The sequence below is a fragment of the Streptomyces sp. CNT360 genome, from assembly GCF_000424785.1.
The window spans coordinates 1-57,671 of record NZ_AUKO01000021.1; the positions used below are offsets into that span (position 1 = coordinate 1).

At 73.1% G+C, this 57,671-nt stretch carries 34 protein-coding genes, 2 rRNA genes and 2 pseudogenes (1 of these 38 running past the window's edge); 23 read left to right on the plus strand and 15 right to left on the minus strand.

Annotated features, from left to right (window positions below; genetic code table 11):
• A 23S ribosomal RNA gene (locus H297_RS0118855) occupies window positions 1-112 on the plus strand; the annotation flags it as partial.
• Window positions 113-197: 85 nt separating this feature from the next.
• Window positions 198-314 (plus strand): 5S ribosomal RNA (rrf, locus tag H297_RS0118860).
• 153 nt (window positions 315-467) lie between these two features.
• Here rrf and H297_RS41825 read toward each other — a convergent pair.
• Genes H297_RS41825 through H297_RS0118885 form a run of 5 tightly spaced genes read right to left on the minus strand, consistent with a single transcriptional unit; the run spans window position 468 to window position 6,224 of the window.
• Window positions 468-1,778: a DUF58 domain-containing protein gene (locus H297_RS41825; RefSeq protein ID WP_037794712.1), complete on the minus strand. Its 1,311-nt coding sequence runs from the start codon at window positions 1,776-1,778 to the stop codon at window positions 468-470.
• Window positions 1,779-1,794: 16 nt separating this feature from the next.
• The gene (locus H297_RS0118870; RefSeq protein WP_027738337.1) at window positions 1,795-2,760 is read right to left on the minus strand and encodes an AAA family ATPase; all 966 of its coding nucleotides are present in this window, start codon (window positions 2,758-2,760) and stop codon (window positions 1,795-1,797) included.
• On the minus strand, window positions 2,757-4,022 hold the full coding sequence (locus tag H297_RS0118875) for a DUF4350 domain-containing protein (RefSeq protein WP_027738338.1): 1,266 nt from the start codon (window positions 4,020-4,022) through the stop codon (window positions 2,757-2,759). Before H297_RS0118875 ends, H297_RS0118870 begins: the two co-directional genes overlap by 4 nt.
• Complete coding sequence (locus tag H297_RS0118880; RefSeq protein ID WP_027738339.1) at window positions 4,019-4,789, minus strand: DUF4129 domain-containing protein; 771 nt, start codon at window positions 4,787-4,789, stop codon at window positions 4,019-4,021. Before H297_RS0118880 ends, H297_RS0118875 begins: the two co-directional genes overlap by 4 nt.
• A gap of 4 nt (window positions 4,790-4,793) precedes the next feature.
• Complete coding sequence (locus H297_RS0118885) at window positions 4,794-6,224, minus strand: DUF7847 domain-containing protein (protein WP_027738340.1); 1,431 nt, start codon at window positions 6,222-6,224, stop codon at window positions 4,794-4,796.
• A gap of 131 nt (window positions 6,225-6,355) precedes the next feature.
• Here H297_RS0118885 and mtnA point away from each other — a divergent pair, with 131 nt between their 5' ends.
• The 7 genes from mtnA (at window position 6,356) to H297_RS0118920 (ending at window position 15,026) form a co-directional block, all read left to right on the plus strand.
• Window positions 6,356-7,495: an S-methyl-5-thioribose-1-phosphate isomerase gene (gene mtnA, locus H297_RS0118890; RefSeq protein ID WP_037794740.1), complete on the plus strand. Its 1,140-nt coding sequence runs from the start codon at window positions 6,356-6,358 to the stop codon at window positions 7,493-7,495.
• Window positions 7,492-8,169 (plus strand): two-component system response regulator MtrA, encoded by a 678-nt coding sequence (gene mtrA, locus H297_RS0118895; RefSeq protein WP_027738342.1) that lies wholly within the window; start codon window positions 7,492-7,494, stop codon window positions 8,167-8,169. The genes mtnA and mtrA overlap by 4 nt, the downstream gene beginning before the upstream one ends.
• A 1-nt stretch (window position 8,170) precedes the next feature.
• Complete coding sequence (gene mtrB, locus H297_RS37140) at window positions 8,171-10,231, plus strand: MtrAB system histidine kinase MtrB (RefSeq protein ID WP_078514298.1); 2,061 nt, start codon at window positions 8,171-8,173, stop codon at window positions 10,229-10,231.
• On the plus strand, window positions 10,228-12,096 hold the full coding sequence (locus H297_RS0118905) for an LpqB family beta-propeller domain-containing protein (protein WP_051351981.1): 1,869 nt from the start codon (window positions 10,228-10,230) through the stop codon (window positions 12,094-12,096). The genes mtrB and H297_RS0118905 overlap by 4 nt, the downstream gene beginning before the upstream one ends.
• 725 nt (window positions 12,097-12,821) lie before the next feature.
• Window positions 12,822-13,076 carry a ComF family protein gene (locus H297_RS44380; RefSeq protein WP_486589570.1) on the plus strand — a complete coding sequence of 85 codons (255 nt, stop codon included), beginning with the start codon at window positions 12,822-12,824 and terminating at the stop codon, window positions 13,074-13,076.
• Between the two features lie 313 nt (window positions 13,077-13,389).
• Entirely contained in the window at window positions 13,390-14,094 is a 705-nt protein-coding gene (gene hpf, locus H297_RS0118915; protein WP_027738344.1) for a ribosome hibernation-promoting factor, HPF/YfiA family, read from the plus strand.
• 176 nt (window positions 14,095-14,270) lie between these two features.
• Window positions 14,271-15,026, plus strand: coding sequence for a response regulator transcription factor (locus H297_RS0118920; protein WP_027738345.1), 756 nt, complete (start codon window positions 14,271-14,273; stop codon window positions 15,024-15,026).
• A 95-nt stretch (window positions 15,027-15,121) separates the two neighbouring features.
• Here H297_RS0118920 and H297_RS0118925 read toward each other — a convergent pair whose 3' ends face one another.
• Together H297_RS0118925 and H297_RS0118930 are read right to left on the minus strand one after the other, a co-directional pair.
• Window positions 15,122-16,330, minus strand: coding sequence for a DNA glycosylase AlkZ-like family protein (locus tag H297_RS0118925; protein ID WP_051351982.1), 1,209 nt, complete (start codon window positions 16,328-16,330; stop codon window positions 15,122-15,124).
• 149 nt (window positions 16,331-16,479) lie between these two features.
• A complete protein-coding gene (locus H297_RS0118930) occupies window positions 16,480-17,082 on the minus strand; it encodes a GNAT family N-acetyltransferase (protein ID WP_027738347.1) in 603 nt (200 codons plus the stop codon).
• Window positions 17,083-17,280: 198 nt separating this feature from the next.
• On the opposite strand from H297_RS0118930, the gene secA reads away from it, so the two are divergent.
• Entirely contained in the window at window positions 17,281-20,130 is a 2,850-nt protein-coding gene (secA, locus tag H297_RS0118935; protein ID WP_027738348.1) for a preprotein translocase subunit SecA, read from the plus strand.
• Between the two features lie 226 nt (window positions 20,131-20,356).
• On the opposite strand, the gene H297_RS0118940 is transcribed toward secA, so the two are convergent.
• Complete coding sequence (locus H297_RS0118940; RefSeq protein WP_027738349.1) at window positions 20,357-20,830, minus strand: Rv3235 family protein; 474 nt, start codon at window positions 20,828-20,830, stop codon at window positions 20,357-20,359.
• Between the two features lie 282 nt (window positions 20,831-21,112).
• On the opposite strand from H297_RS0118940, the gene H297_RS0118945 reads away from it, so the two are divergent.
• From H297_RS0118945 to H297_RS37155, 4 genes are all read left to right on the plus strand, one after another.
• Window positions 21,113-21,637: a DUF6912 family protein gene (locus tag H297_RS0118945; protein ID WP_027738350.1), complete on the plus strand. Its 525-nt coding sequence runs from the start codon at window positions 21,113-21,115 to the stop codon at window positions 21,635-21,637.
• A gap of 249 nt (window positions 21,638-21,886) precedes the next feature.
• Window positions 21,887-22,663, plus strand: a complete 777-nt coding sequence (locus H297_RS37150; protein ID WP_078514332.1) for an HAD family hydrolase — start codon at window positions 21,887-21,889, stop codon at window positions 22,661-22,663.
• A 412-nt stretch (window positions 22,664-23,075) separates the two neighbouring features.
• Window positions 23,076-28,118: an NAD-glutamate dehydrogenase gene (locus H297_RS0118955; protein WP_027738351.1), complete on the plus strand. Its 5,043-nt coding sequence runs from the start codon at window positions 23,076-23,078 to the stop codon at window positions 28,116-28,118.
• 390 nt (window positions 28,119-28,508) lie between these two features.
• Window positions 28,509-30,590 (plus strand): hypothetical protein, encoded by a 2,082-nt coding sequence (locus H297_RS37155; RefSeq protein WP_486589581.1) that lies wholly within the window; start codon window positions 28,509-28,511, stop codon window positions 30,588-30,590.
• Here H297_RS37155 and H297_RS0118965 read toward each other — a convergent pair.
• Window positions 30,539-33,067: a glycosyltransferase gene (locus tag H297_RS0118965; protein ID WP_027738352.1), complete on the minus strand. Its 2,529-nt coding sequence runs from the start codon at window positions 33,065-33,067 to the stop codon at window positions 30,539-30,541. The genes H297_RS37155 and H297_RS0118965 overlap by 52 nt on opposite strands.
• A 1,053-nt stretch (window positions 33,068-34,120) precedes the next feature.
• On the opposite strand from H297_RS0118965, the gene H297_RS37160 reads away from it, so the two are divergent.
• Entirely contained in the window at window positions 34,121-35,332 is a 1,212-nt protein-coding gene (locus H297_RS37160) for an acyltransferase family protein (RefSeq protein WP_051351983.1), read from the plus strand.
• A gap of 141 nt (window positions 35,333-35,473) precedes the next feature.
• Complete coding sequence (locus H297_RS0118975; protein ID WP_027738353.1) at window positions 35,474-36,460, plus strand: class I SAM-dependent methyltransferase; 987 nt, start codon at window positions 35,474-35,476, stop codon at window positions 36,458-36,460.
• Window positions 36,461-36,487: 27 nt separating this feature from the next.
• Here the strand turns inward: H297_RS0118975 and H297_RS0118980 are convergent, their stop codons facing one another.
• Complete coding sequence (locus H297_RS0118980; protein WP_027738354.1) at window positions 36,488-38,365, minus strand: arabinofuranosyltransferase AftB family protein; 1,878 nt, start codon at window positions 38,363-38,365, stop codon at window positions 36,488-36,490.
• 192 nt (window positions 38,366-38,557) lie between these two features.
• Between H297_RS0118980 and H297_RS37165 the strand changes: the two genes are divergently transcribed.
• The 7 genes and pseudogenes from H297_RS37165 to H297_RS37185 all read left to right on the plus strand — a co-directional run bounded on the left by H297_RS37165 (window position 38,558) and on the right by H297_RS37185 (window position 49,731).
• Window positions 38,558-39,259 carry an acyltransferase gene (locus tag H297_RS37165; protein ID WP_051351984.1) on the plus strand — a complete coding sequence of 234 codons (702 nt, stop codon included), beginning with the start codon at window positions 38,558-38,560 and terminating at the stop codon, window positions 39,257-39,259.
• 133 nt (window positions 39,260-39,392) lie between these two features.
• The gene (locus tag H297_RS0118990) at window positions 39,393-40,772 is read left to right on the plus strand and encodes a DegT/DnrJ/EryC1/StrS family aminotransferase (RefSeq protein WP_486589571.1); all 1,380 of its coding nucleotides are present in this window, start codon (window positions 39,393-39,395) and stop codon (window positions 40,770-40,772) included.
• 137 nt (window positions 40,773-40,909) lie between these two features.
• Window positions 40,910-41,890: pseudogene (locus H297_RS37170) on the plus strand (Gfo/Idh/MocA family oxidoreductase); the annotation flags it as partial.
• Between the two features lie 857 nt (window positions 41,891-42,747).
• Entirely contained in the window at window positions 42,748-45,552 is a 2,805-nt protein-coding gene (locus H297_RS0119000; RefSeq protein WP_027738356.1) for a glycosyltransferase, read from the plus strand.
• Between the two features lie 60 nt (window positions 45,553-45,612).
• Window positions 45,613-47,391, plus strand: a complete 1,779-nt coding sequence (locus H297_RS41830; RefSeq protein ID WP_486589572.1) for a glycosyltransferase family 4 protein — start codon at window positions 45,613-45,615, stop codon at window positions 47,389-47,391.
• A pseudogene (locus H297_RS37180) lies at window positions 47,288-48,523 on the plus strand (nucleotide sugar dehydrogenase); the annotation flags it as partial. The gene H297_RS41830 and the pseudogene H297_RS37180, both read left to right, overlap by 104 nt.
• A gap of 92 nt (window positions 48,524-48,615) precedes the next feature.
• A complete protein-coding gene (locus H297_RS37185; RefSeq protein ID WP_078514302.1) occupies window positions 48,616-49,731 on the plus strand; it encodes a glycosyltransferase in 1,116 nt (371 codons plus the stop codon).
• A gap of 83 nt (window positions 49,732-49,814) precedes the next feature.
• Here H297_RS37185 and H297_RS37190 read toward each other — a convergent pair whose 3' ends face one another.
• The 5 genes from H297_RS37190 to dprE1 all read right to left on the minus strand — a co-directional run.
• Window positions 49,815-50,570 (minus strand): VTT domain-containing protein, encoded by a 756-nt coding sequence (locus H297_RS37190; RefSeq protein ID WP_051351985.1) that lies wholly within the window; start codon window positions 50,568-50,570, stop codon window positions 49,815-49,817.
• Between the two features lie 18 nt (window positions 50,571-50,588).
• Window positions 50,589-52,925, minus strand: coding sequence for a bifunctional glycosyltransferase family 2 protein/CDP-glycerol:glycerophosphate glycerophosphotransferase (locus H297_RS0119025; RefSeq protein WP_027738357.1), 2,337 nt, complete (start codon window positions 52,923-52,925; stop codon window positions 50,589-50,591).
• Entirely contained in the window at window positions 52,820-55,258 is a 2,439-nt protein-coding gene (locus tag H297_RS0119030) for a bifunctional glycosyltransferase family 2 protein/CDP-glycerol:glycerophosphate glycerophosphotransferase (RefSeq protein ID WP_027738358.1), read from the minus strand. The genes H297_RS0119025 and H297_RS0119030 overlap by 106 nt, the downstream gene beginning before the upstream one ends.
• A 180-nt stretch (window positions 55,259-55,438) precedes the next feature.
• Window positions 55,439-56,212, minus strand: coding sequence for a decaprenylphospho-beta-D-erythro-pentofuranosid-2-ulose 2-reductase (gene dprE2 / locus H297_RS0119035; RefSeq protein ID WP_027738359.1), 774 nt, complete (start codon window positions 56,210-56,212; stop codon window positions 55,439-55,441).
• Window positions 56,213-56,297: 85 nt separating this feature from the next.
• Window positions 56,298-57,671, minus strand: the 3' portion of a protein-coding gene (gene dprE1 / locus H297_RS0119040; protein WP_027738360.1) for a decaprenylphosphoryl-beta-D-ribose oxidase. The gene runs 78 nt beyond the window's last position; the window shows 1,374 of its 1,452 coding nt (coding positions 79-1,452); the start codon falls outside the window, past its right edge; the stop codon is at window positions 56,298-56,300.

Genomic DNA, 57,671 nt, shown 5'->3' on the forward strand with positions numbered 1-57,671 from the left:
TCCCCCTGTGAGGGGTTAAGGCTCCCTGGAGATGACGGGGTTGATAGGCCGGATCTGGAAGCCCAGTAATGGGTGGAGGTGACCGGTACTAATAGGCCGAGGGCTTGTCCATAGAGGCTCGCGTCCACTGTGTGGGTTCTGAGACAACAACCCCGACACAACCCTTTCGTGGGTGTGTGTTGGTGTGTGTTGTGTGTTTCGGTGGTCATAGCGTGAGGGAAACGCCCGGTTACATTCCGAACCCGGAAGCTAAGCCTTTCAGCGCCGATGGTACTGCATGCGGGAGCGTGTGGGAGAGTAGGACGCCGCCGAACTTTGTGTAGGGAAAGCCCCGTTGGCCCAGCCAACGGGGCTTTTCTTTTGCCCGCGTACCGGAGCGGCTCACGTAGGGAAGTGGCCCGTCGGCAGGCCGACGTGCCATCGATTCGATTTCCCCTTGCTGCCGCTTCCGTGCTGAGACGGGTTTCTCAGAGGCGGCCTGTGGCCTTCAACGTGAGGTACGTGTCCGCCAGTTCGGGGGCGAGTGCGGCAGGGGGTGCGTCCACCACTGTGACTCCGTGGCGGCGTAGAAGGCTCGCTGTCGCACGGCGTTCCGCCTGGGTCCGAGCTGCCGCTGCTGCGTCGTAAACGGCATTGACGGTGCCGCGCGACCGTCCCATTTCTTGGAGCCGCGGATCGGATACGGCGGCGACGAGGACGTTGTGCCGTCGGGTCAGCATCGGGAGTACGGGAAGCAGTCCCTCTTCCACCGGTGCGCGGTCGAGGCCGGTGAACAGGACCAGAAGCGATCGCCGCGGTGCTGCGCGCATTGCGGCTGTGGCGAGGCCGTGGAGATCGGATTCGAGGAGTTGGGGTTCCAGAGGTGCCATCGCCTGGACGAGTGCGGGCAGCAGCTGGTGCCCCGATCGTCCGACAACACGGGCTCTGACGACGCGGTCGTGCGCGAGCATGTCGACTCGGTCTCCGGCACGGGACGCGAGCGCGGCCAGGAGGAGTGCGGCGTCCATGGTGATGTCCAGCCGGGGCAGGTCGCCCAGACGTCCTGCTGAGGTGCGGCCCGTGTCGAGCAGCATGAGGACTCGTCGGTCGCGTTCGGGGCGCCATGTCCGTACCGCGGTGGAGGTATGGCGGGCAGTGGCGCGCCAGTCGATGGAGCGGGTGTCGTCGCCGGGTACGTAATCGCGGAGACTGTCGAACTCGGTGCCTTCACCGCGGGCGAGGATGCTTGTGCGGCCGTCCAATTCCCGTAGGCGTGCCAGCTTGGCCGGCAGGTGCCTGCGACTGGTGAAGGCCGGCAGTGTGCGGATCGTCCACGGGACGTGGTGATGTCCCTGACGTGCGGCCAGGCCGAGGGGGCCGAAGGAGCGGACGGTGACGCGTTCTGCTGACCGGTCCCCCCGGCGGGTGGGGTGCAGTGTGGTGGTGAGGCGGCGTCGTTCTCCGGCCGGGACGACCAGGCGATGGCGACCGGCTTCGGACGGAGCGTGCTCGGGCCAGCAGCTCGGCGGCCATGCATCGCGGAGATGGGCGCGCAAGGTGTGCCGGGAGGGATTGGTGACAAGAAGTGAGGCGCTCACTTGTTCACCTAGTCGAACTGAGGTCTCACCGCTTCGAGTGAAGACGAGTCGATTGACTGGTGCTGCCCACGTGAGATCGACGACGATTGCAAGCAGCAGGAGAAGTTCGACGACGAGCAGACCAGTCCAACTGGGCAGGACAAAACCCACGAAGAGCGCTCCGAGCGCGGCTACGAGTGCTGTTCGTCCGGTGAGGGCCATAGAAGGTTCAGCTCTCTCAGCGGGGGACCGGGACGTGGGAGAGGATCGAGGTGATCACGCTGTCCGCGGTGACACCTTCCATCTCCGCCTCGGGACGGAGTTGGATCCGGTGGCGGAGTGTGGGTGGCGCGAAGGCTTTGACGTCGTCCGGGATGACGTAGTCGCGGCCCGTGAGCCAGGCCCAGGCGCGAGCGGTGGACAGAAGCGCGGTGGCGCCTCGGGGTGAGACCCCGAGGGAGAGTGAGGGGGAATCGCGAGTGGCACGGCAGATATCGACGATGTAGCCCGTGACTTCGGGCGTCAGGGCGGTTTTGGCGACACCCGCGCGGGCGGCCTGGATCTCCGCAGGACCGGCGACGGGTCGAACGCCGACGGCTGGCAGGTCGCGGGGGTCGAAGCCTTCGGCGTGCCGTGTCAGAACGTCGATCTCGGCGTCGCGTGACGGGAGGGGCACGTTGAGTTTCAGCAGGAAGCGGTCGAGCTGGGCTTCGGGGAGGGGGTAGGTGCCTTCGTACTCGACAGGGTTCTGTGTGGCTGCCACGAGGAACGGTTCGGGCAGAGCGCTGGGTGTTCCGTCGACCGTCACCTGGTGCTCCTCCATCGCTTCGAGGAGGGCGGCCTGTGTTTTCGGAGGGGTGCGGTTGATCTCGTCGGCGAGGAGGAGGTTGGTGAAGACCGGCCCTGGTTGGAAGGAGAACTGTGCTGCGTGAGCGTCGTAGACGAGTGAGCCCGTGACGTCGCTGGGCATCAGGTCGGGCGTGAACTGGAGGCGCTTGGTGTCCAGTTCCAGAGCGGCGGCGAGGGTTCGGACGAGAAGTGTCTTGGCGACGCCCGGCACTCCCTCCAGCAACACGTGACCTCGGCAGAGCAGCGCGATGACGAGGCCGGTGACGACGGCGTCCTGGCCCACGACGGCTTTGAAGATTTCCTGGCGAAGCGCTTCGAGGGCGTTGCGGGCGCTGTCTTGGGAGGGGGCGCTCACGAGGGGGTGTCCTTGTCTGTCGACGGTGTGGCCGGGGTGGTGCGCGTCAGGAGGTGCCGTTCCAGGCGGTCGAGGTCGTCGGCGAGTCGCACCAGGGCGCGGTCGTCCTGGGGTGGGCGGCCGAAGAGGAGGGACCGGAGAGAGGGTTCGTCGACGGAGAGGCCTTCGGAAGGGGGTGGCGGCTCGGCGGTTGCTGTGGCGGCCAATGCGGTGGTGAGGACTTCCGGAAGGTGGGCCTGGGCGGGCGGTAGCCCGGCCAGTGCGGCGAGGCGGGTGCGGGAGGCGGAGCGGAGTGCTTCAGCCGCGTGGCCGCGGGCGTCGGCCCGACGGTAGAGGCGGGCCCTGCCTTCGGTGGCCTCGGCGGCCGGAACCGTGACGGGGAGTTGTTCGGTGACGAGGGGGCCGAGTCGGCGGGCTCTCCACACCGCGGCAAGGGCGGCAGCGAGGGCGAGTTGGAGTGCGGCCCATGACCAGCCGCGGGGCAGAAGATCGAAGAAGCCGCGTTCGGTGCTCGGCGGGGCAGCGGTGTCCGTCTCGTCGGGCAGGTACCAGAGGAGCTTGGGGCGGGAGCCGAGGAGTTGGAGGGCGAGGGAAGCGTTGCCGTTGTGCGCGAGGCGCTTGTTGTAGAGGGGGTCAGGCGCGCCGAGCAGCACCGTGTCGTGGGAGGGGGTGGCTTGTCCGGTGCCTGGCCGGGGCACCCGCAGGAGCGTTGCTTTGCCGCCTCGGAGATAGCACGCGTCGGCTTGTCTGCGGGTGGTGTAGCGGTATCCACCGAGGTGGGCATCGCCGGCCCGGTCGGCGGTGGGAAGAGCGCAGCGAGGTGAGGTCGGGCGCACGTCGGCGGGGGCAGAGGCGTGGACGCCCGGTGTCAGGGCGGTCGTGGTGTCCGGGCCGGGGGCGAGAAGAACGGTGCGGGCGCTGCGGCGGGCGGCTTGTCGCAGGGCGCTGCGGCCGGTGGCGTCGAGGGCGTCGGGGAAGGGGACGACGAGGGTGGTGTCCGGACCGTTTGCGGTGCGCAGTCGGGCGGGGTCGGAGAGGACGTGGGTGCTGACGCCGCGGTCGGCGAGGAGGCGGGTGAGCGCTTTGCTGCCGTAGGGGGCCGTCGAGCGGGGGTCGAGTGTGCCGGTGTTCTCACCGGAGCGCAGGGCGGCGAGGGCGATCCCGGCCACGGCGATGACGGTGGCGGCCAGAAGGAGTCCGCGGGCGCGGCGCCACAGGTGTCGGGCGGTCGGCGGGGCGGAGGTGGGAGCCGCAGTAGTCACCTGGCTCCTCCGGGCGGTGACGGTGCGGTGGGGTCAGCGGCAACGCGAGCGGTGGAGGCCGGGTTGGGCAGGTGCGGGGGGGTGTCGAGGAGAGCGGTGTCGAGGGCGGTGAGTTCCTCGTAGGCGGCGCGATCGGCCTGGCGGTCGGCGTAGGTGACTTCGTCGAAGGCGCGGGCGGCGGCGCGGAGTCGCGCGGCGTGCTCGGGGAGGGTGCGGCCTGCTTCTGCAGCGGCCTCGTCGGCGGTGCGGCCTGGTCGTGGTTCGAGCAGGACGCGTTCTTCGAGGGAGCGCACGAGTGCCCGCATCCGTTCCTGCACTGCCGCGGTCCAGTGGCCGGCTTCGGCGTGGGCTGTGGCGGACGACCGGTGTTCGGCGGCGCTGCGGGGGTGAGGGGTGAAGAGGGTGTTGGAGGCGCCGCTTGCCGGTCCGGGGCGGAGCTTGCCCAGGCGCAGTCGGAGAGCGAGGAGCAGGAGGAGGCCGAGGAGGCAGACGGTGAGCAGGCCGACCCAGCCGCCGGGGGTTGCCTCCGCGGCGGTGCTGAGGAGGTCGCCGAGACGGCGCCACAGCCAGTCGACGGCGCGCTGGAGGAGGTTCGGGTCGTGCTGGTGGTATTCGGGCTTGGACAGCTCGTGCTCGGCACCCTCGCGGGCGGGCAGCCGGGGGGTGGTGACGGGCGGTACGTCCTGACCGTCGCTCAGGGGCGCTCCGGCCACCCGGTGAAGTGGGGCGGCCCGCAGTGGCAGGACGCAGGCGGCTCCCCCCGGCATGGCGTCAGCGTCCGGGGGCGGGCGGCTCGGGGTCGCGGCGGCCGTAGCCGGGTACGTCGGCGGCGCGGGCCAGCTCCAGGTCGAGGGCCTCGCGGCGGATGCGTTGGTCGAGGTAGAGGAGTGCGGTGATGCCGGCGTTGAGCGGGAGGGAGATGGTCGAGGCGATGACGGAGCCGACGCCGTTGATGAGCAGCGTGGTCCAGCCGGTCGCGGCGGCGGGGTCGGTGAAGGTGGATCCACCGCTGACGAGCGCGGAGATCGCGGTGGTCGGAAGGGAGATGACCAAGGAGATGGCGGTGACGAGGACGAGAGCCAGCAGTTGGATGCCCAGAACGCGCCACCAGGCGCCGCTGACCAGTTTGCCGGAGCGGCGCATCGCGAAGAGCAGCCCGCGCTTCTCCAGCATGAGCGCCGGTGGTGCCAGGCAGAAGCGCACCCAGACCCAGACGGCGGCGACGATGCCGCCGAGGAGACCGAGAAGGACGAGGAGGACGGCCAGTGCGTCGGCGCCGGCGAGGGCGGTGAGGAGACCAGGGAAGAGGCAGACCAGCATGGCTGCCGAGACCAGGAGGGGGATGAGGATCAGCAGGCCGAGGAGGCGCAGGAGCTGAGGCCGGGAGTCGCGCCAGGCTTCGCCCAGGCTCACACTGCGGCCGAGGACCGCGCGGCTGACGACGACGGTCAGCATGGCGGTGGCGATCACGCTGCCGAGCATGCCGACGACGCCGACAACGGCGACGCTGCTGAGCATGCTCTTGAGGGCGCTGTTCAGCTCGGCGAGGCTGGGGTTGTCGTTGTTGGCGAGGGCGTCCAGTTCGCTGGTGTCGTTGAGCCAGAAGCCCATGACGAGGGCCGAGACGATCTCGGTGATGACCGCGACGGCGAGGGAGATGCCCAGGACGGTACGCCAGTGCGCCCGCATGGTGCTGACCGAGCCGTCCAGGATCTCTCCGACGCCGAGGGGGCGCAGGGGGACGACTCCGGGCTTGGGTGCCTGCGGTGGTGGGGCCCAGCCGGCGTTCCAGCCCGGGCGCGGGCCGCCGGAGCCGGTGGGGGGCTGCGGAGCGCCGCTCCAGCCGCCTCCCCAGGCCTGTCCCTGCCCGCGTTGGGGGCCCTGGGGCCGGGCGGGGCCGCCGCTGTGGTGGCCCCAGCTCCAGCTCTGCGGAGCGGCCGGGGGCTGTTCGGCGGCCCAGTTCCGGGGGTGCTGGTCGGCGGGCTCGTCCTGCGGTGACGGTGTGGGTGCGGTGCTGTCCGCGGAGTCGGGGCGCTCCGTGTCGTCGCCCGGGGTGCTCTGGGCTTTTCCGGTCGTACCGGAGTCGGGTCCGCCCTGTTCGGCTCCGTTGTCTCCGGTGTCCGCCGGCGTGGCCGGGTCGGATTCGGGTGCGGAGTCGGGCGAGGAGGATCCGGGCGCAGCCCAGCCCGGGGAGTCGTTCACGTGAGGTCACCTCGTGTGGGTAGTCCCGTGCCTGGTTGGCTGCCCATCGTGTCACGGGCCGGGGCGGTCGCAGCCGGGTGGGAGCGGCCGATGCCCTTCAAGTGGCCTGTGCGCCCGGGCAGACTGGGTGGATGGCTGAAGAGTGTGTGCCCGTCATCCGTTACGAGGAGTTGCCGGAGGGGCCCGTGGTGGTGCTCCTCGACCAGAGGCGGCTCCCGCGTGAGGAGACGGAGCTGGTGTGCACGGATGTGCCGGCTCTGGTGGAGGCGATCCAGGTGCTGGCGGTGCGGGGTGCGCCGGTGCTGGGGATCGCCGGAGCGTACGGCGTCGCGTTGGCGGCGGCGCGGGGGTTCGACGTGGGGTCGGCGGCGGTGGAGTTGGCCGGCGCGCGGCCGACGGCGGTCAACCTGGGGTACGGGGCGCGGCGCGTGGAGGCGGCGTACCGGGCTGCGGAGCGGTCGGGGGCCGGGGCGGCGGCCGCTGCCGCACGTGCGTTGGCCGAGGCGCGGGCGCTGCACAGAGAGGACGCGGAGGCCAGCGACCGGCTCGCAGGGCACGGGAGCGCTCTGCTGGCGGAGCTGGTGCCCGGGGGTGGTCTGCGGATCATGACGCACTGCAACACCGGGCGGCTGGTGTCGGGCGGGGGCGGTACGGCGCTGGCCGTCGTCAAGGCGGTGCACCGGGCCGGTGAGCTGCGGCGGTTGTGGGTGGGGGAGACGCGGCCGCTGCTGCAGGGGGCCCGGCTGACGGCGTACGAGGCGGCGAAGGAGGGGATGGCCTACAGCGTGCTGACGGACAGCGCGGCGGGGTCGCTGTTCGCGGCCGGCGAGGTGGATGCGGTGGTGGTGGGGGCCGACCGGATCGCGGCGGACGGCTCGGTGGCGAACAAGGTGGGCACGTATCCGCTGGCGGTGCTGGCGCAGCACCACGGGGTGCCGTTCGTGGTGGTGGCTCCGGTGACGACGATCGACCCGGAGACTGCTTCGGGCGGCGACATCGAGGTCGAGCAGCGGGCCGCTCATGAGGTGACGGAGGGGCCGTGGGTGAGGCATGGTGCTGTGGGGGCGGACGGGGTAGAAGGGGCGGCTCTGGTGCCGGTGGGTGCGCAGGCCTACAATCCTGCGTTCGATGTCACGCCGTCCGCGCTGGTCACTGCTGTGGTCACGGACGAGGGGGTGGCCCGGCCGGCCACGGCCGACCGCCTTGCGGAGCTGTGTTCCGCATCACGAAAGCAGGCGTCGCGATCGGCTGATGGGATGATGAGGTCATGAAGGGACGCGTCCTTGTCGTCGACGACGACACCGCACTGGCAGAGATGCTCGGCATTGTGCTGCGCGGAGAAGGTTTCGAGCCGTCTTTCGTCGCGGACGGTGACAAGGCGCTTGCCGCCTTTCGGGAGACCAAGCCCGACCTGGTGCTGCTCGACCTGATGCTGCCTGGCCGGGACGGTATCGAGGTGTGCCGGCTGATCCGGGCGGAGTCCGGTGTGCCGGTGGTCATGCTCACCGCGAAGAGCGACACGGTCGACGTGGTGGTGGGTCTGGAGTCCGGCGCGGACGACTACATCGTCAAGCCGTTCAAGCCGAAGGAGTTGGTGGCGCGGATCCGGGCGCGGCTGCGCCGGTCCGAGGAACCGGCGCCGGAACAGCTCGCCATCGGTGATCTGGTGATCGACGTCGCGGGGCACTCGGTGAAGCGGGAGGGGCAGTCCATAGCCCTGACGCCGCTGGAGTTCGATCTGCTGGTGGCGCTGGCGCGCAAGCCGTGGCAGGTCTTCACACGCGAGGTGCTGCTGGAGCAGGTGTGGGGGTACCGGCACGCGGCGGACACGCGGTTGGTGAACGTGCATGTGCAGCGGCTGCGTTCCAAGGTCGAGAAGGACCCGGAGCGCCCCGAGATCGTGGTGACCGTGCGCGGCGTGGGTTACAAGGCCGGGCCGAGCTGAGATGACCCGTAACTCCTCGGCTCCGCCCCGTGCCCATGGGGGGCGGAACGTGGGGCGGGAGCCCGATACCTCCAAATTCGGGCGTTTGTGGCGAAGCGGGGTTCTCTTCTCCGACGGGCTGCTCCCGGAGGGCGCGACAGGGCCGGGCGCGCGCCCCATGGTGCGCTTCTTCGTGCGATGGATCCGCAGGCCGCTGCTGCCGGTGATGCGGCTGTGGCGGCGCAACATCCAGTTGCGGGTGGTCGTGGCCACGTTGCTGCTGTCGCTAGGGGTCGTGCTGCTGCTGGGCCTGGTCGTCATCGGTCAGGTCCGCAACGGGCTGCTGGAAGCCAAGGAGAAGACCGCTCAGAGCCAGGCCTCGGGTGGTTTCGCCGCTGCCGAGCACATGGCTGACAGCGCCGACACCGGGCCAGGGGGCACCGTGATCGACGACGGTGGCGGCCGGGGCGCTCGGGGCACCCAGAACTCGGGCACCTGGTTGAACAACCTGGTCGAGCAGCTCGCCAGCGGTGGTCAGGGCGTCTACTCGGTCGTCGCGCTCGGTTCCGACAACGACGAGTCCCCCTTCGTGGGCAACACCTCCACCACCACCCGGGGCCCCCGCTCCACCGGAGACATCCGCCCCGAGGAGAGCGTCCCCGGCGACCTGCGCAAAGCTTTGGACGACGAGCCCGGCCCGCACCGCCGCTACGCCCGCGTCTACCACCAGGACGGCGGCAGCGACCCCGCCTTGATCGTCGGCAAGCGCCTCAACGATGCGCGGGGTACGCCCTACCAGCTCTACTACGTCTTCCCCTTCACGCAGGAGGAGGAGTCGCTGAGCCTCGTCAAGGGGACGCTGGCCACCGCGGGGGTGTTCGTCGTCGTTCTGCTGGGCGCGATCGCGTGGCTGGTGGTGCGGCAGGTGGTGACGCCGGTGCGGATGGCCGCGGGGATCTCCGAGCGGCTGGCGGCCGGGCGGCTCCAGGAGCGGATGAAGGTCACCGGCGAGGACGACATCGCCCGTCTGGGAGAGTCCTTCAACAAGATGGCGCAGAACCTCCAGGTCAAGATCCAGCAGCTGGAGGAGCTCTCCCGGATGCAGCGCCGGTTCGTTTCGGACGTCTCGCACGAGCTGCGCACGCCGCTGACGACGGTGCGGATGGCGGCCGACGTCATCCACGAGGCGCGGGAGGACTTCGATCCGGCGACGGCGCGTTCGGCGGAACTCCTGCTCGGGCAGCTCGACCGGTTCGAGTCGCTGCTGGCCGACCTGCTGGAGATCAGCCGGTTCGACGCGGGCGCCGCCAACCTCGAAGCCGGCCGGGTGGACCTGCGGGACGTGGTGCACCGCGTCGTCGAGGGCTGCGAACCGCTCGCCGAGAGGAAGGGCGGCCGCATCCGGGTCACCGGCGACGAGGAGCCCGTGATCGCCGAGGTGGACGGCCGCAGGATCGAGCGGGTGCTGCGCAATCTGGTCGGCAACGCCGTCGAACACGGGGAGGGCCGCGACGTGGTGGTGCGGCTCGCGGTCGCCGGCGGTGCGGTGGCGGTGGCGGTGCGCGACTACGGGGTCGGCCTCAAGAAGGACGAGGCCGATCGGGTCTTCAACCGCTTCTGGCGGGCGGATCCGGCCAGGGCTCGTACCACCGGGGGCACAGGGCTGGGCCTGTCGATCGCGCTGGAGGACGCCCGGCTGCACGGCGGCTGGCTGCGCGCGTGGGGCGAGCCGGGGAACGGCTCACAGTTCCTGCTCGTCCTGCCGTGCACTGCCGGTGAGCCGCTGCGGGGGTCGCCGCTGCGGCTCGAACCGGAGGACTCGCGCCGTCGGCAGGCACTGGCATCAGCGACCAGCCGTCCCGAGGGCTCCTCCCGTTCCGAGGCGTCTTCCCGTTCCGAGGGCTCGCCGCGTTCCGGTGCTTCCCCTCGCTCCGAGGCTTCCTCCCCTCCCCGCTCCTCTTCCCGCGAGCCGTCCGCCTCACCGGCACCGTCTGTGCCGCTGTCCGCGGTGGCTGGTGCACGCGATCCGGGCGGCCGGACCCAAGGAGAGACCTCACGACCAGCGGAAGGGGAGCGCGAATGAGGAGCGAGCGCCCCTCGATGCGCGCAGCAGCCGCCTCGCACACCGTGCGCCGCTTTCGTGTGCTGCTGGTACTGGCGGCGTGTGCCGGGTTGCTGGCCGGGTGTGCGTCCATGCCCGATGACGGGAGCGTCGATGAGGTCAACTCCTCCCGCCGCGCCGAGGCGGACTCCCAGGTGCGGGTCTACAGCGTCAGCCCGCAGAAGGGCGAGACGCCGAGCCAGATCGTCCGAGGCTTCCTGGAGGCGACCACCAGCGACGAGGCGTCCTTTCCCACCGCGCAGGAGTACCTGACGCGCCGGATGGCGCACGAGTGGGAGCCGTTCGCCTCGACGACCGTCCTCTCGGACGGGCCGAGCACGCACAGGGCACCGCGCCGCAGCGCGATCGCCGGAGGCGGCTACTCCGTCGAGGTCTCCGGTACGCGCATGGCGCAGGTCGACAGCAAACACGCCTACTCGCCTTCCAAGGGCGCGTACCGCGAGGTCTTCCACCTGGCCGAGGTGGACGGCGAGTGGCGCATCGATCAGATGCCGGACGGCCTGCTGCTGGGGGAGTCCGACTTCCAGCGGATCTACCGCCCCGTCAACACGTACTACTACGCACAGCTCGGTCCGGACGCCGACTCGATCACGGACGGGCAGAACGTGCTCGTCGCCGATCCGGTGTATCTGCGTCGGCGCATCAATCCGGTCACCGAAACGGTCTCCGCACTGTTGCAGGGGCCGTCCGGCTGGCTCGATCCGGTGGTGGACTCGGCGTTTCCCACTGGTACCCGGCTGGCACATCCGCAACAGCGCCTGTCGCTCGACGATTCGGGTGTCCTCAGGGTGCAGCTGAACGCGCGGGGTGCCACCGCGAGGGCGGGCCAGTGCGCACGGATGGCGGCCCAGGTCCTCTACGCGGTGCAGGACCAGGCGTCGGCGAAGGTCAGCAAGGTCGAGCTGGCGGGGCCCACGAACCGCGAACTGTGCACCCGTACGCGGGAACAGGTTGCCGCGTACCAGCCCGGCCGTCTCAACGGGAGCGCCAAGCAGGCGTACTTCATCGACGGGGAGCACCGGGTCGCCGCATTCCAGCGCAAGGAGTCCCCGAGCCCCGTCGTAGGGCCACTGGGCAGCGGCCGCGTGGAGATGGGTGCCGTCGCGGCCAACCGGCTCGAAAGCGAGGGGGCTGCCGTCTCACGCGGTCGGCGGGCGCTCTACGTCGCCTCGCTGGAGGGCGGCACGTCCACGGACCTCGGCGAGCCGGTCCTCACCAGCAAGGCCAAGCATGAGAACGACCGGCTGTCGGCCCCCAGTTGGGACGGCCTCGGTGACCTGTGGGTGGCCGACCGGGACCCGGCCGAGCCGCGGTTGCTCCGGCTGCGCGGCGGCAAGGAGGAGCCGGACGAGGTGCGGGTACCCGACCTGGACGAGGACGAGCGCATCGAGTCGCTCCGCATCGCCTCGGACGGGGTGCGCATCGCGCTGCGGGTACGCGGTCAGGACGGGCAGGTCTCGCTCCAGTTGGGGCGGGTGGTGCGCGGGGGCACCGAGCGCCACCCCGAACTGACCGTCGAGCAGCTGCGGCCCATCGCCCCGCATCTGGAAGAGGTCTCCGCCGCATCCTGGGCGGGCGGCAGTCGGCTGGTGGTGGTGGGCCGCGAGTCCGGCAGCGTCCAGCAGGTGCAGTACATGGAGACGGACGGCTCCATCTCGGATCAGCCGGCGCTGCCGGGCATCAACGATGTGACGGGCGTGGCCGCCTCGGAGGACGAGAGCAAGTCGCTGCTGGCCGACTCCGAGGACGGCATCGTGCGGCTGCCGCCGGACGCGAACTGGAAGATGCTGACGGAGACGGGGTCCGCTCCGGCGTATCCGGGCTGATCCCAGGCGTGCGCCCTGGGTTGAGACGGTGCTCGCCCACCCTCGACGAGCTGCGGTCATCGGCGGTCATGGCGACAGGAGTTCGACCGCGAAGGGCCGCACCGACCCCTCCGGTCCGGAGTTTTCCACAGGGGTGGTGACGGTCTCGTGCGGCTGCCACAGTGGAGGCCATGCGGGAGACATGGCAGAGCCTCCCGCGGGAAATCGCAGGTCTGGTGATGCCCATGGGGTGTGCCGGGTGCGGTCGCCCGCGCGAGCGGGACCGTCTGTGCGAAAAGTGCAGCAGCGTGCTGAAGGGCGCGGTGCCGCGGCGGGTATGGCCGTCGCGCGTACCGTCCGGACTGCCTCGGGTGTACGGAGCGCTCACGTACACCGGCGAGGTGCGGGCCGCGCTGCTCGCTCACAAGGAGCGCGGTGCCCTCGGGCTGGCCGCGCCACTGGGAACGGTGCTTGCCGGCGCCGTCCGACTGGCCGTGAACGCACCACGGGCCACCCCGTCCGCCCCTGGGCGTACTGCGATTGCTTCCGTGTCCACCGTCCCCGCACGGTACGGGCCGCCTTCCCGGGGCGGCGGCCCGCACCCGCCGCAGGGCGCGTGCCGGCGGCGGCCCGAGCCGGTGGTGCTCGTGCCGGTGCCGTCCGGGCGGCGGGCCGTCGCGGGGCGGGGGCACGACCCGGTGCGGCGTCTGGCGCAGGAGGCCGCGCGAACCTTACGGAGGGAGGGCATGGCGGTACGGACGCTGTCCGTGCTGCGTCAGCGACGGAGCGTCGCCGACCAGGCCAGGCTGTCCGCGGTGGAGCGGACTGCGAATCTTGCGGGAGCACTGGAGCCGACGCCACTCGGTGCGCGCTCGCTGCGTGCGGGACGTGTGGTGTTGGTGGACGATGTGATGACGACGGGTGCTTCGCTCGCGGAGGCGGCGCGGGCCCTGGGAGGGGTGGCCACGGCTGCGGTGCTCGCGGTGCGCGCGGACGGCTGACCCGGGCGCGGAAATGTTGCCTCGGGAAACCGGATGGGCGGTTGCCGGAACTACCAGATTGAGATCGTCGTTGCAGGTGATACGAGGGATGACTCGCCTGATCGGAGGTACGTGCCAGTAGGGGGTGCCGCGCCTCCTCCGGTAGAGGTACGTTCGGATTGGGTGGCGATCTTCCCTCCGGGGGAGAAGGAGGTGAAACTCGCAAGCCGACCTCGAGCCGGAGGACAGTTCGGCAGAGGCCCGAACCTCCGGCGTCAGTGCACCAAGGACGCCCGCATGACAAGCTGCGGGCCGTCCGGGAACGGAGTTCTGCGTGGACATCGTCGTCAAGGGCCGTAAGACAGAGGTGCCCGACCGGTTCCGCAAGCACGTGGCCGAGAAGCTGGAGAAGGTCAAGAAGCTCGACGGCAAGGTGATCAACCTTGAGGTCGAGGTGGCCAAGGAGCACAACCCCCGGCAGGCCGACCGTTCCGACAGGGTGGAGATCACTCTGCGTACTCGTGGACCGGTCATCCGAGCGGAGGCAGCCGCCTCGGACCCGTATGCGGCGCTGGACCTGGCGGCCGGCAAGCTGGAAGCCCGGATGCGCAAGCAGGCCGACAAGCGTCGCGTCCACCGTGGCGGAAGCCGCGCACCGATGAGTGTGGCGGCGGCGACCGCACACCTCGCGTCGGAACTCAACGGAGAACTCGAAGGGGCCGCCGGATCGGTGGCCGCACCCCCTCAGGAGGCCGACGGACAGCCCTCGGTCAAGAGGGTGGGATCCCTGGAGGTCCAGGGAGAGGGGCCGCTCGTCGTCCGGGAGAAGACCCACGCGGCGGCACCCATGACGCTCGACCAAGCGCTCTACGAGATGGAGTTGGTGGGCCACGACTTCTACCTGTTCGTCGACTCCGAGACCAAGCAGCCCAGTGTCGTCTACCGGCGGCACGGCTACGACTACGGCGTGATCCATCTGGAGCCGGACCCGTTCGTCGAGGAGCCGCCGCCCGGAGCGGGCGGAGCGCTCAGCGGCTGACGGCGGTGTAGTACGGCCCTGGCACAGCCCTGGGAGCCACCGGCTTGATGTTCGCGCCCCCGGCAGGGTCTCGGAACCCGGCCGGGGGCGCCGACGTGAGTAACATCAAGAACCGCACCAACCTCCGTTGCCCATAGCGGGGTTGGTGCGGGAGACAGGGTGCAGGGGGAGGAACGATGGTGGACAGCTTCGGGCCCGTGATGCCCATGCCCGATGCACACCCGAGTCCGGTGGCCGAGGTGGACTCGCGCGAACGGGAACGGCGGTGCCAGGAACCGATCAGGGTGCTGGTCGTGGACGATCATGCGCTCTTTCGGCGGGGGCTGGAGATCGTGCTGGCGCAGGAGGAGGACATCGAGGTCGTCGGGGAGGCCGGGGACGGCGCCGAGGCGGTCGACAAAGCGGCCGACCTGCTGCCGGACATCGTGCTGATGGATGTGCGGATGCCCAAGCGGGGCGGTATCGAGGCGTGCACCTCCATCAAGGAGGTGGCGCCCAGTGCGCGCATCATCATGCTGACCATCAGCGACGAGGAGGCCGACCTCTACGACGCGATCAAGGCGGGGGCCACCGGCTACCTCCTCAAGGAGATCTCCACGGACGAGGTCTCCACCGCCATCCGGGCCGTGGCCGACGGGCAGTCGCAGATCAGCCCCTCGATGGCGGCCAAGCTGCTGACCGAGTTCAAGTCGATGATCCAGCGCACCGACGAGAGCAAGCTGGTCCCCGCGCCCCGGCTCACCGAGCGGGAGCTGGAGGTCCTGAAGCTGGTCGCGACCGGCATGAACAACCGCGACATCGCCAAAGAGTTGTTCATCAGCGAGAACACCGTCAAGAACCATGTGCGCAACATCCTGGAGAAGCTGCAGCTCCACTCCCGGATGGAAGCTGTCGTCTACGCGATGCGGGAGAAGATTCTGGAGATCCGCTGAGCCGGGTCGGGGCCGATGCCCGCCTGTGGGTGGCGCCCCGGGCGTGACGTGGCGGTCGACGGACCCACCGGACGTCGGGTGGTCAGGGCGCCGGGTCAGAGGCCGAGGGCGTCGAGGGCGGCGCGTAGCTGGGGGCGGAGCGGTTCGGGTGCGCAGCGTTCGACCCGTACCGTGTCGCAGCCCACCCAGGCGGCGGCCTCGCGCAGCGCCCGCGCCATCGGCTCCACGGCCCCGGGGCCCTCCATCGAGAGCTGGCGGGCGACCAGGGTCGTCCCCTCCCGGGCCGGGTCCACGCGGCCGCGCAGCCTGCCGCCGGTGAGCAGCGGCATGGCGAAGTACCCGTGCACCCTCTTCGGCTTCGGTACGTAGGCCTCCAGCCTGTGGGTGAAACCGAAGATCCGCTCGGTGCGGGGACGGTCCCACACGAGGGAGTCGAAGGGGGAGAGCAGCGTGGTGCGGTGCCGGCCGCGCGGGGAGCTCTCCAGCGCCGCCGGGTCGGCCCAGGCGCGTCTCGGCCAGCCGTGGACCTCGACCGGCACCAGGCCGGTGTCCGCCACGACGGAGTCGACCTGCTCGGCCTTGAGCCGGTGGTAGTCGGCCAGGTCGGCGCGGGTGGCGACGCCCAGCGCGGTACCCGCCTGGGACACCAGGCGGCGCAGGCATGCGCGGTCGTCCAGGTCGTCATGGAGGAGCGCTGCGGGGACGGCGCGCTCGGCCAGGTCGTAGACGCGCTTCCAGCCCTGTCGCTCGGTGACGACGACCTCTCCGATGTCCAGCAGCCACTCCACCGCGATCTTGCGCTCGGACCAGTCCCACCACTCGCCGCCCTTGCGGCCGCCGCCCAGCCCGGCCGTCGTCAGCGGCCCCTCTGCGCGGAGCTGCTCGCGGACGGCGGCGCAGGAGGCTTCGCGGTCCTGCATCACGTGCCAGCGGTGTCCTCGCTCGCGGAAGGCCCGGCGGCGGAAGGCGAAGTGCGGCCATTCCTCGATCGGCAGCACGCAGGCGGCGTGCGACCAGTACTCGAAGCTGTGGGCGCCCGTCCAGTACGCCGCCTCCACCGCCTCCCGGCCCACGGAGCCCAGCCGGGCGTAGGGCACCAGCTCGTGGGAGCGGGCCAGTACCGAGATGGTGTCGAGCTGCACCGCACCCAGGTCGCGCAGCACTCCGCGCACGCCCGCGCGGCGGTCGGGCGCGCCCAGCAGGCCCTGGGCGCGCAGCGCGATGCGGCGAGCCTCGTCGGCCGTCAGGCAGACCTCGGGCGAGGGGGTGGCGGTGGAGGCGGTGACGGTCGGGCCTGTCGTCATGCCGCCCACCCTAGGCGGGCCCACTGACAGTCCCGAGCGGACCGGCTGTCGGCCCGAAGTGGAGCCGCCGGTGGCCGACTTCCGGAGCCGGCGGCGGCGAAGGTACGCCCGGCAGGAAGGGACTCCCGACCGGAGCGGAGCTGTGGTGGCTAGCCCCGCGCCGGGGGCGCGTAAGCGGAGGGCAGGTACGGGGTGTGCAGGGGGAGTCCTCGGTCGGAGGGGAGCAGCGCGGCGATGCGGGCGTCACGGCGTGTTCCTCTGTGCGCGATACGTGCCCGCTGGACGCCCTCCTCGACGAAACCGAGCCGCAGGGCCACGGCGCGTGACCCCTCGTTGCCGACCTGGGCGACCCATTCGAGCCGTTCCACGCCCAGCGAGGTGAACGCCCACGCGGCGACCGCGTGCCCGGCCTCGACCGTGTAGCCCTTGCGGCGCTGCCCCCTCGCCGTCCAGAAGCCCAGCTCGGCCTGGCGTTCTGCGGTCCGCAGGGTGGCGAGCCGGACCAGACCCATGGAGCCCACCAGTTGACCGTCGTGGGTGAAGACGCCGAAGTTGTAGGCGGTGTCGTCCTGCCAGCCGGCTGGGCAGGCCCCGCAGACGAACTCCTCGGCGTCTGCGTGCGTGTACGGTTCCGGGACGGGAACGTAACGCTGGATGTCGGGATCGTCACACGCGGCGGCCACGACCTCGACGTCTCCTTCGTCGAACGGACGCAGCAGGAGACGCTCGGTGCGTAGTGTGGTGGGCTCCATGGTCCGATTGTGCCGTTCGGTCCCGGGGCACCTTCCGGGCCTCCGGCACGTTGGGGGTACAGGGGCAGTCGTCCCTCGCATACGATGGCCGGTGCGGTTCAGGCCCTCAGCAAGGAGAGGACCTCGCGGATCCGCACCGGACATCCGCACTGACCCGTGCAGACCGTGCCAGGCCCGACCGGCAAGGAGCCACCCTAAGTGTCCGTCTTCGGCAAGCTCATGCGCGCAGGTGAAGGGAAGATCCTGCGCAAGCTGGACCGCGTCGCGCGGCAGGTGAATTCCATCGAAGAGGACTTCGTCGACCTGTCGGACGCCGAGCTGCGCGCGCTCACGGATGAGTACAAGGAACGGTACGCGGAGGGTGAGTCCCTCGACGACCTGATGCCGGAGGCCTTCGCGACCGTCCGCGAGGCCGCCAAGCGCGTGCTGGGTGAGCGGCACTACGACGTGCAGCTCATGGGAGGCGCCGCGCTGCATCTCGGCTACGTCGCCGAGATGAAGACCGGTGAGGGCAAGACCCTGGTCGGCACGCTGCCGGCGTACCTGAACGGGATCTCCGGTGACGGTGTGCACATCGTCACGGTCAACGACTACCTGGCGCAGCGCGACTCCGAGTGGATGGGCCGCGTGCACCGGTTCCTCGGCCTGACGGTCGGCTGCATCGTGGCCAACATGAGCCCGGCCGAGCGCCGCGAGCAGTACGCGTGCGACATCACCTACGGCACGAACAACGAATTCGGGTTCGACTACCTGCGCGACAACATGGCGTGGTCGAAGGACGAACTGGTCCAGCGGGGTCACAACTTCGCCATCGTCGACGAGGTCGACTCCATCCTCGTCGACGAGGCCCGTACGCCGCTGATCATCTCCGGCCCCGCCGACCAGGCCACGAAGTGGTACAGCGACTTCGCGAAGCTCGTCAAGCGCCTGGAGAAGGGCGAGCCGGGCGACCCGCGCACCCAGAAGCCCGAGACGGGCGACTACGAGGTGGACGAGAAGAAGCGCACCGTCGCCATCCACGAGTCGGGTGTCGCCAAGGTCGAGGACTGGCTGGGCATCGACAACCTCTACGAGTCGGTCAACACGCCACTGGTGGGGTATCTCAACAACGCGATCAAGGCCAAGGAGCTCTACAAGAACGACAAGGACTACGTCGTCATGGACGGCGAAGTCATGATCGTCGACGAGCACACCGGCCGTATCCTGGCCGGCCGCCGCTACAACGAGGGCATGCACCAGGCGATCGAGGCCAAGGAAGGCGTCGAGATCAAGGACGAGAACCAGACGCTCGCCACGATCACCCTCCAGAACTTCTTCCGCCTCTACAACACGCTCTCCGGCATGACCGGTACGGCCATGACGGAGGCGGCCGAGTTCCACCAGATCTACAAGCTCGGCGTGGTCCCGATCCCGACCAACCGGCCGCTGGCCCGTAAGGACCAGGCAGACCTGATCTACCGCACCGAGGTCTCCAAGTTCGACGCGGTGGTCGACGACATCGTCGAGAAGCACGAGAGCGGCCAGCCGATCCTGGTGGGCACCACTTCGGTCGAGAAGTCGGAGTACCTCTCCAAGCAGCTCACCAAGCGCGGTGTCACCCACCAGGTGCTGAACGCGAAGAACCACGAGCGCGAGGCCCTGATCGTCGCCGAGGCCGGCCGCAAGGGCGCCGTCACGGTCGCCACCAACATGGCAGGACGCGGTACCGACATCAAGCTCGGCGGAAACGCCGAGGGCATGGCGGAGAACGAGCTGCGCACGCGCGGGCTCGACCCCAACGACCACCCGGAGGAGTGGGCCGCCGCGCTGCCCGCCGCCCTGGAGAAGGCCGAGAAGTCGGTCAAGTCGGCAGTGGACGAGGTCAAGGAGCTCGGCGGGCTGTACGTGCTGGGCACCGAGCGCCACGAGTCGCGCCGGATCGACAACCAGCTGCGCGGCCGCTCCGGACGCCAGGGCGACCCGGGCGAGTCCCGCTTCTACCTCTCCCTGGGCGACGACCTGATGCGGCTGTTCAAGGCGCAGATGGTCGAGCGCGTGATGTCGATGGCCAACGTGCCCGACGACGTGCCGATCGAGAACAAGATGGTCACCCGCGCCATCGCCTCCGCACAGTCCCAGGTCGAGCAGCAGAACTTCGAGATCCGCAAGAACGTCCTCAAGTACGACGAGGTGCTCAACCGGCAGCGCGAGGTCATCTACGGCGAGCGCCGCCGCGTCCTGGAGGGCGAGGACCTGCACGAGCAGGTGCGGCACTTCATGGACGACACCATCGAGGCCTACGTCCAGGCCGAGACCGTCGAGGGGTTCGCCGAGGAGTGGGACCTCGACCGGCTGTGGAGCGCATTCAAGCAGCTCTACCCGGTCAAGGTGACGATCGAGGAGCTGGAGGACGCCGCGGGCGACCGCGAGGGCATCACGGCCGACTTCATCATCGAGTCCGTCAAGGACGACATCCACGAGCAGTACGACGCCCGTGAGAAGGAGCTCGGCTCCGAGATCATGCGGGAGCTGGAGCGGCGCGTGGTCCTGTCGGTGCTCGACCGCAAGTGGCGCGAGCACCTGTACGAGATGGACTACCTCCAGGAAGGCATCGGCCTGCGCGCGATGGCCCAGAAGGACCCGCTGGTCGAGTACCAGCGGGAGGGCTACGACATGTTCCAGGCCATGATGGACGGCATCAAGGAGGAGTCCGTCGGCTACCTGTTCAACCTGGAGGTCCAGGTCGAGCAGCAGGTCGAGGAGGTGCCGGTCGAGGAGACCGTGCCGGCGCCGTCCCTGGAGAAGGAGGACGAGCCCCGCGACGCCGTGCCGGCCGGTGCGGGCGCCGGTCCGGCCCCGGCGATCCACGCCAAGGGCCTCGACCAGCCGCAGCGCCCCGACCGTCTGCACTTCTCCGCGCCCACCGCCGAGGGCGGCGTGGTCGAGGGCGACCTGGACGCCGGTGCCGGTACGGACGGGGACGAGACCGGCCCCATCCGCTCCCAGGCCGACGGCCTGACCCGGGCCGAGCGGCGCAAGGCCCAGAAGGGCCGCAAGAAGCGCAAGTAGGCCCCGAGAGGAGCGGGTCGGCACTTCGGCCGCTCCCGCTCCGGGTACGGCTGCATGGAGGCACAGGACGAGGGGCCGGGCACAGCGTTGCCCGGCCCCTCGTCCTGTGCGCCCGGTCCGTGATGCCCCGTGCGTCTGTGGCCCGCCGTGCGGCGTGCAGGCGCTCGGCCGGGGCCGCCCCTTCCGGCGAGCGTCCGCCCAGGCGGGGCTTCGGAGCGAGGGGGCTTCAACTGGTCGTGACGTCGAGCTCCAGGGCGGTGCAGCGCCAGCGGTCGTTGCGGTGTTCGAGGCGGAAGGCCATGGCGTGTTGCCGGGATCCGGTGGCGATGCGGGCGAAGGCCTCGATGACGCCGGGGCGGACCTGGCTGCCGCGGGCTTCGAGTACGGCAGGGGTGGTGCGGTCGGTGCCCCGGGGGCGGAGCGGGGCACCGGGGGCCAGGGCGGTGAGCTGTTCGTAGGCCTCGTCCACGGCGTGGCCGAGGAGGGTGTGGACGGGGCACTGTCCGCTCAGCACGAGCAGCAGGCGGCGGGCGAACCAGTACGGCGGACGGCGTTCCCGTGCGCGGTGTGCGGCGGCGCGCAGCGCCGACTCCGCGGGGCGGCGGCTGTCGCGCCGCGTCGGCGGCCGGGTCGGTGCCGGGCTCGGTGTGCGCCGGCGCGGTCGGCGCCCGGGCGCTGACGCGGAGATGGGCGTGGTCATGGGCTCCCCCGTGGAGGTGGCATGGGCAGGCGGGCTGCGATACCGGCCGGTAACCGGCGGCTGGCAACGGTTGTAGCCGTGCGGCGCGGCGTCGGGCAATGAGGCGGTGGCGCCGGAGAGGGGCCAGGAGAAGTTCCCCTATCAGGATGGGGGCCGGACTCACGTTGACGAGGCCCCCGTCTCCACCTGCGGGTTTGTACGGGCGTTCGGTGGGGCGAGCGGAGGCGGCTGCCCGTATGCTGACGGGCAGACGGTTCCCGGCGATACACGAAAGCGGCAGCCATGCGCGTCTACGTCCCTCTGACCTTGCCCGCACTGTCCCAGGCGCACGGTCGGGGAGAGCTGGGGCCGGCTCCCTTCGAGGCCTACGCGGTGACCGCGGGGCTGCGCGCGTGGTGGGGGTCCCAGGACGAGGAGGAGCTGGAGTACGCGGCCCTCGGGCTCGCTGCCGCGGCCTCGTTGCGGCTGCTGGCCCAGGACGGGGCGGCCACCCGGCGCCGTGTCGTCGTGGTGGCCGAGGCCGCCGACGCCACCGTCGCCGTGGAGGACCACGCGGAGGCGGCCGAGGGCGAGGGGGACGGCGCGGAGCTGGTGGGCCGGGTGCGGCTCACCGCTGTCGTACCGCTGGCCAAGGCGGCGGCCGTGCACCTCGACGCCGAGGACGCGGTCGAGGCGGTGACGGCGGCGGTGGACGCGATGCCGACTGCCGCGGCCGGGGACGCGAAGGCGCAGGCGGTCGTGGACCGTGCCGACGAGCACGAGCTGCTCTGGTTCGCCACGCAGGAGATCCCGGCCCTCGTCCCCTGACCCGCTCCACCGGGTCTGCCGAATCGGCTCGCCAAGCCGGTCCGGCTCGTCCGCCGGTCCGGCTTGTCCGCCGGTCCGGCTCGTCTGCCGAATCGGCTTGTCCGCCGGTCCGGCGGGCCCGGCGGGCCTGGCTTGTCCGCGGCCCCGGCGTCCTGGCTGCCCTTCCGCCCCGCGCTCCCCGACGCGCTGCCCGACTCCGCGGCTGCGGCAGGTACCGGATTGTCAGTGCTGCGCCGTACCGTCGAGTGCATGGTCTTGGGGAAGCAATCGCCGCAGCCGCACCGCAGCGTGCTGCGGCCCGCGCACATCGTGTGGGACTGGAACGGCACGCTGCTGCACGACATCCACACGGTCGTCGAGGCGACGAACGCCGCCTTCGGCGAGCTGGGGCTGCCGACGCTCACCCTGGAGCGGTACCGGGAGTTGTACTGCGTGCCGGTGCCGCGCTTCTACGAGCGGCTGTTCGGCCGGATGCCCACCGAGGACGAGTGGCTGGTCATGGACGAGACCTTCCACCGCCACTACTGGGCCCGCATCGCCGGTGCGGGTCTGGCGGAGGGCGCTGCGGAGCTGCTGGCGTCCCGGCAGGCGGCGGGCCGGACCCAGTCGCTGTGCTCGCTCGCGCCGCACGACCGCCTGCTGCCGCTGCTGCGGACGTACGGCATCGACGGCCACTTCCTGCGGGTCGACGGAGCCGTCGGCGCGTCGGGTGGGGGCAAGGCCGCTCAGATGGTGCGGCACCTGGCCGCGCTGCAGGGGATCGAGCCCGGTCGCGCCGTGGTGATCGGGGACGCGGTGGACGACGCGCTGGCGGCGGCCCATGCGGGGGCGCGTGCGGTGCTCTACACCGGGGGTTCCCACAGCAGAGCCAGCCTGGAGGAGGCCGGGGTGCCGGTCGTCGACACCCTGGCGGAGGCGGTGGAGACGGCGGAGCGGCTGGCCCGCGAGGTGGAGGAGGCCGCGGGGGAGAGCGCAGCCCGCGAGGTGGAGGAGAAGGCGAGGCAGACAGTGGCGGAGGAGACGTGACCTCGGGGGACGGCAGCGCATGGCGGGCGCCCGGTGGCACACCGCCGTTTCGCCGGGAATGTCGTTGCCCGTCCCGCCGACTGCTCCTGGAGCGTGACGGATGAGCAACCAGCAGTCGGATCTGTCCGGATGGGCCAAAACGATCTCTTTCGTACCCCTCTTTGTACACATAAGGGCCATCACGCTCGGGCGCCGGAGAGCGATAGCCTTGCCTACGTGATCAGCGCGATATCCACCGGAGGGTCCGTTCGCGGGCGTCGCTCCGTACAGCGCCCCCTGCGCGACCGCGCGCGGGGCGCCGCTGGTCGTCTCTCCCGGCGCTGCGGCGGACCACAGCGGACACCCCGCGTCCCGGCGCCGTGCCCTAGCCATCCCGACGTCACGCAACGGCGCGCGACAGGAGCCAGAGGACATGCAGAGCAAGCTGGAAGAAGCAAAAGCCGAGCGGCTGGCGGAAGCCGCACGGGTGGCTGAACAGAGCCCGGCCCAAGGGCGCCACCCGGTCAAGGGCCCACAGGGCCCCCAGGACGGGGACCTTGGCGCGTATCTCCAGCGGTACTACCTGCACACGGCGCCGGAGGACCTCACCGACCGCGACCCGGTCGACATCCTCGGCGGCGCTCTCGCCCACTACCGCCTCGCCCAGGAGCGGCCGCAGGGTACGGCGAACGTCCGCGTGTACTCGCCGTCGATCGACGAGAACGGCTGGTCGTGCACGCACTCGGTGATCGAGGTCGTGACGGACGACATGCCGTTCCTGGTGGACTCGGTCACCAATGAGCTCTCCCGCCAGGGGCGCGGCATCCACGTCGTCATCCACCCGCAGATGGTGGTGCGCCGGGATCTGACCGGCAAGCTGCTGGAGGTCCTCGCCGTCGGCCGGGACGACGTCGCGGCGCAGCAGGCCGAGGCGGCGCAGCAGGCGGGCGCGGCCTCCCAGGAGTCCGGCAAGCGGCAGGCCAAGGAGAAGCGCGAGAAGCTGCCGCACGACGCGCTGGTGGAGTCCTGGATCCACGTGGAGATCGATCGCGAGACGGACCGCGACGACCTCAAGGACATCACCTCCGACCTGCGCCGTGTCCTCTCGGACGTGCGCGAGGCCGTCGAGGACTGGCAGAAGATGCGCGGCGCCGCGCTGCGCATCGGGGACGAGCTGGCCGAGGAGCCGACCGACGATCTGCCGCAGGAGGAGATCGACGAGGCGCGGGAGCTGCTGCGCTGGCTCGCGGACGATCACTTCACCTTCCTGGGCTACCGCGAGTACGAACTGGACGCGGAGCAGGAGCAGGGCAAGGACGACAAGGAGGGTGAGGAGCTGGCCCTCACCCCGCTGCCCGGCACGGGGCTGGGCATCCTGCGGTCCGACCCGCAGCAGCCCGGCGACCAGGGGCACCCGGTCTCGCCCTCGTTCAACCGGCTGCCCGCCGATGCGCGGGCCAAGGCGCGTGAGCACCGGATGCTGGTGCTCACGAAGGCCAACAGCCGCTCCACCGTGCACCGTTCCTCGTACCTGGACTACGTGGGCGTCAAGAAGTTCGACGCCGAGGGCAACGTGGTGGGGGAGCGCCGTTTCCTGGGCCTGTTCTCCTCCGCGGCCTACACCGAGTCGGTGCGCCGCGTGCCGGTGATCCGGCGGAAGGTCTCCGACGTGCTGGACGGTGCGGGCTTCACCCCGGACAGCCACGCGGGCCGCGACCTGCTGCAGATCCTGGAGACGTACCCGCGCGACGAGCTGTTCCAGACGCCGGCCGACGAGCTGCGCTCCATCGTCACCTCGGTGCTCTACCTCCAGGAGCGCCGCAAGCTGCGCCTGTTCCTGCGCCAGGACGAGTACGGGCGCTACTACTCGGCGCTGGTCTACCTGCCCCGTGACCGGTTCACCACGGGGGTGCGGCTGCGGCTGACGGACATCCTCACCGAGGAACTGGGCGGCACCAGCGTCGACTTCACCGCGTGGAACACCGAGTCGGTGCTCTCCCGGCTGCACTTCGTCATCCGGGTGCGTCCGGGCGCCGAGCTGCGTCAGACGACGGACGCGGAGGTCGACCGCATCGAGGAGCGGCTGGCCGAGGCTGCGCGCTCGTGGGCGGACGGTTTCAGCGAGGCGCTGGTTGCCGAGTGCGGCGAGGAGCAGGCCGCCGAGCTGGCGCAGAAGTACGCCAACTCCTTCCCGGAGGGCTACAAGGCGGACTTCTCGCCCCGCGCGGCGGTTGCCGACCTGCAGCACATCGAGCAGCTCGTGCGCGGGGGCGACGAGGAGGACTTCGCGCTGAGCCTGTACGAGCCGGTCGGTGCGGCTCCGGGCGAGCGCCGTTTCAAGATCTACCGGACGGGCCGCCCCGTCTCGCTCTCGGCGGTGCTGCCGGGGTTGCAGGCGATGGGCGTCGAGGTGGTGGACGAGCGGCCGTACGAGCTGCGCTGCGCGGACCGGTCGCACGCGTGGATCTACGACTTCGGGCTGCGGATGCCGGACCAGCAGCGCGGCCTGGACGAGGAGGCGCGCGAGCGGTTCCAGGAAGCGTTCGCGGCGGTGTGGACGGGCCGCGCGGAGAACGACGGATTGAACGCGCTGGTGCTGTCGGCGGGGCTGACCTGGCGGCAGGCGATGGTGCTGCGGGCCTACGCGAAGTACCTGCGGCAGGCGGGGGCGACCTTCAGCCAGTCCTACATCGAGGACACCCTGCGCGGGAACGTGCACACCACGCGGCTGCTGGTCAGCCTGTTCGAGGCCCGTCTGGACCCGACGCGCAGGCGGGCCGGATTCGAGCTGACCGACGGCATCCTGGAGGAGCTCAACGGGGCGCTGGACCAGGTCGCCAGCCTGGACGAGGACCGCATCCTGCGCTCGTTCCTCACCGTCATCAGCGCCACTCTGCGCACCAACTACTTCCAGTTGGCCGACAGCGGTGAGCCGCACACCTATGTGTCGATGAAGCTGGACCCGCAGGCCATTCCGGAGCTGCCGGCGCCGCGGCCCAAGTACGAGATCTGGGTGTACTCGCCGCGCGTGGAGGGCGTCCACCTGCGGTTCGGCAAGGTGGCGCGCGGCGGTCTGCGCTGGTCGGACCGGCGGGAGGACTTCCGCACCGAGATCCTGGGCCTGGTCAAGGCGCAGGAGGTCAAGAACACCGTGATCGTCCCGGTGGGCGCCAAGGGCGGCTTCGTCGGCAAGCAGCTGCCCGACCCGGCGGTGGACCGCGACGCGTGGCAGGCCGAGGGCATCGCCTGCTACAAGACGTTCATCTCCGGTCTGCTGGACGTCACCGACAACCTGGTGGCCGGGGAGGTCGAGCACCCCAAGGACGTGGCGCGGCACGACGAGGACGACACCTACCTGGTCGTCGCCGCGGACAAGGGCACCGCCACGTTCTCCGACATCGCCAACGAGGTCGCGAACGCCTACGGCTACTGGCTGGGTGACGCCTTCGCCTCCGGCGGCTCGGCGGGCTACGACCACAAGGGCATGGGCATCACGGCGCGCGGCGCCTGGGAGTCGGTCAAGCGGCACTTCCGCGAGCTGGGCCACGACACCCAGACGCAGGACTTCACGGTCGTCGGCGTCGGTGACATGTCCGGCGACGTGTTCGGCAACGGCATGCTGCTCTCGGAGCACATCCGGCTGGTGGCCGCCTTCGATCACCGGCACATCTTCCTCGACCCCGATCCGGACGCGGCCACCTCCTACGCGGAGCGGCGCCGGCTGTTCGAGCTGCCGCGCTCCTCGTGGGCGGACTACGACACCGAACTGATCTCGGCCGGTGGCGGCATCCACCCGCGCAACGCCAAGTCGGTGCCGATCACCCCGCAGGTGCGGGAGGCGCTGGGCATCGAGCAGGGCGTCACCAAGATGACCCCGCACGAGCTGATGCGGGCCATCCTGACGGCCCCCGTCGACCTGCTGTGGAACGGCGGTATCGGTACCTACGTCAAGGCCTCCACGGAGAGCGACGCGGACGTCGGCGACAAGGCCAACGACGCGATCCGGGTGGACGGCCAGGATCTGCGGGTGAAGGTCGTCGGCGAGGGCGGCAACCTGGGCTGCACCCAGCTCGGCCGGATCGAGTTCGCCACGAGCGGCGGCCGGATCAACACCGACGCCATCGACAACAGCGCCGGTGTGGACACCTCCGACCACGAGGTGAACATCAAGATCCTGCTCAACTCGGTGGTGGCCGACGGTGACATGACCGTCAAGCAGCGCAACAAGCTGCTGGCCCAGATGACGGACGAGGTCGGCGAGCTGGTGCTGCGCAACAACTACGCGCAGAACGCTGCCCTGTCCAACTCGCTGGCGCAGGCCCCCAGCCTGCTGCTGGCCAGCCAGCGGCAGATGCGCAGGCTCGCCAAGGAGGGCAAGCTCGACCGGCAGCTGGAGTTCCTGCCCTCGGACCGGCAGATCCGCGAGCGGCTGAACAACGGCGAGGGGCTCACCCAGCCGGAGATCGCCGTGCTGCTGGCGTACACGAAGATCACCGTGACGGACGAGCTGGTCGGCACGTCGCTGCCGGACGACGCGTACCTCAAGCGGCTGCTGTACTGCTACTTCCCCGAGGCGCTGCGCGAGCGCTTCGCGCAGCAGATCGAGGCGCACGCGCTGCGCCGCGAGATCGTCACGACCGTGCTGGTCAACGACACCGTCAACGTGGCCGGTTCCACCTTCGTGCACCGTATGAAGGAGGAGTCGGGCGCCCTGACGGAGGAGATCGTGCGCGCCCACACGGCGGCGCGGGCCATCTTCCGGCTGGGCGACATCTGGGACGAGGCCGAGTCGCTGGACAACCAGGTCCCGGCGAACGTGCTCACGGACGTGCGGCTGCGTTCCCGCCAGCTCGTGGAGCGCGGCACCCGCTGGCTGCTGAACAACCGTCCGCAGCCGCTGCTGCTGGCCGAGACGATCGAGCTGTTCTCCGAGCGCGTCGAGGCGGTCTGGGCGGAGCTGCCCAAGCTGCTCAAGGGCGACGACCTCACCTGGCATCAGCGGGTGTTCGACAAGCTGTCGGGCGCGGGCGTCCCGGCCGAGCTGGCGCAGCGGCTGGCGGGTTCGGCGGCGGCGTTCTCCGCGCTGGACGTGGTCGCCGTCGCGGACCGTACCGGCAAGGAGCTGATGGACGTGGCCGAGGTCTACTTCGACCTCGCCGACCGGCTGGGCATCACCCAGCTCCAGGGCCGCGTCAGCGAGCTGCCGCGGGCCGACCGCTGGCAGTCCATGGCGCGCTCCTCCATCCGTGAGGACCTGTACGCGGCGCACCAGCTGCTGACGGCGGACGTGCTGGCCGCGGGCAACGGGGCGGACACCCCCGAGCAGCGGTACCAGGCGTGGGAGGAGAAGAACCGCGCCATCCTGGTCCGCGCCCGCGGGACCCTGGACGAGATCCAGGGCTCGGAGACGTTCGACCTGGCGAACCTCTCGGTGGCGATGCGGACGATGCGCACGCTGCTGCGCAGCAACCGCTGAGCCGACCGCTGAGTCCGCTGTCCGTGACCGCCGTGCCGGAGGGTGCCTCCCTCCGGCACGGCGGTCACGCTTTCGGCCCTCCATGACGCGACGGGTTCCCGTGGTGCTGCCTACCGTGGAGTGGTGGGTGCGCTTGTGGACGACGCGAACGGCGCGGACGACGCGAACGGCGCGGACGGTGGAAACGGGGCGGACAGTCCGGAGGGCACGGGTGGCCCGGACGGCGTCGCGGAGGAGCCGGCCGACACCTTGGTACTCGAACCCGTACGCGACGACGGCCGCCTCGACGGTGCCCGTGGCCGCGGGGAGAGCGCCGAGGCGGTGCGGCAGCGGCAAGAACGCGCCGCCCGGGTGCGGGACCGCCTCCGGACGCTGGTGACACTCGCCCTGCTGGCCTGCGGCTACCTGCTCCAGGTGGCCGGCGTCGTCGGCAGCCGGGCGGCGCCGCTCGTGTGCGGGGCGGCCCTCGGGCTGCTGACCGAGGTGCTGCTGCCGAGCCGCGCGCGGCGGACGGCGCGGCAGCTGGGCCGGGCCCAGTTCACGCCGCCGGTCCGCCAGATGCTGCGGGACGCGCTGCTGGTGGGCGGCCTGGGCAGCCTCGATATGCTGCGGCCCGCCGGGACGGCCGTGCTGCTGGGCGCCGTACTGCTGTACTGGGCGCTGCACTTCTTCTGCCAGGGGCTGGCCGGGTCCGTACGGGCGCGCAGGAAGCTGCCGGTCGTCACCCGCAACATCGACGCCGGTGCGCTCGGGCTGACCACCTCGCCGCTGCCCCTGTTCGCCGAGCGCGCGACGCTGCGGCTCACCGGGGCCGCCGCGCTGACGACGGCCGGGATGGGCGCCTCGGCGGTCACCGGCGACCTGTGGTGGGCGACGGCGGCGCTCCTCGGCTGCTGCGCGGGGATGCTGGCCGGCATCCTGTGGCTGGCCCGCTGGCTGCTGCCCGCCAAGCGGGTGGTCGACGAGGCGGAGGCGCTCGCCTGGCTGGACGCGTGGCTGGCGGAGTACCGGCCGACGGTGGGCATGTACTTCTCCGGCGGCAGCGCCTCGGCGTACCAGGCGAACATGTGGCTGAGCACCCTGGCCGAGCTGGAGGGGCGGCCGCTGATCGTGCTCCGCGAGCGGTTCATGGTGCAGAAGATCGACACCACCGACGTGCCGATCCTGTGCCTGCCGAAGGTCTCGCACCTGATGCGGCTGGAGCACTCCACGCTGAAGGTGCTGCTGCACCCGGCGAACTCCGGCAAGACCTCGCAGGTGCTGCGCATCCCGACCCTCAAGCACGCCTTTATCAACCACGGCGAGTCCGACAAGCTCGCCTCCTGCAACCCGTACGCCAAGGCCTACGACCAGGTGTGGGTGGCCGGTGAGGCGGCCCGCGAGCGGTACGCGCGGGCCCAGGTTGGGGTGGAGGACAAGGACGTGGTGGAGGTGGGCCGCCCGCAGCTCGCCCCCATCGAGGCCGCGGGCGCCCGGCCGGTCGGCAACCGCGCGGGCTGCCTGACGGTGCTGTACGCCCCCACGTGGGAGGGGTTCACCGACGATCCGGGCAACACCTCGGTGCTGGTGGCGGGGGAGGCGATCGTCTCCGCGCTGCTGGCCGATCCCGGGGTGCGGCTGCTGTACAAGCCGCACCCCATGACCGGCACGGTCGACCCCCGCGCGGGTGAGGCCGACCGGCGGATTCGGGCCCTGATCCGGGAGGCGAACACCGGGCGGGACGGCGAGCAGCCGGAGGCGGAGGCGTCGGCCGCACTGGCCCGGGCGGCCGCCCGGCTGGCGGCACTCACCCGTACGGAAGTGGGTCCGCACGCCGACGAGGTGGAGCGGATGCTGCGTCAACCCGCGCCAGAACCCGGACGTGCCCGGGCGGCGGCGGAGGCCGTAGGGGACTGGGAGGAGGCGTACTGGGCGGCCACACCCGCCTGGGAGCACCAGGTCGTCACGGATACAGGGCCGGGGCTCTTCTCCTGCTTCAACGAGGCCGACGTGCTGGTTTCGGACGTCTCCTCCGTCGTCTCGGACTGGCTCAGCAGCGAGAAGCCGTACGCGGTCGCCAACACCAGCGGGCTGGACGACGACAGCTTCCGGGCCGCCTGCCCCACCGTGCAGGCCGCCACCGTCCTGGGCCCCGACGGTCACGGCATCGGTGACCTGCTGCACAGCGTCCGCAACCCGCGCAAGGACACGCTCGCTGCGGCCCGTGCCGCGCTGAAGGTGCGGCTGCTGGGCCCGGCCGAGCCCTCGTCCCTGACCCGCTTCAAGCGAGCCGTGCAGGCGTTGGTGCGGGAGGCGGAGCAGCGCGAGGAGCGGGTCCGCGCGGCCGCCGCGGCCGTGACTCCGGCGGCCGGACTGTCGGCGCCCGCCGCGCCCACCGCGTCCGGTGAGCCCGGTGAGCCCGGTGAGCAGGGTGAGCAGGGTCAGGCGCTGGTCGAGGCGCTCGGCGAGGAGGAGCGGGACGAGCGGTCCTGAGTGCCCGGGGCGGCCTGGCCGGCCCGCGCCGCCTCGACGCCCTGCTCGGACGCGGCCTGCTTCTCCTGGGGCCGCACCACCGTCTTGAGGGTGAGGACCAGGTTGTTGTTGAGCGAGAAGTAGAGCTGCACGGCCAGCCCGGTCCCCCCGAGCTCGGTACGGGGGGTGACGTCGGTCTTCTTGCGGTCCGCCAGGTCGCCCAGCAGTCGGCCCAGCCGTACCCGCTCGGGTCCCAGCCCGGGGCGCAGCCACAGATCCCACACGCCCTCGTCCGCGCCGTCGGCGAAGGCGGCGGGCAGCTCGTAGGGCAGCTCCAGGTGCACGGTGTCCGCCGCAGCGCCGTGCCGGCCGGGGAACTCGAACCCCTGCCGCGGGTTGCCCCGTGGCACGGCCATCAGCACGGGGCCGCCCGACAGTTCGACGGTGCGCGGCGACAGGCTCGGGTGTGCGGCCTGGCCGTACAGCTTCGCCGAGAGGGTGTAGCCGTGCTCGCCCCGCGCGATCGAGGTGACCTCGGCGTGCCGGTCCCGCGACCAGACGCGGACTGCGAAGAAGCCGTCGCCGGTCGCGTACGGCACCCACGGTTCCAGCGCGCCACGGCTGTTGAGCGGCGCGGGCAGGGTCAGCAGCCGTGCCGTCTCCACCCGCTCGGCCTTGACGCGCTTGCTCCGGCCGTCCGAGGTGCGCTCCACGTACGCGTCCCACCGCGCCTCGGCCAGCGAGGGCCCGTCCGTGCGGGCGAGGCGGACCTGGATCCGGCCGGCGGCGTCCGCCTGTTCGCGGGGCGGCAGCGGGAGGCGGACGGGCGTGATGTCGTCCCGGTTGCGGGGGCGGAGGGAGAGGGCGGCCGGGCTCCTGGGGAGGGTGTCGGCGCGCAGCTCGATCAGCAGGGCGCCGTCCGCCTCGGCCCGGACGCGGGCGACGGGCCGGGGCAGGCCCTTGCCACCGGTTCGCCGCGGAGCACCGCCTCCCAGGACGATGCGTCCCAGGGGGCGCAGGGCCGGCACCAGCGCGCGGGGTACGACACGGCGCACGGCACGCACCAGCCGCGCCCGGCCCCCACCCCCGCCGGGCGCGCCCGCGCGGGGACGGCCTTCGCGGGGACCTCTTGCGTGACGATCTGCTCCGCGGGGTGCGCGCGGAGCCGCCTGCGGGCCCGGCGTACTGGTCGCGGCCGGTCCCGTCGCGCTGCCCGGTCGCGTGGACCCGCCAGGCGTGGCACCGGCAGACCCGCCCGGCTGCCTCGACGTGTCCGGCGCACGGTCCGCATGCGCCGGTGCCGGTGCCGTGCCGGCTGACGGGCGGGCGGCCAGCAGATCGGCCATCAGGTCCTCGTACTCGCCCGCGATGCGGGCGGGGCTGTAGCGGGCGGCCTTCTCCAGGGCGGCCTGGCCCATCCGGGTGCGGAGGCCGGGGTCCTCGATGAGATGGAGGAGGGCGTCGGCGTAGCCGCGCACCGTGGCGTCCTCGTTCCTGCCGTCCCCGCCCAGTGGCGCGAGCAGCCCGTCGCGCCCGTTGGCGATGATCTCGCCCGGCCCGTAGGGGCAGTCGGTGCTGACGACGGGGACGCCGCAGTGCATGGCCTCCACGAGGGTCATGCCGAAGGACTCGGCGTCCGAGGAGACGGCCGCGATGGAGCCCTTGGCCCACTCGGTCTCGATGGGGGAGTGGGCCCCCATCAGGAAGGCGCGGTCGGACAGGCCCAGGCCGTCGAGGGTGCGGCGGAGCGCGTCGCGCTGCGGGCCGCGCCCGTACAGGCGCAGCGACCAGTCCGGGTGCCTGTCGGCGACGAGGGCGAAGGCGCGCAGCAGCCGGTCGTAGCGCTTGACCTTGATGAGGCGGCCGGCGGCGACGATCAGTTTGGCCTGTCCGTCGGAGGGCTCGACGTCGGTGGGCGGGACGGCGTTGGGTACGCACACGATGCGGGCCCGGACATCGGGCAGGGCGGCGCGGTAGTCGGCGGCGTCCGCGTAGCTGACCGTCACGAACGCGTCCAGGTGGGCGAGAGCCGCGTCCTGGTGGGCGCGGATGTGGTCGCTGTGCATCCGGTGGGTGAGGTGTTCCTGGCCGATGCGGATGTAGCGGTCGGTGCCGTAGGCCGCGAGATAGTCGTTGATCTTCGGCCGGGTGCCGATGACGACGTCCGCATCCAGGGTCTCCAGCAGGGCCTTGACCCGCAGGTCGCCCAGGCGGGTGGAGATGCCGCGTTCGAAGTGGTCGTGGCCCTCGGTGAAGCGTTCGCTGCGCTGGTGGTAGGCGGGGTCGTCGCCGTCGTAACCGGCCGAGGAGCCGCGCAGGTCGATGAGGGAGGTCAGCCGGACGCGCGGGTCGAACGTGAGCGCGGGCTCCTGGCGGGAGCGGCGCAGGCTGACGACCTCCACCTCGTGCCGGTCGACCAGGGCGCCGGAGAGATTGACCGTCGATCTGATCGTCCCGCCGATTCCGTAGGCGTTGTCCAGCAGGAATACGATCTTCATCGCGGCGTCCCCTTCGCTCGGTGCCTTATGGGACGGTTCACCCCATTTCGTCCACCGACTATTTGAGGTGCGGAAAGGCAGGGAATGCGCTCGTAACACTCGTATGTCCCTCGTTCGGCCCCGGCGGCGGCATGCCGCGGCGGTGCGTGCGAAGGCCGCGCTTACTGTCTGATCAATGGCCTCGAAGAGCATCGACCCATCCCCACCGGGCGGCGGCACCGGAAGCGTGCCCGCCGCCCCGGGCGTGCGCACGGGCCGGTGCCCTACCGAACCCGTGTGGGGGGTCCCAGGGCTGAACCGGCCGCGGCCGCCCGCACGTGTGTGGCCGTCGGCCCTGCCGGAACCGCCACATGGCGGGACCGCTCCCGCCATGGACCCGGCGAACGGGGGCGGGGCGTCGGCCGCGGGGGGTGATGTCCGGGAGACCGGCGGGGCACCGCGTGGACCGGGCGAGCGTACTGACCCGAGCGAGCCGAGGACGGCGTGATGGCCTGGGACCCTTTCTCCGACAGCTTCGCGGCAGATGGTGTCGCGGCACCCGGCACCGGGACCTGGCCGGCCACTGCGGCCGGACCGGGCAGGCCGACCGGATCGGGTGCGCCCGCTGGTCCGGGTGCGCCCGCTGGTCCGGGTGCGCCCACAGGGCCGGGTATCCGGCGGGCGGGGCACGCGCCCGTTTCCGCTGGTGCATCGGTCCCCGCCTCCGCGGCCCCGTTCCCGCAGTCCGACCACGGGTTCCCCTCCCCGGCGGGCCGCGGCCCCTGGGCGCCGCCGCGGTCCGGCCCGCGCCCGCCGGGCCCGTCGCTGCCCGCGCCCTCACCGTCGCCCTCGTCCGCCCCACGCCCGGCGCCCGGCCCCCGGCGGGACGCCGAGGACGGCCCCCGGTGGGATACCGAGGGCCCCCGGTCGGACACGGGGGACGGCCCCCGGTGGGACATCGAGGGTGACGGGTGGGCACATGGGCAGGAGGGTCGGCGCCCGGGTGAGCGCTCCAGCGGGCGCACCGGCGCGGGGGCGCACGCCCACGCCGAGGAGCGCACGGCACCGGAGCACTTGTCGGAGCAGGCGCTCCACGGCGCCTCCGCGGTGGGGCGGAGCGGCGGACGGGACCCGTTCCTCGACAACGCCAAGTTCCTGCTGGTCGTTCTCGTCGTCCTCGGTCACAACTGGGCGCCGGTGGCCGACGGGATGCGGGGTGTGAAGGCCGCCTGGTTGCTGCTGTATGCCTTCCACCTGCCCGCCCTCGCCCTGTTGAGCGGCTGGTTCACCCGGGGCTTCACCGGGCGGCCCGACCAGATGCGGCGGGCGCTGACCCACGTCCTGGTGCCCTACCTCGTCTTCGAGGCGGCGTACGCGGGCATGTACACCGTCTTCTGGGACCGGCCCTTCGCCCTCACCCTCACCCGGCCGTCGTCCGTGTGCTGGTTCCTCGCCGCGCTGTTCGTCTGGCAGGTGACCGCACCGCTGTGGCAGGCCGTGCGCTGGCCGGTGGCGTGGGCCGTGCTCGTCTCCGTCGGCGCGGGCTTCCTGGACACGGGCGGCGAACTCGCCCTGCCGCAACTGCTGATGTACTGGCCGTGGTTCGTGCTCGGACTGCGGCTGCGCCCCGCGCACCTGCGGCCCCTGCGGAACCGGGCGGCCCGCCGCTGGGCGCTGCCCGTGATGGCCGCCGCCGCGGTGGGTGCCTGGTGGGCGGCGCCCCGGATGAGCCGCGCGTGGCTGCTGATGGAGGCGGACAGCGACAGGCTGGGCGCGGAACCGCTGATGTACGCTGGGGTGCGGCTGGCGCTCCTCGGCGCCGGTGCCGTCCTCGTCGCCGCCTTCCTGGCCCTGGTCCCCTCGCACCGCACCGGCTTCACCGTGCTGGGCGCGGGTGCGCTGTACGCGTTCCTGCTGCACGGGCTGGTGGTCGGTGCCGTCGTGGGTGTGGGCGGCTACCAGGCGGTGCGCGAGGGCGGCGCACTGGCCGCGCTGGGGACGGCCGTGCCGGCCGTCGCCTTGGCCGTGCTGTTGAGCACGCCCCATGTCCGGGCGGCGCTGTGGCCGTTCGTCGAGCCGCCGTTCCCCGCCTGGCTGCACGGGCGGCCCGGTCCCCGGAAGAAGACCTCCGCAGCCGGCGGCACCGGCGCCCCCGGTACGGGGGGCGGCGGCAGCCCCCTCGACACGGGGGAGGCGCCGGAGTGGGAGCGGCAGTGGGAGCCGGGGGCTCGTACGGACGGGGAACCGGTCCTCCACGGTTCCGCGGCGGCGCCGAACGGTCGCTGAATTCGGGGTGGCCCGCGGACGGCGGCGCGCGGAAACCTCGCCGATCCGCGGCGCCGGGGCGTGCGCCCGTCCGCACCGGGCCCCTATACAGGGCGTCGGCCCCCTGGCAAGTCCCCGTCCGCAGAGGAGACCCGCCCCCCGATGAGCACTGCAGCCGCGTCCCCGCACGGCCGGACCGCCGCGACCGACCCGACCGCCGCCACCGACCCGGAAGGCGACCGGGAAGGCGGGGCTCCGGCGCTGCCGCAGCCGCGCTCCTTCGACGAGGTGCCCGGCTGGCTCTACCGCACCGACCTCGTCCTCTTCGACTGGTTCCTGAGCCGGCAACGGGAGCTCGGACACCGCGGCGACCTGCTGGAGATGGGCGCCTACATGGGGAAGAGCGCCATTCTCATGCGGGTCTACCTCGACCCTGCCGAGGAGCGGTTCACCGTCTGCGACCTGTTCGACTCCGAGGCGCCGGACGCGGCCAACGGGGACGAGACGCGCGGCTCGTACGCGACCCTCACCCGGCGCGCCTTCGAAGCCAACTACCGCGCGTTCTGGGACGACCTGCCGCACCTCCTCCAGGCCCCCACCACCGTGGTGCCGGGGGAAGTGGCGGACGGCAGTTGCCGCTTCGTCCATGTGGACGCCTCGCACCTGTACGAGCACGTGCACGGCGACATCGCCGCCGCGCGGAACGCCCTCGGGCCCGAGGGTCTCGTCGTCCTCGACGACTACCGCTCCGACCACACCCCGGGGGTCGCCTGCGCCACCTGGCAGGCCGTGCTGGAGAGCGGACTGCGGCCGGTGTGCGTCTCCAGCCACAAGTTCTACGGCACCTGGGGCGACGCCCGGCCGTGGCAGGACGCCCTGCACGCGGCGCTGCGTGAGCGGGGCAGGTGCTGGTTGCAGTGGCAGCAGGTCGCCGGGCGGCGGATGCTGCTGGTCGGGGCGCGCAAGTCCGACCCGCCGCCGGTGCCCGTCTCGCGGTACGCGGTCGCCGAGAGCGGGACGCCCGGCGGCGCCTCGTCCGCAGGGTCCCGCCACCGCACCCGTGCTGCCCGCCGCCTCGCGGTCGACCTGCTGCCCCCCGTGGTGACCCGCGCCCTGGTGCGCGCCCGCACCGCCCGCCGGGCCGGCTGACGCCTGCGGTCACCGGGCCGCCCCCCCTCAGCACAGGGCCCGTTCGGCCTCCACCGGGTTCGCGGGGATGCGGAGCCGGGTGCGGTCCCAGGCGCCGGTGAGGTTGTCCCAGAAGCGGCCCGGCGTCATGGGAGCGCGGGCCGAGGCCAGCAGCTCGGGGAGCGGGCCGCAGGTCAGCGCGTGTCGCGCGGCCCGGACCTCGCGGGGGTCCACGCCCTTGACGCGGGTGCCGGCCGGGGTCGTGTCCGCGACGATCCACGCCCGGTCGATGGGCTTCTCGTGCCCCGCCTTCCGGCGGCTGACGGGCTCGGTGTGGGCGCCCAACGGGTTGGCCAGCCCCAGGATGTCGATGACGAACCCGTCCAGGGGAAGTACCGCGCCCGCGTTCCCCAGCCGGGCCTCGGCGGCGGCGATCGGGGCCTTCACGCGGGGGGCCAGCGGCAGGACGGGGTACCCGGCGTCGCGTGCCAGCCGCAGCACCAGCGCGTGCCGGCCCTCGTGCAGAGTGCGCCGTGCGGTCGCGGTGAAGGCGCGCGGGGTCTCGGTGTGGGCGCGCTGCCCGACCGGGTGCGGGTCCGCGAGGCCGCGCTGGTAGACGGTGTGGGAGTCGAAGACGATGCGTGCGTCGCCGGGGCTCTCGATGGGGGGCCGGAGCACCAGTGCGCACACCAGGCCCCAGACGCCGATCGCCCCCGCCAGCACCGCCGTCGCCCGCCCGAGCGGCACCAGGAACACCGGCAGCAGGACGAGGAAGAGCGCGGGCAGCACCATCCGGCCGTGCATGAAGTCACCGCCGATCTTGACGACGTAGAACGCGGAGAGCAGTCCCGCCACCACCGGCGCGCCCCTGAGCACCGCGTCCGCCGTGCGCGCCCCGTCGGGCTGCCACCGGGACAGCGGGGCCCCGTCGAGGGGGCGGGCCGGGTCGCGCCGGTTCCGCTTCCCTGCCGCGTGCAGCGCCCGTACCGCGTGCCCGGCGATCAGCGCCAGCGGCACCCACAGCACGTAGGTGTTCACCGTGTTGAGCAGGTAGTCCCAACCGAACTGCCACTCCGAGCCGGAGGCTTCCTTGACGACGGCGGGCAGGGGGACGAGCACCCCGTAGTACCCGGCACGGAACACCTCGTAGGCGAGCGGCAGCGCCACGGCGGCGCCCGCCCACAGCAGCGTCGTACGCCAGCCGGGCCGCCACATCAGCCACAGCGCGACCAGGAAAACCCCGCTCATCAGCGCCAGGTCGGGGCGTACCAGCGGGCCCAGACCCAGCGTGAGCGCGATCGCGGGAAGCGCCCGCCGCGCCCGTCGGCCGGCCAGCGTGTGCGGTCCCTCCCGCCACGCCTCGCCCGGTCTCGCGCGCAGCACCCGCGCGTGGACCAGCAGCCACCAGCATCCGCCCAGGCAGGTGAAGGAGAGCCCGGTCTCCAGACCGGAGGTCGCGTAGTCCCAGGTCGCACAGAGCGGGATCAGTACCGCCGCGCCGACCGGGAGCAGGGCTCCGGCGGGCCGCCGCAGGCGGATCATCCGGCGGGTGCCGTCGAGGGCGAGGAGGTAGCCGGCCACGGTCAGCAGCAGGCCCGCGGCCACGGCCAGGCGCAGCGGATCGTCCACGCCGGGCAGTGCGCTGCCGGCGGCCAGCAGCCACTGCCACAGTGTTCCCGTCGAGCTCTCGGCCCGCTCTCCGACGTTGAAGACGGGACCGTTGCCCGCCAGGATCTGCCGCACGGCGCGCGTGTAGATCAGCGCGTCGTCGTTGGTCCAGCGGTGCCGGTAGCCCATGACCATTACCGAGGCGCCGCAGGCGGCGACGGCCAGCGCGTTCCAGCGTTGGGCCAGGCTGCCGGGCAGGCTGAATGACCGTGGCCCCTGGTGCGGTTGAGGTACGGAGATCTCATCGGATCGGGACATGACGCCACCATCGCTCCGGCCCCGTCGGCCCCCTGGGCACGGCACGCCTCACACCGTCCGCTCACCCGCTCGGCGGACGGCACCGGCTTCGCGCGGGCGCGCCGCACGCGACGACGCACCCTCGCGGCCATCCTCGGCCACGACGCCGGAACGGGTGCCGCAACCGCCGAAGACGGAGAAAGTGAGCCGCTCATGAGCACCGCCGAGACATCCCGCCGCGCCACGCCGCTCGCCCCGGTCCGGGTGCGGCCCGGGGCGCAGGTCTCGCCGGAGGCGGTGGTCGGGGACGGCACCACGGTCTGGGAGCTGGCGCAGGTGCGGGAGGGGGCGGTACTGGGGGAGGAGTGCGTGGTGGGGCGGGGGGCGTACGTGGGGGCGGGGGTGCGCGTCGGGGCGAGGTGCAAGGTGCAGAACCACGCCCTGGTCTACGAGCCTGCCGTGCTGGCGGACGGCGTCTTCGTCGGCCCCGCCGTCGTGCTCACCAACGACCGGGCACCGCGTGCGGTGGCCCCGGACGGGACGCCGAAGCGGGCCGGGGACTGGGAGGCCGTCGGTGTCGCCGTCGCCGAGGGGGCGTCGCTGGGCGCGCGGTCGGTGTGTGTGGCGCCGGTGCGGATCGGGCGGTGGGCGATGGTGGCCGCGGGTGCCGTGGTGACGTCCGACGTGCCGGACTTCGGCCTCGTCGCGGGGGTGCCTGCGCGCCGGATCGGCTGGGTGGGCAGGGCAGGGGTGCGGCTGACCGCGGTACCGGACCGTCCCGGCGCCTGGGAGTGCCCGGCGACGGGGGAGCGGTACGAGGAGTCGCCGGTGGGTGCTGTGGGCATCGCGGGCGCCCCGGGTGGTGCCCCCGACGGTGCGCGGGTCGTCCTGCGCGCGACCGCGCCCGAGAAATGAGCCGCAGCTTCCTACGGAGCGGGGGCGTCTGTAGCCATTACGAGTGATTTGTAAGCCTATAGTGCAAGAGCGCTGTCGGATGCGGGTCCACATAGGGACGAATCTGCCGGGACCCCGGAGGGGCACATCCGCCATGCAAGGGCTGCGAAGAGACATCGATCCGGCTGCCGAGCCCACGACGGCGCCCACACCCGCACCCGCGACGGGGCCCGCCTCCGGAACGGTGACCGCGCCCGGGGCCGGGGCGTCCGCCGACCCCGCCGTGTCGGCAGCCGCGTCGGTGGCCGTGCCCGTGGAAGCGGCCACCGACGACGGGGTGGTGGCGCCGGTCGCGCCCCCGGCGCCCGCCGGGACGCGCCCGGCGCCGGCGAGCACGCCGCCGCCGGCACCCGGCAACGGGGCACCGGCGATCCCCGTGGCCAAGCCGGTGATCGGGGACGACGAAGTGGCGGCCGCCGTGCGGGTGCTGCGGGACGGCCGGGTGGTGCAGGGGCCCGAGGTCGCCGCCTTCGAGCAGGAGTTCGCGGCGCTGGTCGCGGGCCGCCCGTGCGTCGCCGTCAACTCGGGCACGTCGGCCCTCCACCTGGCGCTGCTGGCGGTGGGTATCGGGCCCGGCGACGAGGTGGTCGTGCCGTCCTTCTCGTTCGCGGCGACGGCCAACGCGGTACGCCTCGCGGGCGCGGAGCCGGTCTTCGCGGAGATCGACCCGGAGACCTTCTGTCTCGATCCGGACGCCGCCGCCGAGGCGGTGGGCCCGCGCACGGCGGCGCTGATGCCCGTCCACCTGTACGGGCATCCGGCGCCGATGGGCAGGCTGACCCAACTGGCACAGCGGCACGGCCTGGCGCTGATCGAGGACGCCTGCCAGGCGCACGCGGCGACGCTGCACGGGCATCCCGTCGGCACGTTCGGCGACGCGGCCTGCTTCAGCTTCTACCCGACGAAGAACATGCACGCGCTGGAGGGCGGCCTGGTCGCCGTCCCCGACGAGCAGCGCGCCCGCACGCTGCGCCTGCTGCGCAACCAGGGCATGGAACAGCGCTACGACAACGAGATCGTCGGCGCCAACATGCGAATGACCGACGTGGCCGCCGCCATCGGCCGCGTCCAGCTCGAACGCCTCGCGGAGTGGACGCAACAGCGCCGCCGCAACGCCAAGCTGCTGGACGCGGGGCTGAGCGGCAGCGGGCTGCGCGTCCCGCGGGTGGCGGACGGGGCCCGGCACGTCTACCACCAGTACACGGTGCGGGTGCCGGGCGGTGCGGCGGCCCGGGAGGCGGTACGGGCGCAGTTGAGCGCGGAGGGCGTCGGCTGCGCCGTCCACTACCCCATCCCCATCCACCGGCTGAAGCCCTACGCGCACGCGTACGCGGGTGCCGGGCTGCCGGTCAGCGACCGGGCGTCGGCCGAGGTGCTGTCCCTGCCCGTGCACCCGTCGCTCGCCCCGGACGACCTGGACCGGATCGTGGCCGCGGCGCACCGTGCGGCACAGGCGGCGGGAGGCTCCAGTTGACGGGGCCGGGGCCGGGGCCGGGGCCGGGGAGCGGGAAGCACCTGCCGCCGACGGCACCCACCGCGAACGCCCCCAGGACCGCCGACGGCCCCGGCGAGCCGGGCGGCCACGGCCACCGGCAGCGCCGGTCGGGGACGCTGCGTGCGGGGCTGATCGGGCTGGGCGCGATGGGCCGTCACCACGCGCGGGTGCTCATGTCGCTGGAGGGCGTCGAGCTCGTCGGTGCCGTCGATCCGGCGGGTGACCCGCACGACAGCCTGCGCGGGCTGCCCGGCGTACCGGTGCTGCACGAGGTGGCGGAGCTGCTGGGGCGGGGCGTCGACTACGTGGTGCTCGCCTGCCCGACGGCGCTGCACGAGGAGATCGGCCTCCAGATGGCGGCGCACGGGGTGTGTGCGCTCATCGAGAAGCCGCTGGCGCACTCGGCAGGAGCCGCCCGCCGTCTGGTGTCCGCGTTCGAGGAGGCGGGACTGGTCGCGGGCGTCGGGCATGTCGAACGGTTCAACCCGGCGCTCCAGCAACTGCGTTCCCGTCTGGCAGCGGGGGAGCTGGGGGAGGTCTTCCAGGTCGTCACCCGGCGCCAGGGGCCGTTCCCGCACCGCATCACCGACGTCGGCGTGGTCAAGGACCTGGCCACCCATGACATCGACCTGACGAGTTGGATCACCGGCCAGGCGTACGCGTCGCTGGCCGCGCGCACGGTCTGCAAGAGCGGGCGGGAGCACGAGGACATGGTCGCCGTCGTCGGCTCGCTGACGGACGGCACGATGGTCAGCCACCTGGTGAACTGGCTCAGCCCGCTCAAGGAGCGCTTCACGGCCGTCACCGGGGAGCGGGGCTGCTTCGTCGCGGACACCCTCACCGCCGATCTGACCTTCCATGCCAACGGCGCCGTCGCCACCGAGTGGGAGGCACTGCGCGCCTTCCGCGGGGTGGCCGAGGGCGACACCGTGCGCTACGCCTTTCCCAAGCGGGAGCCGCTGACCGTCGAACACGAGCGATTCCGCGACGCGGTGCGGGCCGGTGGCGGCGGAGCGGACCACGGCATCGTCACCGTACGGGAGGGTCTGCGGACGGTGGAGGTGTCGGCTGCCGTGCTGGAGTCGGCGCGCGGCGGCGACGGGAGCGGCGTGCACCCGCTGTACGGCGGCACAAGTGCGGCACCCGCGTCGGAGCCGACCACCGCGACCACCCGGCGGGCCACCCGCGTGGCCGACCGCGCGGTCAGCCCCGGAGCCGCCCTGGTGTCCGCCTCCGCGCCCGATTCCGGCCCCGCCCTCCCGACCGACGCCGCGGCGGCTTCCGGCCCTGTGCCCGCGACCGGTCCCACGCCTGCCCTCGTGGGCGACGCCGGGTCTGCCGCCGCGGAGGGTCCCGGGTCCGTCCCCGCGACCGGCCCTGCGCCTGTCTCCGTGGTCGGCTCCGCGACTGCCTCTCCGACCGGCCCCGCGCCTGCTTCCGTGGCCGACTCCGTGACCGGTCCTGCGCCTGCTTCCGTGGCCGACTCCGTGACCGGTCCTGCGCCTGCTTCCGTGGCCGACTCCGTGACCGGTCCTGCGCCTGCTTCCGTGGCCGGCTCCGCGGCTGGCCCTGCGCCTGTCTCCGTGGCCGACTCCGTGACCGGTCCTGCGCCTGCTTCCGTGGCCGACTCCGTGACCGGTCCTGCGCCTGCTTCCGTGGCCGACTCCGTGACCGGTCCTGCGCCTGTCTCCGTGGCCGACTCCGCGACCGGCCCCGCGACCGGTCCCGCGCCTGCCTCTCCGACCGGCCCCGCGCCTGTCTCCGTGGCCGACTCCGTGACCGGCTCCGCGACCGCTCCCGCGCCTGTCTCCGTGGCCGACCCTGGTGCCGTTGCCGGGCGGGGTTCCGCCGTGGTGGGGAGCGCGCCCGTACGTGACGCGCCGTCGGTGCAGGACCTCCGCCCGACCGCGGACACCCCGGATCGTGACACAGCCAACCTTGCGGAGTACCCGGCATGAAGCGGCCACGTGCGATCGTCCGGCGCCGTGCGGCGCACCCCGGCGGCGGGCCCGGTCCCGAGGCGCCCGACGCGGCCCGGGCGCGGCTGCTCGACGAGGACGCCGCGGACCGGGAGCCGTCCGGCCCGCGGGCGGACGCGGACGCCGGTGCGGCCCAGGAGCGCCCGCGGGGCCGGCCGAGGCTGGCCGTCGTCGTGGGGAACACCGTCGCGGGCGACTCCCGGGTGCAGAAGACCGCGATTGCGGCGGCCCGCGCGGGCTGGGACGTGACACTGGTGGGCCGCAGCCCCTCCAAGCGGCGCGAGGAGTCGGTGCTGGGCCCGGTCCGGGTCGTCAAGGTGCCGGTGGCCGGGCACATGCGGGCCGTGGTGGACGCGGAGCGGTCCCGGCCCCATGTGCGCGCGCATCTGACCCGGTTCGGGCTGCCCGACGACAGCGCATGGGCGCGGGCCGCCTCCGCGCACGCGGCGTGGGTGCGCGAGCAGACGGCCCGCGTCGGCTGGCTGGCCGGCCCGTCGGGCGGCCCGGGCGCGGCGGTGGCGCGGGAGGCGCTCAAGGGCTGGGTGCGGTTGCGCCGGTACGCGCACCAGGGGCGCGGCCGCGTCTACCGGTGGGAGCGCAGGGCGGCGGCGGGCCCGCCGCGGCCGACCGGGGACTGGCGCCGCGACTGGCCGGAACTGCTCGATCTCGACCTGGCGTTCGGCCCGGTCATCGAGGAGATCGGGCCGGACGTCATCCACGCCAACGACGTCACGATGATCGCCGTGGGGGCCCGCAGCGCCGCCCGGCTGCGCGCCCGCGGCCACCGCACCGCGTGGCTGTACGACGCGCACGAGTACGTGCGCGGCGTCGAGTGGCCGGACGCGGTGCGGGCCGCCGCCTTCCCCGGCGTGGAGAAGGAGTTCATCGGGCGCGCGGACGCGGTGGCCACGGTCTCGGCGGAGCTGGCGGGCATCCTGCGGGAGGCCTACCGGCTGCCCGCGGACCCGCTGGTCGTCGCCAACGCGCCGGTGCGGGAGGCCGTCAGCGCCCACACGGACGGCTGCGTGCGGGTACGGGACGCCTGCGGGCTCGGCCCGGACGTGCCGCTGCTGGTGTACGCGGGATGGATCGGACCGGAACGCGGCCTGGACACCGCCGTCGAGGGGCTGGCGAAGCTGCCGCACACCCACCTCGCGCTGGTCGCCGCGCCCACCCCCAACGCGACCCTGCAACGGCTGCTGGTCCGCGCCGAGGAACTCGGCGTGCGCGAGCGGGTCCACGTGGTCCCGTACGTGCGGCAGGAACAGGTGCCCGACTACCTCTCCTCCGCCGACCTGGGGCTGATCTGCTTCCGCCACGTCCCCAACTGCGAGGTCTCGCTGCCCACCAAGGCGGCGGAGTACCTGCACGGCGGGGTACCGCTCGTCACCAGCGGGGTGCGCACGCTGCGCACCTTCGTGGAGCGCACCGGGGTGGGCGAGGTGTTCGTCACCGACGACGTGCCCTCCTTCGTCTCCGCCGTGCAGCGCGGGCTGTCCCGGCGGGAGGCGCTGGCCGAGCGGATCACCGAGCCGCTGCTGGCGGAGCTGTCGTGGGAGCAGCAGTCCGCCGGTCTGCTGGACCTCTACGAGCGGCTCGCCGGTCCCGAGACCGCCGCCCGGCTGGCCCCGCGCACCGTGTCCTGGTCGGTCTCCGAACAGCCCGGTCTCGGCTCCCCGGGACAGGCGCGGGTCCTGGAGCCCCCGCCGGCCGACGGGGCGCCGCCCGGCTGGCGCTCGCTGGGCAGCACGCCGGTGCGGCTCGGCCTGGGCTGCGCCAACTCGGCGGGGCAGCTTGCGGGGTTCGCCCGCGCCCTGTGCGAGCGGCGCCAGGACCTGTCGGCGGAGGTCGTGATGCACACCCACGACCAGAGCGTCATCTACCCGGCCGACATCTACGCGGTCGGCGAGCACACCGGCGACCTGGCCTTCCAACTGGACCGGGCCCGCCGCGTGCTGGGCTCCTACACCCACTACCTGGCCGACTCCTTCACCCCCGCACTCGGCCGGCTCAACGGCGGCCACATCTCCGACGACCTGCCCTCGCTGGCCGCCGCCGGGATCAAGGTGGCGCTGCTGGCGCACGGCAGCGACGTCCGCGACCCCGAACGGCACATGAGCCGGTATGAGCACTCCCTCTTCCACGCCGCCGACGAGGCGATCCTGGCGGCCCTGACGGCGAAGAGCGCCCGCAACCGGCGGATGGCCGCGCAGAGCGGACTGCCGCAGTTCGTGACCACCCCCGACCTGCTGGACGAGCTGCCCGGCTCCCGCTGGGCCCCCCTGGTGGTGGACGTGGACGGGTGGGCGAGCGAGCGGCCCGCCATGGAACGGGCCCGCCCCGTGGTGGTGCACGCGCCCTCCAAACGCTGGACGAAGGGCACCGAGCGGGTGGTGCCGGTGCTTCAGGAGCTGGACCGGCGCGGGCTGATCGAGTTCCGCATGGTGACGGGCGTGCCGTGGCTCCAGGTGCAGGAGCTGGTCAAGGAGGCGGACATCGTCGTGGACCAGTTCGCGGTCGGCACCTACGGGACCTTCGCCTGCGAGGGCATGGCCGCGGGCCGCCCGGTGATCGCGTACCTGGACGAGCGGCTGCACCGGTCGGTCGGTGTCCGCCCGCCCCTCGTCAACGCCTCGCCCGCCACGCTGCGCGACGCCGTCGAGTCCCTGGTCGAGGACCGCGAGTTCGCGCGGAACACGGCGCGGGAGTCGGTGGAGTACGTCCGCACCTACCACGACGGCGGCTACACCGCGAACGTGCTGGACGGCTTCCTGCGCTGAGCACACGAGCGGCGCCGTCGGCGGATCGGCCGGCGGACCTGACAACAGAAGGGCACGAGCGTGGAGTTCGAGGGTGGCGCACCGGGTGCGGGGCAGGCCGGCGGGCGGCGTGGCCGTGTGGTGATGCTGGTCTGCAACGGCGTGGTGGGCGACTCCCGGGTGCAGAAGACGGCGCGTTCGGCGGCCGCGGCCGGATGGGAGGTCGTCCTGCTGGGCCGCTCGCCCGACGGTCGGCCCGCCTCCTGGCGGCTGGGCGGCGCCCAGGTGCGGCTGCTGCCCGTGCCCACCCCGCTGGCCCGTACGCCGCGGGAAAGCCGTCGCCCCCTGCTCTCCCGGCCGCTGGCCTACCGTCCGGGGACGGCCCGCTACCACGTGCAGCGTGCCAAGGCCCGCCGCGACGAGCTCCGCACCCGCCGCGCCGCCGCGGCCTGCGGCCCACGCCGGGGCGGTGCCGTGCTGCTCGCGCTGGGGCGCGGTGCCGCCCGGGTCGCCGGGGGCTGGGCGGGGCTGCGGGCGCGCCACCTGGAACAGGGGCTGGCGCGGCGCGGCTCGGGTACGCTCACCGAGCGGGCCGCCGTGGCCTTCTGGCAACGCACCGCGAAGGAGCGGTGCTGGCGCAGGCTGTGGCCGGGCCTCTACGACTTCGAACTGGCCTACGGCGCAGTCGTCGACGAGCTGCGCCCCGACCTCGTCCACGCCCACGACTTCCGCATGCTCGGGGTCGGCGCCCGCGCCAAGATCCGCGCTGCCGCCGAGGGGCGCACCGTGAAACTCGTCTGGGACGCCCACGAGTTCCTCCCCGGGGTGCGGCCCTGGACCGACGACGTGCGCTGGCTGCCCGCCCACGTGGCGCACGAGCGCGAGTACGCGCCCTACGCGGACGCCGTCGTGACCGTCTCGGCCGGCCTGGCCGCGCTGCTGCGACGCACCCACGGGCTGGCGCGGGACCCGCACGTCGTCCTCAACGCGCCCGAGGCCCCCGAGGCGCCCGCAAGGCACACGAGAGGCCGTGTCGGAGCGGGTGAGGTGCCGGGCCTGCGCGCCCTGTGCGGCGTCACCGCGGACACCCCGCTGGTCGTCTACAGCGGTGCCGCCGCCCCGCAGCGCGGCCTGGCCACCCTGGTCGAGGGGCTGCCCGCACTGCCCGGGGTGCACGCGGCGCTGGTGGTACCCGAACCCGGCGCCCGCCACCCCCGGGCGCTGCGGGCGCGCGCGGCCGAACTCGGCGTGGGCGACCGTCTGCACGTGCTGCCGTATGTGCCCTACGACCAGGTCGTCGCCTTCCTCGCGGAGGCCGACGCCGGCGCGATCCCGCTGCACCACTGGCCGAACCACGAGATCGCGCTGATCACCAAGTTCTTCGAGTACGCGCACGCCGGACTGCCGGTGGTGGTCAGCGACGTGGAGGCGATGGCCGCCGCCACGCGGCGCACCGGTGTGGGCGAGGTCTTCCGCGCCGAGGAGACCGCCGACTACGTCCGTGCCGTACGCGCCGTCCTCGCCGATCCGGGGCGCTACCGGGAGCCCTACCGCCGCCCCGGGCTGCTGGCCGGATGGACCTGGGAGGCACAGGCACCGACGCTCGACCGGATCTACACGGAGCTGACGGGGCTGACGGCGCAACCAGCAGGGCCGCAGGACCGGGCAGGCGGCGAGGACCGGGCGGGTCGGGACGAGCGAGAAGGAGCAGCGGATGCGGATCTGTGTGGTGGCGCTCGGGAAGATCGGGCTGCCACTGGCCGTCCAGTTCGCGGCCAAGGGGCACCAAGTGACGGGCGTGGACACCGACGCGCGGGTCGTGGCGGACGTCAACGAGGGCCGGGAGCCGTTCCCCGGTGAGCAGGGCCTGGCCGAGGCGCTGGCCGAGGCGGTCGGCGCGGGCCGGCTGACGGCCACCACCGACACCACCGCGGCCGTCGCCGACGCGGAGGCCGTCGTCGTGGTCGTCCCCCTGGTCGTCGACGAGCGCGGCGTCCCCGACTTCCGCTCCCTGGACGCCGCCACCCGCGCCGTCGCCGCCGGACTGCGGCCCGGCGCCCTCGTCAGCTACGAGACGACGCTGCCCGTGGGCACCACCCGAGAGCGCTGGGCGCCCCTGCTCCAGGAGGGCTCCCGGCTGCTGCCCGAACGGGACTTCTCCCTCGTCTTCTCCCCCGAACGCGTCCTCACCGGCCGCGTCTTCGCCGACCTGCGCCGCTATCCGAAGCTGGTCGGCGGCATCGGGCCGGCCTCCGCCAAGGACGGGGTGCGCTTCTACGAGACGGTGCTGGACTTCGACGCCCGCACCGACCTGGCCCGGCCCAACGGGGTGTGGGACCTGGGTTCGGCCGAGGCGGCGGAGCTGGCCAAGCTCGCCGAGACGACGTACCGGGACGTCAACATCGCGCTGGCCAACCGGCTCGCTCTCTTCGCCGACCGGAACGGCATCGACGCCGAGTCCGTCATCGAGGCCTGCAACACCCAGCCCTACAGCCGTCTCCACCGCCCCGGGATCGCGGTCGGCGGCCACTGCATCCCCGTCTACCCGCGGATGTACCTGTGGAACGACCCCGGCGCCCAGGTGGTGCGTGCCGCCCGCGAGACCAACGAGGCCATGCCCGCGCACGCCGTCGACCTCCTCGCCGACGCCTACGGCGACCTGTCGGGGGCCGAGGTGCTGGTGCTGGGCGCCGCCTACCGGGGCGGGGTGAAGGAGACCGCGTTCTCCGGCGTCTTCCCGACCGTCGCCGCCCTGCGCGAGCGCGGGGCCCGGCCCTACGTGTCCGACCCGTTGTTCAGCCCGCACGAGCTCGCCGATCTGGGGCTGCGTCCGCACACCGGGCAGGCGGTGACGGCGGCCGTGGTGCAGACCGACCACGCCGGTTACCGCGAGCTGTCCGCCGACCGGCTCCCCACGGTGCGGGTCCTGGTGGACGGGCGCCGGGTCACCGACCCGGCCCTGTGGACGGGGGTGCGCCGCGTGGTGCTCGGCGACGGTGCGGGCCGCACCACCGGGCGCGGTGGCGGCCGGGCGCCGACCGGTCCAGGCGCCGCGCGGGCCGCCCGGAGCGCGGCGGTGCGCGCATGAGCGCGGGGACGGGGGCCGCCGGTCCCGCCGGAAGGGCCGGGGCCGGGGGCAGCGCCGCCGTGGAGCCGGACGTCAGCGTCGTCGTCGCCGTCCACAACACGATGCCCTACCTGACCCGTTGCCTCGACTCGCTGGTCGGCCAGTCCCTCGGGCAGCGGCGGATGGAGGCCGTCCTGGTCGATGACGGCTCCACCGACGGCAGCACCGAGGAGATCCAGCGGTACGCCGCGCTCCACCCCGCGCTGTTCACCACCGAGCGCGGGTCCCACTCGGGCGGACCCGCCGCGCCCAGCAACCGGGGCCTGGAGCTGGCCAGGGGACGGTACGTCTTCTTCCTCGGCGCGGACGACCATCTCGCCCCCGAGGCGCTGGAGCGCATGGTCACCATGGCCGACAACTGCCGCAGCGACGTGCTGCTGTGCAAGATGGCGCCGGTCGGCCGACGTACCGTTCCCACCGGGGTCTTCAGCCACACGGCGCCGGCCATCCGGCTCGTCGGCGACGGGCTGCCGTGGGCGCTGTCCAACACCAAGCTCTTCCGGCGCTCTTTGATCGAGGAGCACCGCATCCGCTACGACGAGGGCATGCCCGTCTTCAGCGACCAGCCCTTCGTGCTGGAGGCGTGCGTGCGGGCCGGACGGATCTCCGTACTGGCCGACCAGGCGCACTACTTCGCCGTCCGCCGCGCCGACTCGGGCAACCTCACCTACCGCACCCCCGCCGGGTTGCGGCTGCGCTGCGCCGCGCGCCTCTTCGAGGCGGTCTGCCGCTTCCTGGCCCCCGGGCCGCTGCGGGACGCCTTCCACCGGCGTCACTTCCACGTCGAGGTGTGCCAGCTGTTCGGCCCCGACTTCCCCGCGCTGCCGCCCAAGGAGCGGGCGGCGGTGTGCGCGGGCGCGGCACGGCTGGTCAGGGAGTACGGCGGCGAGGTGGTGCCGCGGCTCGACACGCGCCGCCGCCGCCTCCTCGCCCTGGTCCGCGACGGCGACCTCGACGCCCTGTGCGACCACATCGCCGCCGACGCGGACCAGGCGGGCCCCGCCGCCCCCGCGAACCTGGTACGGCGCTCCGCGCTGGCCCGCTGGCTCCGCTCCTCCCCGGCCCAGGGCTGAGGGCGCCCGCCGGGGCCAGGAGGGAACTGCGGTGCGCCTCGGCACGGTGCGGTGACCCGTCCCGCGGTGCGGGCGCGACGGGCTCACCCGTCGTCGGCGGCACCGCGGGAGCCGGAGGCGCCCTCACCCGCGTCCCGGGCCCCCTCGTCAGCACCGTCGGTGCCGTCGGCGTCACCGGCGTCACCGGCGTCACCGGCGTCACCGGAACCACCCGCATCTCTGGCGTCCCCGGTCCGGGACGCCGCGCGCCGGCGGCGTACGTGCCACACCAGCAGTCCGGCGACCACGGCCGCGGCGACCACGACGGCGACGACCCGGCCGGCGGTCTCCTCGACCCGCTGGTAGGCGGTGCCCGCGAAGTAGCCCAGCAGGGTGTAGCCCACCCCCCACGCCAGGCCGCCGAGCGCGTTGAACAGCAGGAAGCGTGCGTACGGCATCCGGGAGAGCCCGGCCAGGGTGGGCATCATGGCGCGGAAGAAGGCGACGAAGCGGCCGAGGAAGACCGCCTCGGGGCCCCGGCGGCGGATCAGGTCCTGCGCCTTCTCGACCCGCGTGCGGTGCCGCCGCAGCGGGCGGGTGTTCAGCACGGTGGGGCCCGAGAAGCGGCCGACCTCGTAGCCGACGGTGTCTCCGGCGACCGCCGCGAGCACCACCACGGATGTCAGCCAGTAGACCGACACCTGGCCCTGTCCGGCCAGCACGCCGCCCAGCACCACCGCCGTCTCGCCGGGCAGGACGAACCCGATGAACAGCCCGTCCTCGATGAAGACCAGCGCGGCGACCACGGCGTAGATCACGGGGCCCGACAGGCTTCCGAGCCAGTCGGTGAGCGTGTGCATCCGGTGGTCTCCCGCCGGTCAGTTGAGGGGCTCGGGGGCGGAGGGGCGCAGCGGCCCGCCGGTTCCGGGGCCGGCCCAGGGGGTGGTGCCCAGGCCGCGGGTGGTCACCCCCGGGCCGGGGTCGACCGCGGTCTCGGCCTCGGCCGGGGTGGGGGCGGTGGTGCGCTCGGCGAGGGGCACGACCGGTGGGAGGGCCGCGGGGTTCTCGCCCAGCAGGGCGCGGCGGACGACGCGTTCGGCGGCCCGCCCGTCGTCCCAGGCGCAGAAGCGCACCCGGAAGGCGGCGCGCAGCGCCCGGGCCTCGGGGCCGTGCCAGGTGCCGCTGCGGAAGACGGCGATCAGCTCGTCCACGGTGCGGGTGACGGGCCCGGGGGTCTCGCCGGGGCGGCCGGAGAGCAGGTCGAAGTAGACGCCGCGCGCGTCGCGGTAGCTGTCCCAGTCGGGTGCGTGGATCACCAGGGGCCGGTCCAGGTTGGCGTAGTCGAACATCAGGGACGAGTAGTCGGTGATCAGCGCGTCGGCGGCCAGGCACAGGTCCTCGGTGGAGGGGTGCCGGGAGACGTCCCGCACCAGGCCGCGGGTGTGCAGCTCGCCCAGCACGGTGTCGCTGCCGTAGTAGTAGTGGGTCCGCACCAGCAGCACGTACTCCTCACCGAGCCCGGCGGCGAGCCGCTCCAGGTCGAGGCGGGGCACGAAGCCCTTGCGGTAGTCGCGGGCGGTGGGCGCGTACAGCAGGGCGACGCGGCCGCGGGGGATGCCCAGGCGGACGCGGAGGGCGGCGATCTCCTCGGCGGTGGCGGTGGCGTAGCGGTCGTTGCGGGGGTAGCCGGCGGGCAGGTCCTCGTACTCGCAGGGGAAGACCCGGTCCCACACCTCGGCCGAGTGCGGGTTGGAGGTGACGCTCACGTCCCAGCGGGCGACGCGCTCCAGCAGCTTCTCGAAGCTCATTCCGGCGGCCGCCGGGTAGGGCTGCTGGTCCAGGCCCATCGTCTTGAGGGGGGTGCCGTGGTGGGTCATCACATGCACCTGGCCGGACCGTTTGACCAGGTGGTCGGGGAAGTTGACGTTGTTGACGAAGAACTTCGCGCGGGCCAGCGTCTTGAAGTAGCGGCGTGAGCCGGGTGTCACATGGCCGGTGCCGGGCGGCAGTGTGCCGACGGCGTCGGGCCTGACGACCCACACGCTCTTGAGGTGCGGCGCCAGCTTCCGTGCCGCCGCCTCGATCGCCTGCGGGTTGCAGACGGCGCCGCGGTACCAGTAGGCGGCGTACACGGCCAGGTCGCCGTGGAGCGGCAGCGTGCGCTGGAGGGCGTAGTAGAGCCGGTGGTACCGGCCCCTGACCCGGCCGCCTGCCGCGCGGGCGGCCCGCCAGGTGCGGCCCCGGGTGCGGCGTACCGCCTCCCGGGCGGCGAAGAGCGGGTAGGCGTCGTGAGCGAGCAGCCAGAAGTCGCGGGCCACCCGGCGGGGCGGGGTGAAGCCGGGCGGCTGGTGGGTGCGGTAGTGGCGGACGGCCCGGCGGAAGTAGGCGCGCCGGTCGGCGGGCCGTATCCGTTCCTTGCGCCGCAGGCAGAACACCAGGTGGGAGACCATCCGCTCGAACAGCAGCTCGCGGTGCGGCTCCAGGCGTGGGCGGCGGTCCACGAAGGCGAACAGCGAGGCGTACTGGGAGAAGATGTCGAAGTGCTTGCGCCCCGGGGAGCGGGTGATGGCCCCGCGGTGCCGCTGCCGGTAGTCGACGCAGATCCGCGGGAGGCAGCCGATGGTGCGGGCGCACACCATCGCCTCGTTCGACAGCGGCGCGTCCTCGTACAGGCCCGGTTCGAAACTCAGCCCCTCGGCCAGGAAGAAGGCGCGGCGGTAGGCCTTGTTCCAGGCGACGTGGAAGAGGGTGAGCAGGTCGGGGCGGTCGCCGGCCGAGAAGGTCCGGGTGCCGGTGGCGGCCAGCCGGTCGCCGTAGGAGCTGGGCTCCTTGCGGCCCCACCAGTAGGACCGCTGGTGGTCGAAGACCAGCAGGTCGGGATCGCCGCAGGCGGTCAGCCGGGCGTCGACGGCCGCCAGCGCTCCGGGCAGGAAGGTGTCGTCGCTGTCGAGGAAGAGCAGGTAGTCGCCGCGCGCGTGCGCCACCCCGGTGTTGCGGGCCGGACCCAGCCCGGTGTTCTCCTCCAGGTGCAGCACCCGCACGCGGGGGTCGCTCGCCGCGTACTCGTCGAGGATGGCGCCGCTGTGGTCGGGCGAGCAGTCGTCGACGGCTACGACCTCCAGGTCGCTGAAGGACTGGCCGAGCACCGAGTCGAGGCACTCGCGCAGGTATCCCTGGACCTTGAACACGGGTACGACGACGCTGAAGCGGACCATGACCACCAGTCCTTCTCTGCGGAGGGAGCGAACGGCGCGGCGGGTGCGAGGGGTGCGAGGGGTGCGAGGGGTGCGAGGGGTGCGGGGCAGGCACCGGTGTGCGCGCCCGGCGCGGGTGCCGGGCGGCGTTCGGCGAGCGGCACCACGGGCGGGTCGGGCGGCGGCGCCGGGTGGGAGCCGGCCGCGAGGAAGACGTGCCGCACCACGCGTTCGGCCGCGTGGCCGTCGTCCCAGGGGCAGAACCGCTCGCGGAACGCGGCGCGCCGGAGGCGGGCCTGCTCGCCGAGGTGGGCGCCGGTGGCCAGCACGTCGACCAGCTCGTCCGCGTCGCGCGCCACCGGGCCCGGCGCCATGGCCGTGATGTCGAAGTAGGTGCCGCGCGCGTCGCGGTAGGCCTCCCAGTCGGGAACGTGGACGACGAGGGGGCGGTCGAGGCCCGCGTAGTCGAACATCAGGGAGGAGTAGTCGGTGACCAGCACGTCGGAGGCCAGGCACAGGTCCTCCACCGACGGGTGCCGCGTGACGTCGATCAGCCCGCCGGGCGGCTCGCAGGGCGGGGGCTGGTCGGTGTGGAGGTAGTGGGCGCGGGCCAGCACCACGAACCCGGGCCCGAGCCGGGCCGCCAGCCGGGCGGGGTCCAGCCACGGTTGCCGGCCGCGCCGGTAGTCGCGGTGGGTGGGCGCGTACAGCACCGCGACTTTCCCCTCGGGCACGCCCAGACGGGCACGGATGCGGGCCACGTCGGCCGCGGTGGCGGTCTGGAAGCGGTCGTTGCGCGGGTAGCCGAACTCCAGCGTCGTGTACGGCGAGGGGTAGGCCCGCTCCCACACGAGGGTCGAGTGCGGGTTGGCGGAGAGGCTGTAGTCCCAGCGGTCGCTGTGCTCCAGCAGCCGCCCGAAGTCCATGCCGGCGGCCGCCGCCGGGTACGGCATCAGGTCCAGCCCCATGTGCTTGAGCGGGGTGCCGTGGTGGGTGTGCAGGAGGGTCTGCCCGGGGCGTTTGACGTACCGGTGGGGGAGGTTGACGTTGCTGACCAGGTACCGGGCGCGGGCCAGCGCCGTCCAGTACGCGGCCGAGCCGGGGTCCAGGCGCCGCACCCCGGGCGGCAGGGTGTGCGCGTACGCGGGGCCGCATATCCACGCCGTACGCAGCCCCGGCACCAGCTCGCGGGCCTTCGCCTCGACGGCCGCCGGGTTGCAGGAGTAGCCGCGGTCCCAGTACGCGGAGAAGACGGCGAGGCGGGGGTCGAGCGGGCGGCGGCGCTGGAGGGCGTAGTGCGCGCGGAGGGCGGCCTTGCGGGCGAGCGCGCCCACCGCGTGCAGGCGCGTGCGCAGGGCGGCGCGAGCCCTGCTGGCGCGGGAGAGGAACCGGAAGACGTGGTGCGCCCCGCACCCCACCAGACGGCGGCGGATCCGCAGCCGCAGCGGCTGTGCGGCTGCGGAAGCGGCCGACGCGGCGGGCCGGTAGCGGCGGCAGTGGTCCCGGGCCCGGCGCAGGAACTCGGCGCGGGCCGCCCGCGGCAGCCGGCCGGGACTGCTGTGGATGACGGCGAAGTGGTCGGCCATGCGCCGGTGCAGGTCCGGGTGCCAGCGCGCCAGGTCGGGCCGGGCCGCGAGGAAGCCGAAGAGGCGGTCGTACTGCGCGAACACGTCGAAGTGCCGGCGGGAGGTGGTCGTCAGGATGCTGCCGCCGCGCCGCTGCCGGTAGTGCACGCACACGCGGTCGAGGGTGGCGATGCTTTGCGCGGTCAGCAGCGCGGGGAACGTCCAGGGCGTGTCCTCGTAGGTGCCGGGCGGGAAGGTGAGGGCCTCGCGGCGCAGGAACGCGCGGCGGTAGGCCTTGTTCCACGCCACGGCTGTCGTCCGCAGCAGCGCGGGCCGCTCGGCGAGGGTGGCGACGGCGGGGCCGGCCCCGGGCGCCAGCAGGTCGGGGTGGGCGGCGTGGGCGGGCCGGCCGTCCCAGTGGTCGGGGGCGTAGTCGAACACCAGCATGTCCGGGTCGCCGGTGTGCGACAGCCGCTCGGCGAGGGCGCGCAACGTGCCGGGCGCCATGGTGTCGTCGCTGTCCAGGTAGAGCACGTAGTCGCCGGCGGCCCGCGCGGTTCCGGTGTTGCGGGCCGGGCCCAGCCCGCCGTTGTGCGCCAGGTGGATGACGGTCACGCGGGGGTCGGCGGCGGCGTAGGCGTCCAGGATCTCGCCGCAGGCGTCGGGGGAGTGGTCGTCGACGGCGACGAGTTCGAAGTCGTCGAAGCACTGGTCCAGCACCGAGTCGAGGCACTCGTGCAGATACGCCTGCACCTGGTGGACGGGGACGATCACACTGAATCGAGGCACGGCCGGCCCCCGGGGCTATGTGACGGCTGGGACAGCCTTCGCGGTCGGCTTCCCGGGCTTGCGGGGCGAAGACTTGTGGGACGAAGACGTACGGGGCGAATAATCCGATTTATCCCACACGAGGCCGCGCGTCACACCCCGAGGGCCGCCTCCCGAGGGGCCCGCCGGTGCTCCCGCCCCTCAGCCCGGCAGGCGGCGGAAGAGCGGCCGGGGCAGGTGGCGCAGCACGCTCATCACCGGGCCCAGCGCGGCCGGAACCCACACCGTCCGCGCCCTGCGGCCCACCCCGTGCGCGACGGCGTCCGCGACCGCGCCCGGGGTGGTGGCCAGCGGCGCCGGCTGCCGCCCCTCCGTCATCCGGGTGTGCACGAAACCGGGCCGCACCACCATCACGTGCACCCCCGTGCCGTGCAGCGCGTCCCCCAGGCCCTGCGCGAAGGCGTCCAGGCCCGCCTTGCTGGAGCCGTAGATGAAGTTGGCCCGCCGCGCCCGCTCGCCCGCGACGGAGGAGAGCACCACCAAGGAGCCGTGCCCCTGGGTGCGCAGCGCCCTCGCGCACACCAGCCCGGCCGAGACCGCACCGGTGTAGTTCGTCCGGGTGACCTCGACGGCGGCCATCGGGTCGTGCTCGTCGGCCTGCTGGTCGCCCAGGACCCCGAAGGCGAGCAGCACCAGGTCGATGTCGCCCTCTGCGAAGACCTTCTCCAGCACCTCCTCGTGCGTCTCGGGCGTCAGCGCGTCGAACGCCACCGTACGGACGCTCACCCGGGCGTCGTGGCCCGCCGCCTCGTCCCGCAGCCCGGCGGCTGCGGCGTCGAGCCGCGGGCCGGGCCGTCCCGCGAGCCACACCGTGCGGGTGCGCCGGGCCAGGAAGCGGCGCACCGTGGCGAGCGCGATCTCGGAGGTGCCGCCGAGAACGAGCACGGACTGCGGGGAACCGAAGGCGTCTTTCATGACTGCTCCGTGTGGTGTCGGGGCTCCGGGAGGGCCGGGAGCCGGTCAAGTGGGGGAGCTGCGCGGTGGCGGGGGCCGGGCGGGGTCACAGGGCCAGCCGGCGCGCCAGGTCCGAGGTGAAGACCCCGGCCGGGTCCACCTCGGCGCGCAGCGCGCGGAAGTCGTCCAGCCGCGGGTACATGCCCCGCAGCAGCTCGGGCCGCATGCGGGCGTCCTTGGCCAGGTAGAGCCGGCCGTCCGCGGCGGCGATCTCCTCGTCCAGCAGGTCGAGGAGGTCGGCCAGTCCCGGCAGCGAGGCCGGGACGTCCAGCGCCAGCGTCCAGCCCTCGCGCGGGAAGGACAGCCAGCCCGGGTCGCCGGCGCCGAACCGTTTGAGGACGGCGAGGAAGGAGGGGCACGAGCGGCGGGAGAGCAGCCGCACCACGCGGCGCAGCGCGTCGTCGGCCTCGTGCGGCACCACGCACTGCCACTGCACGAACCCCGCACGGCCGTAGACCCGGTTCCAGTGCGGCACCCCGTCCAGCGGGTGGAAGAACGCGGCGAGCCGCTGGAGTTCGCCCCGGCGGCGCCGGGGCGCCTTGTGGTACCAGAGCCTGTTGAAGGCGCCGACGGTGCCGGCGCGCAGCAGCCCGCCCGGGACGGCCCGCGGGGCCGGCGGCAACTGCCCGGGACGGAAGGCCAGCGGCTCCCGCCGGGCGGCCCGTGCCGCGCGGTCCCGCCCCTCCAGGGCCGCCAGCGGCGCGTGGTCCCCGCGGGTGAGGACGGCGCGCCCGGCCGCCGTACCGCGGGCCAGCAGGTCGATCCACGCCACCGAGTAGCGGTAGCGCTCGTCGGTGGCCGTCAGCGTGGCCAGCAGCGAGTCCAGATCGGGCAGCCGGTCGGTGTCCACGCTCATCAACGAGGTCTCCACCGGCAGCAGGTCGACCGTCGCGCTCAGCACCAGCCCCGTCAGCCCCATGCCGCCCGCCGTCGCGTCGAACAGCGTGCTGCCCGGCGTCACCGTGCGCACCTCGCCGTCGGCCGTCAGCAGTTCGATCTGCCGCACATGGCGGGTGAAGGAACCCGAGACGTGGTGGTTCTTGCCGTGGATGTCCGCGCCGATCGCCCCGCCGACCGTCACGTAGCGGGTCCCCGGCGTGACGGGCACGAACCAGCCCAGCGGCAGCAGCACCGACATCAGGCGGTGCAGGCTCACCCCCGCCTCGCAGGTGACCGTCCCGGCCACCGCGTCGATCGCCAGCACCCGGTCCAGGCCCGTGGTGTCCAGCACGGTGCCGCCCGCGTTCTGTGCCGCGTCCCCGTACGCCCGCCCCAGGCCGCGCGCGATGCTGCCGCGCGGGCCGCCGGCGCGGACCGCCGCCGCGGCCTCCTCGCGGGTGCGGGGCCGCAGGACCAGGGCCCCGGTCGGCGCGGTGCGCCCCCAGCCGGTCAGCAGCGACGGGGTGGGCGGCGGAGCGGG

Coding starts and splice junctions, on each gene's coding strand:
- H297_RS0118920 (WP_027738345.1), top strand. CDS start 14,271: ATGGTGGACAGCTTCGGGCCCGTGATGCCCATGCCCGATGCACACCCG.
- H297_RS0118925 (WP_051351982.1), bottom strand. CDS start 16,330: ATGACGACAGGCCCGACCGTCACCGCCTCCACCGCCACCCCCTCGCCC.
- H297_RS37190 (WP_051351985.1), bottom strand. CDS start 50,570: ATGCACACGCTCACCGACTGGCTCGGAAGCCTGTCGGGCCCCGTGATC.
- H297_RS37185 (WP_078514302.1), top strand. CDS start 48,616: ATGAGCGCGGGGACGGGGGCCGCCGGTCCCGCCGGAAGGGCCGGGGCC.
- H297_RS0118880 (WP_027738339.1), bottom strand. CDS start 4,789: ATGCCGGGGGGAGCCGCCTGCGTCCTGCCACTGCGGGCCGCCCCACTT.
- mtrB (WP_078514298.1), top strand. CDS start 8,171: ATGACCCGTAACTCCTCGGCTCCGCCCCGTGCCCATGGGGGGCGGAAC.
- H297_RS41825 (WP_037794712.1), bottom strand. CDS start 1,778: ATGGCCCTCACCGGACGAACAGCACTCGTAGCCGCGCTCGGAGCGCTC.
- H297_RS0118955 (WP_027738351.1), top strand. CDS start 23,076: ATGCAGAGCAAGCTGGAAGAAGCAAAAGCCGAGCGGCTGGCGGAAGCC.
- mtnA (WP_037794740.1), top strand. CDS start 6,356: ATGGCTGAAGAGTGTGTGCCCGTCATCCGTTACGAGGAGTTGCCGGAG.
- H297_RS37150 (WP_078514332.1), top strand. CDS start 21,887: ATGGTCTTGGGGAAGCAATCGCCGCAGCCGCACCGCAGCGTGCTGCGG.
- dprE2 (WP_027738359.1), bottom strand. CDS start 56,212: ATGAAAGACGCCTTCGGTTCCCCGCAGTCCGTGCTCGTTCTCGGCGGC.
- H297_RS0118905 (WP_051351981.1), top strand. CDS start 10,228: ATGAGGAGCGAGCGCCCCTCGATGCGCGCAGCAGCCGCCTCGCACACC.
- H297_RS0118930 (WP_027738347.1), bottom strand. CDS start 17,082: ATGGAGCCCACCACACTACGCACCGAGCGTCTCCTGCTGCGTCCGTTC.
- H297_RS44380 (WP_486589570.1), top strand. CDS start 12,822: ATGGCGGTACGGACGCTGTCCGTGCTGCGTCAGCGACGGAGCGTCGCC.
- H297_RS0118945 (WP_027738350.1), top strand. CDS start 21,113: ATGCGCGTCTACGTCCCTCTGACCTTGCCCGCACTGTCCCAGGCGCAC.
- H297_RS0118975 (WP_027738353.1), top strand. CDS start 35,474: ATGAGCACTGCAGCCGCGTCCCCGCACGGCCGGACCGCCGCGACCGAC.
- mtrA (WP_027738342.1), top strand. CDS start 7,492: ATGAAGGGACGCGTCCTTGTCGTCGACGACGACACCGCACTGGCAGAG.
- H297_RS0119025 (WP_027738357.1), bottom strand. CDS start 52,925: ATGGTCCGCTTCAGCGTCGTCGTACCCGTGTTCAAGGTCCAGGGATAC.
- H297_RS37165 (WP_051351984.1), top strand. CDS start 38,558: ATGAGCACCGCCGAGACATCCCGCCGCGCCACGCCGCTCGCCCCGGTC.
- H297_RS0119000 (WP_027738356.1), top strand. CDS start 42,748: ATGAAGCGGCCACGTGCGATCGTCCGGCGCCGTGCGGCGCACCCCGGC.
- H297_RS0118940 (WP_027738349.1), bottom strand. CDS start 20,830: ATGACCACGCCCATCTCCGCGTCAGCGCCCGGGCGCCGACCGCGCCGG.
- H297_RS0118990 (WP_486589571.1), top strand. CDS start 39,393: ATGCAAGGGCTGCGAAGAGACATCGATCCGGCTGCCGAGCCCACGACG.
- H297_RS0118980 (WP_027738354.1), bottom strand. CDS start 38,365: ATGTCCCGATCCGATGAGATCTCCGTACCTCAACCGCACCAGGGGCCA.
- H297_RS0118965 (WP_027738352.1), bottom strand. CDS start 33,067: ATGAAGATCGTATTCCTGCTGGACAACGCCTACGGAATCGGCGGGACG.